Source organism: Thauera phenolivorans (assembly GCF_001696715.1).
Taxonomy (GTDB): Bacteria; Pseudomonadota; Gammaproteobacteria; order Burkholderiales; family Rhodocyclaceae; genus Thauera; species Thauera phenolivorans.
Genome location: NZ_MBFM01000003.1, coordinates 248,298 through 303,434, shown reverse-complemented (window position 1 = coordinate 303,434; position 55,137 = coordinate 248,298). Strand labels below are relative to the sequence as shown.

The 55,137-nt window shown below is 68.3% G+C and carries 55 protein-coding genes and 1 tRNA gene (1 of these 56 cut by a window edge); 27 read left to right on the top strand and 29 right to left on the bottom strand.

Annotation, left to right across the window (positions count from 1 at the left end; genetic code table 11):
- The 5 genes from pstS to rlmE all read right to left on the bottom strand — a co-directional run.
- On the bottom strand, window positions 1–267 hold the 5' portion of the coding sequence (gene pstS / locus BB334_RS08310) for a phosphate ABC transporter substrate-binding protein PstS (protein ID WP_068807029.1). The gene continues 777 nt to the left of window position 1, outside the view; only the first 267 of its 1,044 coding nucleotides appear in the window; it begins with the start codon at window positions 265–267; its stop codon lies off the left edge, out of view.
- A gap of 128 nt (window positions 268–395) precedes the next feature.
- A complete protein-coding gene (gene glmM / locus BB334_RS08305; protein ID WP_068807026.1) occupies window positions 396–1,748 on the bottom strand; it encodes a phosphoglucosamine mutase in 1,353 nt (450 codons plus the stop codon).
- A 28-nt stretch (window positions 1,749–1,776) separates the two neighbouring features.
- Window positions 1,777–2,598 carry a dihydropteroate synthase gene (folP, locus tag BB334_RS08300; RefSeq protein ID WP_068807023.1) on the bottom strand — a complete coding sequence of 274 codons (822 nt, stop codon included), beginning with the start codon at window positions 2,596–2,598 and terminating at the stop codon, window positions 1,777–1,779.
- A 66-nt stretch (window positions 2,599–2,664) separates the two neighbouring features.
- On the bottom strand, window positions 2,665–4,557 hold the full coding sequence (ftsH, locus tag BB334_RS08295) for an ATP-dependent zinc metalloprotease FtsH (protein WP_068807020.1): 1,893 nt from the start codon (window positions 4,555–4,557) through the stop codon (window positions 2,665–2,667).
- 101 nt (window positions 4,558–4,658) lie between these two features.
- The gene (gene rlmE, locus BB334_RS08290) at window positions 4,659–5,297 is read right to left on the bottom strand and encodes a 23S rRNA (uridine(2552)-2'-O)-methyltransferase RlmE (protein ID WP_068807017.1); all 639 of its coding nucleotides are present in this window, start codon (window positions 5,295–5,297) and stop codon (window positions 4,659–4,661) included.
- A 49-nt stretch (window positions 5,298–5,346) separates the two neighbouring features.
- Here rlmE and yhbY point away from each other — a divergent pair, with 49 nt between their 5' ends.
- Window positions 5,347–5,811 carry a ribosome assembly RNA-binding protein YhbY gene (gene yhbY, locus BB334_RS08285; RefSeq protein ID WP_068807014.1) on the top strand — a complete coding sequence of 155 codons (465 nt, stop codon included), beginning with the start codon at window positions 5,347–5,349 and terminating at the stop codon, window positions 5,809–5,811.
- 122 nt (window positions 5,812–5,933) lie between these two features.
- Here the strand turns inward: yhbY and greA are convergent, their stop codons facing one another.
- The 5 genes from greA to BB334_RS08260 form a co-directional block, all read right to left on the bottom strand.
- On the bottom strand, window positions 5,934–6,410 hold the full coding sequence (gene greA / locus BB334_RS08280) for a transcription elongation factor GreA (RefSeq protein WP_068807011.1): 477 nt from the start codon (window positions 6,408–6,410) through the stop codon (window positions 5,934–5,936).
- Complete coding sequence (gene carB / locus BB334_RS08275; protein ID WP_068807008.1) at window positions 6,407–9,634, bottom strand: carbamoyl-phosphate synthase large subunit; 3,228 nt, start codon at window positions 9,632–9,634, stop codon at window positions 6,407–6,409. Before carB ends, greA begins: the two co-directional genes overlap by 4 nt.
- Before the next feature lie 70 nt (window positions 9,635–9,704).
- Window positions 9,705–10,856: a glutamine-hydrolyzing carbamoyl-phosphate synthase small subunit gene (gene carA, locus BB334_RS08270; RefSeq protein ID WP_068807005.1), complete on the bottom strand. Its 1,152-nt coding sequence runs from the start codon at window positions 10,854–10,856 to the stop codon at window positions 9,705–9,707.
- A gap of 176 nt (window positions 10,857–11,032) precedes the next feature.
- Window positions 11,033–11,839, bottom strand: a complete 807-nt coding sequence (gene dapB / locus BB334_RS08265; protein ID WP_068807003.1) for a 4-hydroxy-tetrahydrodipicolinate reductase — start codon at window positions 11,837–11,839, stop codon at window positions 11,033–11,035.
- An 87-nt stretch (window positions 11,840–11,926) separates the two neighbouring features.
- A complete protein-coding gene (locus BB334_RS08260) occupies window positions 11,927–12,340 on the bottom strand; it encodes an outer membrane protein assembly factor BamE (RefSeq protein ID WP_068807000.1) in 414 nt (137 codons plus the stop codon).
- A gap of 141 nt (window positions 12,341–12,481) precedes the next feature.
- Between BB334_RS08260 and fur the strand changes: the two genes are divergently transcribed.
- Window positions 12,482–12,934 carry a ferric iron uptake transcriptional regulator gene (gene fur / locus BB334_RS08255; RefSeq protein ID WP_068806997.1) on the top strand — a complete coding sequence of 151 codons (453 nt, stop codon included), beginning with the start codon at window positions 12,482–12,484 and terminating at the stop codon, window positions 12,932–12,934.
- Window positions 12,935–12,997: 63 nt separating this feature from the next.
- Here the strand turns inward: fur and recN are convergent, their stop codons facing one another.
- Both recN and BB334_RS08245 read right to left on the bottom strand, forming a co-directional pair.
- The gene (gene recN / locus BB334_RS08250; RefSeq protein WP_068806993.1) at window positions 12,998–14,653 is read right to left on the bottom strand and encodes a DNA repair protein RecN; all 1,656 of its coding nucleotides are present in this window, start codon (window positions 14,651–14,653) and stop codon (window positions 12,998–13,000) included.
- A 64-nt stretch (window positions 14,654–14,717) separates the two neighbouring features.
- Window positions 14,718–15,602, bottom strand: a complete 885-nt coding sequence (locus BB334_RS08245) for an NAD kinase (RefSeq protein ID WP_068806990.1) — start codon at window positions 15,600–15,602, stop codon at window positions 14,718–14,720.
- Window positions 15,603–15,708: 106 nt separating this feature from the next.
- Here BB334_RS08245 and hrcA point away from each other — a divergent pair, with 106 nt between their 5' ends.
- Together hrcA and hemH are read left to right on the top strand one after the other, a co-directional pair.
- Window positions 15,709–16,737 carry a heat-inducible transcriptional repressor HrcA gene (gene hrcA, locus BB334_RS08240; protein WP_068806987.1) on the top strand — a complete coding sequence of 343 codons (1,029 nt, stop codon included), beginning with the start codon at window positions 15,709–15,711 and terminating at the stop codon, window positions 16,735–16,737.
- A gap of 20 nt (window positions 16,738–16,757) precedes the next feature.
- A complete protein-coding gene (gene hemH, locus BB334_RS08235) occupies window positions 16,758–17,855 on the top strand; it encodes a ferrochelatase (protein ID WP_068806984.1) in 1,098 nt (365 codons plus the stop codon).
- A 33-nt stretch (window positions 17,856–17,888) separates the two neighbouring features.
- Here the strand turns inward: hemH and BB334_RS08230 are convergent, their stop codons facing one another.
- Window positions 17,889–19,250: a protein kinase domain-containing protein gene (locus BB334_RS08230; protein WP_068806981.1), complete on the bottom strand. Its 1,362-nt coding sequence runs from the start codon at window positions 19,248–19,250 to the stop codon at window positions 17,889–17,891.
- A gap of 180 nt (window positions 19,251–19,430) precedes the next feature.
- Between BB334_RS08230 and BB334_RS08225 the strand changes: the two genes are divergently transcribed.
- From BB334_RS08225 to ubiG, 3 genes are all read left to right on the top strand, one after another.
- Window positions 19,431–20,750, top strand: coding sequence for a TRZ/ATZ family hydrolase (locus BB334_RS08225; protein WP_068806978.1), 1,320 nt, complete (start codon window positions 19,431–19,433; stop codon window positions 20,748–20,750).
- 104 nt (window positions 20,751–20,854) lie between these two features.
- A complete protein-coding gene (locus BB334_RS08220; RefSeq protein WP_068806974.1) occupies window positions 20,855–21,550 on the top strand; it encodes an OmpA family protein in 696 nt (231 codons plus the stop codon).
- Window positions 21,551–21,675: 125 nt separating this feature from the next.
- Entirely contained in the window at window positions 21,676–22,374 is a 699-nt protein-coding gene (gene ubiG / locus BB334_RS08215) for a bifunctional 2-polyprenyl-6-hydroxyphenol methylase/3-demethylubiquinol 3-O-methyltransferase UbiG (protein ID WP_068807949.1), read from the top strand.
- A gap of 7 nt (window positions 22,375–22,381) precedes the next feature.
- Here the strand turns inward: ubiG and BB334_RS08210 are convergent, their stop codons facing one another.
- A complete protein-coding gene (locus BB334_RS08210; RefSeq protein ID WP_068806972.1) occupies window positions 22,382–23,323 on the bottom strand; it encodes a sodium-dependent bicarbonate transport family permease in 942 nt (313 codons plus the stop codon).
- 134 nt (window positions 23,324–23,457) lie between these two features.
- On the opposite strand from BB334_RS08210, the gene BB334_RS08205 reads away from it, so the two are divergent.
- Entirely contained in the window at window positions 23,458–24,387 is a 930-nt protein-coding gene (locus tag BB334_RS08205; protein ID WP_068806968.1) for a LysR family transcriptional regulator, read from the top strand.
- Between the two features lie 13 nt (window positions 24,388–24,400).
- On the opposite strand, the gene BB334_RS08200 is transcribed toward BB334_RS08205, so the two are convergent.
- The 4 genes from BB334_RS08200 to BB334_RS08185 form a co-directional block, all read right to left on the bottom strand.
- The gene (locus BB334_RS08200) at window positions 24,401–25,072 is read right to left on the bottom strand and encodes a LutC/YkgG family protein (protein ID WP_068806965.1); all 672 of its coding nucleotides are present in this window, start codon (window positions 25,070–25,072) and stop codon (window positions 24,401–24,403) included.
- Window positions 25,069–26,619 carry a lactate utilization protein B gene (locus BB334_RS08195; RefSeq protein ID WP_083200354.1) on the bottom strand — a complete coding sequence of 517 codons (1,551 nt, stop codon included), beginning with the start codon at window positions 26,617–26,619 and terminating at the stop codon, window positions 25,069–25,071. Before BB334_RS08195 ends, BB334_RS08200 begins: the two co-directional genes overlap by 4 nt.
- Window positions 26,616–27,434 (bottom strand): (Fe-S)-binding protein, encoded by an 819-nt coding sequence (locus BB334_RS08190; protein WP_068806962.1) that lies wholly within the window; start codon window positions 27,432–27,434, stop codon window positions 26,616–26,618. The genes BB334_RS08195 and BB334_RS08190 overlap by 4 nt, the downstream gene beginning before the upstream one ends.
- Window positions 27,435–27,531: 97 nt before the next feature.
- Window positions 27,532–29,229: an L-lactate permease gene (locus tag BB334_RS08185; RefSeq protein WP_068806959.1), complete on the bottom strand. Its 1,698-nt coding sequence runs from the start codon at window positions 29,227–29,229 to the stop codon at window positions 27,532–27,534.
- A gap of 306 nt (window positions 29,230–29,535) precedes the next feature.
- On the opposite strand from BB334_RS08185, the gene BB334_RS08180 reads away from it, so the two are divergent.
- From BB334_RS08180 to BB334_RS08170, 3 genes are all read left to right on the top strand, one after another.
- Window positions 29,536–30,306: a GntR family transcriptional regulator gene (locus BB334_RS08180; protein WP_068806956.1), complete on the top strand. Its 771-nt coding sequence runs from the start codon at window positions 29,536–29,538 to the stop codon at window positions 30,304–30,306.
- Between the two features lie 53 nt (window positions 30,307–30,359).
- Window positions 30,360–31,562, top strand: a complete 1,203-nt coding sequence (gene chrA / locus BB334_RS08175) for a chromate efflux transporter (RefSeq protein ID WP_068806953.1) — start codon at window positions 30,360–30,362, stop codon at window positions 31,560–31,562.
- Between the two features lie 186 nt (window positions 31,563–31,748).
- Window positions 31,749–31,922, top strand: coding sequence for a DUF1328 family protein (locus tag BB334_RS08170; protein WP_068806950.1), 174 nt, complete (start codon window positions 31,749–31,751; stop codon window positions 31,920–31,922).
- A 76-nt stretch (window positions 31,923–31,998) separates the two neighbouring features.
- On the opposite strand, the gene BB334_RS08165 is transcribed toward BB334_RS08170, so the two are convergent.
- Together BB334_RS08165 and BB334_RS08160 are read right to left on the bottom strand one after the other, a co-directional pair.
- Complete coding sequence (locus BB334_RS08165; protein WP_083200353.1) at window positions 31,999–33,288, bottom strand: lytic murein transglycosylase; 1,290 nt, start codon at window positions 33,286–33,288, stop codon at window positions 31,999–32,001.
- Window positions 33,285–33,680, bottom strand: a complete 396-nt coding sequence (locus BB334_RS08160) for a cupin domain-containing protein (protein WP_068806947.1) — start codon at window positions 33,678–33,680, stop codon at window positions 33,285–33,287. Before BB334_RS08160 ends, BB334_RS08165 begins: the two co-directional genes overlap by 4 nt.
- Before the next feature lie 69 nt (window positions 33,681–33,749).
- Between BB334_RS08160 and BB334_RS08155 the strand changes: the two genes are divergently transcribed.
- From BB334_RS08155 to BB334_RS08145, 3 genes are all read left to right on the top strand, one after another.
- A complete protein-coding gene (locus tag BB334_RS08155) occupies window positions 33,750–34,562 on the top strand; it encodes an EcsC family protein (protein WP_408646434.1) in 813 nt (270 codons plus the stop codon).
- 48 nt (window positions 34,563–34,610) lie between these two features.
- Window positions 34,611–35,267: an HAD family hydrolase gene (locus BB334_RS08150; protein WP_068806943.1), complete on the top strand. Its 657-nt coding sequence runs from the start codon at window positions 34,611–34,613 to the stop codon at window positions 35,265–35,267.
- A gap of 103 nt (window positions 35,268–35,370) precedes the next feature.
- Complete coding sequence (locus BB334_RS08145; protein WP_198531210.1) at window positions 35,371–35,844, top strand: PaaI family thioesterase; 474 nt, start codon at window positions 35,371–35,373, stop codon at window positions 35,842–35,844.
- A 48-nt stretch (window positions 35,845–35,892) separates the two neighbouring features.
- On the opposite strand, the gene trmA is transcribed toward BB334_RS08145, so the two are convergent.
- From trmA to pepD, 3 genes are all read right to left on the bottom strand, one after another.
- Window positions 35,893–36,993 carry a tRNA (uridine(54)-C5)-methyltransferase TrmA gene (gene trmA, locus BB334_RS08140; protein ID WP_068806937.1) on the bottom strand — a complete coding sequence of 367 codons (1,101 nt, stop codon included), beginning with the start codon at window positions 36,991–36,993 and terminating at the stop codon, window positions 35,893–35,895.
- 83 nt (window positions 36,994–37,076) lie between these two features.
- Window positions 37,077–37,289, bottom strand: a complete 213-nt coding sequence (locus BB334_RS08135; protein WP_068806934.1) for a DUF3820 family protein — start codon at window positions 37,287–37,289, stop codon at window positions 37,077–37,079.
- Complete coding sequence (pepD, locus tag BB334_RS08130; RefSeq protein ID WP_083200352.1) at window positions 37,286–38,815, bottom strand: beta-Ala-His dipeptidase; 1,530 nt, start codon at window positions 38,813–38,815, stop codon at window positions 37,286–37,288. The genes BB334_RS08135 and pepD overlap by 4 nt, the downstream gene beginning before the upstream one ends.
- 275 nt (window positions 38,816–39,090) lie before the next feature.
- Between pepD and BB334_RS08125 the strand changes: the two genes are divergently transcribed.
- A complete protein-coding gene (locus BB334_RS08125; RefSeq protein ID WP_068804595.1) occupies window positions 39,091–40,209 on the top strand; it encodes an ISAs1 family transposase in 1,119 nt (372 codons plus the stop codon).
- A 182-nt stretch (window positions 40,210–40,391) separates the two neighbouring features.
- On the top strand, window positions 40,392–40,913 hold the full coding sequence (locus tag BB334_RS17550) for an H-NS family nucleoid-associated regulatory protein (protein WP_083200351.1): 522 nt from the start codon (window positions 40,392–40,394) through the stop codon (window positions 40,911–40,913).
- An 18-nt stretch (window positions 40,914–40,931) separates the two neighbouring features.
- Here the strand turns inward: BB334_RS17550 and BB334_RS08120 are convergent, their stop codons facing one another.
- Window positions 40,932–42,086 (bottom strand): methionine aminotransferase, encoded by a 1,155-nt coding sequence (locus BB334_RS08120; RefSeq protein WP_068806931.1) that lies wholly within the window; start codon window positions 42,084–42,086, stop codon window positions 40,932–40,934.
- Window positions 42,087–42,276: 190 nt separating this feature from the next.
- Between BB334_RS08120 and BB334_RS08115 the strand changes: the two genes are divergently transcribed.
- Window positions 42,277–42,858, top strand: a complete 582-nt coding sequence (locus BB334_RS08115) for a phasin family protein (RefSeq protein ID WP_068806928.1) — start codon at window positions 42,277–42,279, stop codon at window positions 42,856–42,858.
- 19 nt (window positions 42,859–42,877) lie between these two features.
- Here BB334_RS08115 and BB334_RS08110 read toward each other — a convergent pair whose 3' ends face one another.
- The 5 genes from BB334_RS08110 to BB334_RS08090 form a co-directional block, all read right to left on the bottom strand.
- Window positions 42,878–43,213 carry a hypothetical protein gene (locus BB334_RS08110; protein WP_068806925.1) on the bottom strand — a complete coding sequence of 112 codons (336 nt, stop codon included), beginning with the start codon at window positions 43,211–43,213 and terminating at the stop codon, window positions 42,878–42,880.
- Window positions 43,214–43,490: 277 nt separating this feature from the next.
- Window positions 43,491–43,567: transfer RNA gene (locus BB334_RS08105), tRNA-Met, on the bottom strand.
- 45 nt (window positions 43,568–43,612) lie between these two features.
- A complete protein-coding gene (locus BB334_RS18170) occupies window positions 43,613–43,816 on the bottom strand; it encodes a hypothetical protein (protein ID WP_158014382.1) in 204 nt (67 codons plus the stop codon).
- Between the two features lie 73 nt (window positions 43,817–43,889).
- Window positions 43,890–45,719, bottom strand: a complete 1,830-nt coding sequence (gene ftsH, locus BB334_RS08095; RefSeq protein ID WP_068806919.1) for an ATP-dependent zinc metalloprotease FtsH — start codon at window positions 45,717–45,719, stop codon at window positions 43,890–43,892.
- 54 nt (window positions 45,720–45,773) lie between these two features.
- Window positions 45,774–46,025: an NF038104 family lipoprotein gene (locus tag BB334_RS08090; RefSeq protein WP_068806916.1), complete on the bottom strand. Its 252-nt coding sequence runs from the start codon at window positions 46,023–46,025 to the stop codon at window positions 45,774–45,776.
- Between the two features lie 211 nt (window positions 46,026–46,236).
- Here BB334_RS08090 and BB334_RS08085 point away from each other — a divergent pair, with 211 nt between their 5' ends.
- The 10 genes from BB334_RS08085 to BB334_RS17545 form a co-directional block, all read left to right on the top strand.
- A complete protein-coding gene (locus BB334_RS08085; protein ID WP_068806912.1) occupies window positions 46,237–46,650 on the top strand; it encodes an Hsp20/alpha crystallin family protein in 414 nt (137 codons plus the stop codon).
- Window positions 46,647–49,037: an endopeptidase La gene (gene lon, locus BB334_RS08080; RefSeq protein WP_068806909.1), complete on the top strand. Its 2,391-nt coding sequence runs from the start codon at window positions 46,647–46,649 to the stop codon at window positions 49,035–49,037. Before BB334_RS08085 ends, lon begins: the two co-directional genes overlap by 4 nt.
- A gap of 56 nt (window positions 49,038–49,093) precedes the next feature.
- Window positions 49,094–50,164, top strand: coding sequence for an RNA methyltransferase (locus BB334_RS08075; RefSeq protein ID WP_068806907.1), 1,071 nt, complete (start codon window positions 49,094–49,096; stop codon window positions 50,162–50,164).
- Window positions 50,165–50,411: 247 nt separating this feature from the next.
- Entirely contained in the window at window positions 50,412–51,056 is a 645-nt protein-coding gene (locus tag BB334_RS08070; RefSeq protein ID WP_068806905.1) for a peroxiredoxin, read from the top strand.
- A 177-nt stretch (window positions 51,057–51,233) separates the two neighbouring features.
- Complete coding sequence (locus tag BB334_RS08065) at window positions 51,234–51,626, top strand: DUF6858 family protein (RefSeq protein WP_068806902.1); 393 nt, start codon at window positions 51,234–51,236, stop codon at window positions 51,624–51,626.
- Between the two features lie 50 nt (window positions 51,627–51,676).
- Window positions 51,677–52,093, top strand: a complete 417-nt coding sequence (locus tag BB334_RS08060; protein WP_068806899.1) for a DsrE family protein — start codon at window positions 51,677–51,679, stop codon at window positions 52,091–52,093.
- Between the two features lie 163 nt (window positions 52,094–52,256).
- Window positions 52,257–52,688, top strand: a complete 432-nt coding sequence (locus tag BB334_RS08055) for a DUF2141 domain-containing protein (RefSeq protein WP_068806896.1) — start codon at window positions 52,257–52,259, stop codon at window positions 52,686–52,688.
- Window positions 52,689–52,712: 24 nt separating this feature from the next.
- Window positions 52,713–53,714 (top strand): SLAC1 anion channel family protein, encoded by a 1,002-nt coding sequence (locus BB334_RS08050; RefSeq protein ID WP_068806893.1) that lies wholly within the window; start codon window positions 52,713–52,715, stop codon window positions 53,712–53,714.
- 45 nt (window positions 53,715–53,759) lie between these two features.
- Window positions 53,760–54,620, top strand: a complete 861-nt coding sequence (locus BB334_RS08045) for an MBL fold metallo-hydrolase (RefSeq protein ID WP_068806889.1) — start codon at window positions 53,760–53,762, stop codon at window positions 54,618–54,620.
- A 9-nt stretch (window positions 54,621–54,629) separates the two neighbouring features.
- Window positions 54,630–55,137: SulP family inorganic anion transporter (locus tag BB334_RS17545; RefSeq protein WP_269798998.1), on the top strand; the 508-nt coding region annotated here is incomplete at its 3' end.

Below are 55,137 nucleotides of genomic sequence, written 5' to 3'. Positions count from 1 at the left end.
CTTGGCGAGATCTTCCGGCTTCAGCGGCATGTCGGAGGCGCCGAAATCGACGGTCTTGGCCTTGATCTGGCGAATGCCGCCGCTCGAACCGATCGACTGGTAGTTGACCCGGTTGCCGGTCTCCTTCATGTAGGCATCCGCCCACTTGGCGTAGATCGGCGCGGGGAAGGACGCGCCGGCGCCGGTGATGTCGGCAGCCTGGGCGCCGGTAGCAAACACGGCGATGGACGAAGCAAGGATGGCGAGCTTGGTCGGGAAGCGGAACATGACTACCTCTTGTGGGGTGAATTCAGATCCGTAAGGTATCAAGCGTTTGTTACAGCCACGTTTCATGTCTTCGAACATCAACATTACCTGCCCTGCCCGCCGGCCGTGACAACCGGGGAACTTGGGGCTCAGGCAAAGGCCGTTTCGACCGCGTCGGCGATACTGCGCGCGAGCCGCTCGACCTGCTCGGCGTCCTGCCCCTCCACCATCACCCGCAGCAAGGGCTCGGTCCCGGAGGCTCGAAGGAGGACCCGGCCACGATCACCGAGTTCGTCTTCCGCATCACGACGCGCTGCGTCGATGCCTTCGTCGGCCGCCCAGGCGAACCCCTCCGGCATACGCACGTTGATCAGCCGCTGCGGATAGAAGACCAGATCCGCGCAGGCTTCGGCGAGCGTCCTGCCCTGCCCCTTCAGTGCCGCGAGCACCTGCAGCGCTGAAATGATGCCGTCGCCGGTGCTGTGGCGATCGAGACAGATGATGTGGCCGGAGTTCTCGCCGCCGACTTTCCAGCCGCGCTCGTGCAGCATCTCGAGGACGTAGCGGTCACCCACCTTGGCGCGCGCGAAAGGCACGCCAAGCCGCCCCACCGCGTGCTCGAAGCCGAGATTGCTCATCAGCGTGCCGACCACCCCGTCCAACCGGCCTTCAGCCTGGCGGGCGGCGGCGATGACGTAGATCAGCTTGTCGCCGTCGTAGATTTCGCCATTGCGATCGGCCATCACCAGGCGATCGGCGTCGCCGTCGAGCGCAATGCCGATGTCGGCACGATTGGCGAGCGTGGCCTGGCGCAGGCTCTCCGGGCGGGTCGCACCGACGCCGTCGTTGATGTTGAATCCGTTGGGCTCCACGCCCACGGAAACGACCTCGGCACCGAGCTCGTGAAACACGCGCGGCGCGATGCTGTAGGCGGCGCCGTGCGCGCAGTCGAGCGCGATGCGCAGCCCGCGCAGGTCCATCTCGGTCGGGAAGGTGCTCTTGCAGAATTCGATGTAGCGCCCGGCGGCGTCGGTGATGCGGCGCGCACGCCCGAGCCGCGCGGAGTCGACGCAGGCCATCGGCTGGTCGATCAAGGCCTCGATCTCCGCCTCCATCGCGTCGGGCAGCTTGGTGCCCGCGGCCGAGAAAAATTTTATTCCGTTGTCGTAGTAGGGGTTGTGCGAAGCGGAGATCACCACCCCTGCCTGCAGCCGCAGAGCGCGGGTCAGATAGGCGATCGCAGGCGTCGGCACCGGGCCGGCGAGTTCGACGTCGACGCCGGCGGCGGCGAAACCCGCCTGTAGCGCAGCTTCCAGCATGTAGCCGGAGACGCGGGTGTCCTTGCCGATCAGCACAGCGGGCCGCTCGCCGGCCGGCAGCTTCTCGCGGAGTACCAGGCTGAGGCCCGCGGCATAGCCCAGACGCATGACGAACTCGGGCGTGATGGGGGCCTCGCCGACGCGGCCGCGCACGCCGTCGGTGCCGAAGTATTTGCGTGACATCGTTTCCGTCCTAGAAGTGATGCCCCGATTATGACACCGCCTGCCACACCGCGAGTGCGTCGCGGGTGGCGGCAACGTCGTGCACGCGGACGATGCCCGCGCCGCGCTGGACGGCGATCAGGGCGGCAACCACGCTCGCCGGCATGCGCTGATCGACCGGACGCCCGGTGATCGCGCCCAGCATCGACTTGCGCGACAGGCCTGCCAGCACCGGCAGGCCTCCCTCACCGAAGCGACGCAGCTCGCGCAGCATCGCGCAGTTGTGCGCCACCGTCTTGCCGAAGCCGAACCCCGGATCAAGCACGATGCGCTCGCGCGCGACGCCGCCGGCTACAAGCGCCGCGACCCGTTCCTCGAGAAAGGCGCCCACCTCGGCGACCACGTCGACGTACTGCGGCGCTTCCTGCATCGTGCGCGGCTCGCCCTGCATGTGCATCACGCACAGACCGGCCTCGCCACCGGCCACCGCCTCGACCGCGCCCGGCGCCCGAAAGCCGAGGATGTCGTTGATCATGTCCGCGCCTGCGTCGAGCGCCGCTCGCATCACCGCCGGCTTCAGGGTGTCGACCGAGAGCGGCACCTTCCAGGCGTGCAGCCGCTCGACGAAGCGCACGATGCGCTCGAGTTCGACCTCCTCCGGCACCGGGGCGGCGCCGGGACGGGTCGACTCGGCGCCGATGTCGAGCATGTCCGCCCCCTCCTCCAGCGCACGCTGGGCACGCAGCAAGGCGGCGTCGAGGTCGGCGGCATGGCCGTCTCCGGTGAAGGAGTCGGCAGTCAGGTTGACGATCGCCATGAGCTGCGGCCGCGAAAGATCGAGCCGGAAGCGGCCACACTGAAGCGTGCTCAATTCTCGAACCTCAATGCAGAGCGGGCCGGTCGAAACCGGCCCGCGAGGGGGGTGGGGAGATGCCGCTCAGGCGGCCGGCGCCGGTGCGGTCGGCGCCGCGCCTGGGCTGTCGTCGCGCGGCCGTGCCGGGGCGCTCGAGTTCGGCTTTGGCGGACGCGGCGGGCGGCCCGACATGATGTCGTCGATCTGGTCGGCGTCGATCGTCTCCCATTCGAGCAGTGCCGCAGTCATCGCCTCGACCTTGTCGCGGTTCTCCTCGAGCAGGCGGCGCGCGAGCGCGTATTGCTGGTCGATGATGCGGCGGATCTCGGCGTCGACCTTTTGCATCGTCGACTCGGACACGTTGCGATGGGTGGTCACCTGCCGGCCGAGGAAGATCTCGCCTTCTTCCTCGCCATAGACCATGGTGCCGAGCGTGTCGGACATGCCCCATTGCGTGACCATGCGACGCGCGAGGTCGGTCGCACGCGCGAAGTCGTTCGACGCGCCGGTGGTCATCTGCTTCATGAAGATCTCTTCCGCGATGCGGCCACCGAACAGCACCGTGATCGTCTGCAGCAGACGCTCGCGATCCTGACTGTAGCGGTCCTCGGTCGGAAGTTGCATCGTCACGCCGAGCGCGCGACCGCGCGGAATGATCGTCACCTTGTGCACCGGATCGGTCTTGTCCAGCAGCCTTGCGACGACCGCGTGGCCGGATTCGTGGTAGGCGGTGTTGCGACGCTCTTCCTCGGGCATGACCATCGAGCGGCGCTCTGCGCCCATCATGATCTTGTCCTTGGCGCGCTCGAAGTCGTCCATGTCGACCACGCGCTTGTTGCTGCGCGCAGCGAACAGTGCGGCCTCGTTGACGAGGTTGGCGAGGTCGGCACCGGCGAAGCCGGGCGTGCCACGGGCCAGCACTTGGGGATCGACGTCCGGTGCGATTGGCACCTTGCGCATGTGGACCTTGAGAATCTGCTCGCGACCGCGAATGTCGGGCAGCGAGACCACCACCTGCCGGTCGAAGCGGCCGGGACGCAGCAGTGCGGGGTCGAGCACATCGGGCCGGTTGGTGGCGGCGATGACGATCACGCCGGTCTGGCCTTCGAAGCCGTCCATTTCCACCAGCAGCTGGTTCAGGGTCTGTTCGCGCTCGTCGTTGCCGCCGCCGAGGCCGGCGCCACGCTGGCGGCCGACCGCGTCGATCTCGTCGATGAAGATGATGCAGGGAGAGTGCTTCTTTGCCTGATCGAACATGTCGCGCACGCGCGCGGCGCCCACGCCGACGAACATCTCGACGAAGTCGGAGCCGGAGATCGAGAAGAACGGCACCTTCGCCTCGCCGGCGATCGCCTTCGCGAGCAGGGTCTTGCCCGTTCCGGGCGAACCGACCATCAGCACGCCCTTCGGAATGTGGCCGCCCAGCTTCTGGAACTTCGACGGATCGCGCAAGAATTCGACCAGCTCGGCGACTTCTTCCTTCGCCTCGTCACAGCCGGCGACATCCGCGAAGGTCACCGAGTTGGCCGACTCGTCGAGCATGCGCGCCTTGCTCTTGCCGAACGAGAAGGCGCCTCCCTTGCCGCCACCCTGCATCTGGCGCATGAAGAAGATCCACACGCCGATCAGCAACAGCATCGGGAACCAGGAGACGAAGATGCTCGCGAGGAAGGACTGCTCCTCGTCGGGCTTGCTCGCATTGATCGACACGCCGTAGCGCATCAGGTCGGACACCATCCAGATGTCCTGCACGCCGGGCGTATAAACCGTGATCGAACGCCCCTCCTGCGTGGTCGCACGCAGCATGCGGCCGTCGATCGTGGCTTTGGCGATGCGCCCGGACTTGGCCTCCTCCATGAACTGGGAGTACTCCATGGTGTTGGGCGCGGTCTGTCGCGTGTTGAACTGGTTGAACACGGTCATCAGCACCACGCCGATGACCATCCAGATCGCGAGATTCTTGAAGAGATTGTTCAACGTCCTGTACCCCGAATGCCCGGTTGGCGATGTGTGCAGAATTGACCCATTCTAGTGACGAACGTTCCCGCCGGCAAACCAATGCCGCCGATAAACGCCGCCTATCGTGTCGACCATCGGTTCCGGCGCAGGCCGCTGCCCACAAGGTACACCTCCGCGCTACGGTCGCGCGAGGCCTTCGGCTTGCGCACCTGCACGCTCGTGAAGGTCTGCTCCATCGCCTTGCGGAAGGCCATGAAGCCCTCGCCTTGGAACACCTTGACCACGAAACGTCCGCCCGGCCCGAGTTGCCTCGCGGCGAAATCGAGCGCCAGCTCGCACAGCATGATCGAGCGCGCCTGGTCGACCGTCGCCACGCCCGACAGGTTCGGCGCCATGTCCGACAACACGAGATCGACCGCCGCGCCGCCCAGCCGCGCTTCGAGTTCGGCCAGCACCGCGTCCTCGCCGAAGTCGCCGAGCAGGAAGTCGAGCCCCGCGATCGGCTCGACCGGCAGCAGGTCCACGCCGAGCACCTTGCCGGTCGCGCCCACCCGCTGCACCGCGACCTGGCACCACGAGCCCGGCGCCGCACCGAGATCCACGACCACCATCCCGGGCTTGAACAGGTGGTCGCGCTCGTCGATCTCCTTGAGCTTGAAGGCGGCGCGCGCGCGATAGCCTTCGGCCTGAGCGCGCTGCACGTAGGGGTCGTTCAGATGCTCGTGCATCCACGCCTTGCTGGTCTTGTTTCGTTTCATCGGTGTATTGGGAGTAGAATCCCTGCCCTTCGAAAGTCGAGAAAAATCAATGAGCGAGCTCACTCCCGCACGACGCCGCGACCTGCGCGCGCAAGCCCACCACCTCAATCCGGTGGTCACCATCGCCGGCAACGGTCTCACCCCGGCGGTGCTCACCGAAGTCGAGCGCTCGCTGCAGGCTCACGAACTGATCAAGGTCCGCGTCCAAGGCGCGGAGCGCGAGCAGCGCGAGGCGCTGATGACCGAGCTGTGCGAGGCGGTCGAGGCCAGCCCGGTGCAGCACATCGGCAACGTCCTCGTCGTCTGGCGCGCGCGGCGCGAGGAAGAGAAGAAGCAGGCCGCGCCGGCGAAGGTCGCGCCGCGCGCCGCCACGGCAAAGTCCGCGTCCGCCTTCGCCGCCGCCGCGCGCCGTGCCGCACTCGCCAAGGCGAGCGGTGACAGCCGCCGGTCCCCCGCCCGCTCCCCTTCCCCGCGCGCTCGCAGCAGCGGTGGTGGTGGCGGCCGGGGCCGCTGAGCGGCGCCCAAAGAAAGATGCCGCGCGCCGGGCCGTGAAGCCCGCCTCGCGGCAGCCCTGTGATCCGCCACCCGCCCCGGCGCGAACGACCGCCGGCCGCGCGCGAGAATGGAACGCCGGCTTCAGACGTAACGAACGTCGAGAATCTCGAGTTCGCGAACGCCCCCAGGCGCAAGAACCTCGGCGATGTCGCCGGCGTACTTGCCGATCAGCGCCCGTGCGATCGGCGAGCTGATCGAGATCTTGTTGTCCTTGATGTCGGCCTCGTCCTCGCCGACGATCTGATAGAGCAACACCTTCCCGGAATCGACCTCCTCGAGTTCGACCGTCGCGCCGAACACGCAGCGGCCATCCGCATCGAGCAGTCTGGGGTCGATGATCTGCGCATGCGACAGCTTCGACTCGACCTCGGCGATCCGTCCCTCGATGAAGCCCTGCCGCTCCTTCGCGGCATCGTACTCGGCGTTCTCCGAAAGGTCGCCGTGCGAGCGCGCCTCCGCGATCGCGGCGATCACGCTGGGACGGTCGACCGTCTTCAATCGGTGCAGTTCGGCACGGAGTTTTTCCGCGCCGGCGACGGTAAGAGGGGTCTTGTTCATGCTGCCTGGTTCAGTTCGGCGTGCAGCTCCTGCACGGAATAGACTTCGAGACCCGCGAGATGATGCAGGCCCATGCATGCGGCCTGGGCGCCGGCTATGGTGGTGAACACCGTCACCTTTGCGGCGAGCGCACTGGTGCGGATCGAACGCGAGTCGGTGACCGCCTGCCGCTTCTCCTCGACGGTGTTGATCACGAGCGAGATCTCCCCGTTCTTGATCATGTCGACCACGTGCGGCCGGCCCTCATTGACCTTGTTCACCACGCTTACCGGCACGCCTGCGGCCTCGATCGCCGAGGCCGTGCCACGGGTCGCAACCACGTTGAAGCCCAGCGTGTGCAGATCCTTCGCGACCTCCACCGCGAACGGCCGGTCGGCGGCCTTGACGCTGATGAAGGCGGTGCCCGAGGTCGGCAGCTTGACGCCGGCGGCGAGCTGGCTCTTGACGAACGCCTCGCCGAAGTTGCGGCCCACGCCCATGACCTCGCCGGTCGACTTCATCTCGGGGCCGAGAATGGTATCCACCCCGGGGAACTTGACGAAGGGGAACACCGCTTCCTTCACCGAATAATAGGGCGGCACGATCTCGCCCTCGACACCCTGGCTGGCGAGGCTCTGGCCCGCCATGCAGCGCGCGGCGATCTTCGCCAGCGGCAGCGAGCAGGCCTTGGAGACGAAGGGCACGGTGCGCGACGCACGCGGGTTCACTTCGAGCACGTAGACCACCGCCTCGTCGCCCTCACCCTGGATCGCGAACTGCACGTTCATCAGGCCCACCACGTTGAGTGCGCGCGCCATCGCCTCGGTCTGGCGGCGCAATTCGTCCTGCAGCTTCGCCGTCAGCGTGTAGGGCGGCAGCGAGCAGGCGGAATCGCCCGAGTGCACGCCGGCCTGTTCGATATGCTCCATGATGCCGCCGATGATGACCTGCTGGCCGTCGGACAGCGCATCGACATCGACCTCGGTGGCGTCGTTCAGGAAGCGGTCGAGCAGCACCGGCGACTCGTTCGACACCTTCACCGCCTCGCGCATGTAGCGCTCGAGATCCTTCTGCTCGTGAACGATCTCCATCGCGCGGCCGCCGAGCACGTAGCTCGGGCGCACCACCAGCGGATAGCCGATCTCGGCGGCGAGCCGCACCGCCGCTTCGGGCGTGCGCGCGGTCCGGTTCGGCGGCTGGCGAAGGCCGAGATCGTTGAGCAGCGCCTGGAAGCGCTCGCGATCCTCGGCAGCGTCGATCATGTCGGGGCTGGTGCCGATGATCGGCACGCCGTTGGCCTCGAGCGCCTTCGCCCGTTTCAGCGGGGTCTGGCCGCCGAACTGCACGATTACCCCGACCGGCTTCTCGAGATGCACGATCTCGAGGATGTCCTCGAGCGTGATCGGCTCGAAGTACAGGCGATCCGAGGTGTCGTAGTCGGTCGACACGGTCTCCGGGTTGCAGTTGACCATGATGGTCTCGTACCCGTCCTCGCGCAGGGCGAGCGCCGCATGCACGCAGCAATAATCGAATTCGATGCCCTGGCCAATGCGGTTCGGGCCGCCGCCGAGAACCATGATCTTCTTCTTGCCGGTCGGCAACGCCTCGCACTCGTCCTCGTAGGTCGAATACATGTAGGCGGTCGAGGTCGCGAACTCGGCGGCGCAGGTATCGACCCGCTTGAATACCGGACGCACCCCCAGCGTATGCCGGTGCAGGCGCACCGCGGTTTCGTCGGTGCCGAGCAGGCGGGCGAGACGGCGGTCGGAGAAGCCCTTCTTCTTCAGCTCGCGCATCTCGGCAGCCTGGATCGCCTTCAGCGAACGGCCTGCGAGCGCCTTCTCGGTGAGCACGATGTCCTCGATCTGGGCGAGGAACCAGGGGTCGATCTTGCTGAGATTGAAGACCTGCTCCTGGCTCATGCCCTCGCGGAAAGCCTGGCCGACGTACCAGATGCGCTGCGGACCGGGGTTGGCGAGTTCGTGCTCGAGATCGGTCTGGTCGGTCTCGACCTCGTCGAGGCCGTACACGCCCACTTCCAGCCCGCGCAGGGCCTTCTGGAACGACTCCTGGAAGGTGCGCCCCATCGCCATCACCTCGCCCACCGACTTCATCTGGGTGGTCAGGCGATCGTTGGCCTGAGGGAACTTCTCGAACGCGAAGCGCGGGATCTTGGTGACGACGTAGTCGATCGTCGGCTCGAACGAGGCCGGCGTGGCGCCGCCGGTGATGTCGTTGCGCAGCTCGTCGAGGGTGTAACCCACCGCCAGCTTGGCCGCGACCTTGGCGATCGGGAATCCGGTCGCCTTCGACGCCAGCGCCGAGGACCGCGACACCCGCGGGTTCATTTCGATGACGATCATGCGACCATCCTTCGGATTGATCGCGAACTGCACGTTCGAGCCGCCGGTGTCGACCCCGATCTCGCGCAGCACCGCGATCGAGGCGTTGCGCAGGATCTGGTATTCGCGGTCGGTGAGGGTCTGCGCCGGGGCGACGGTGATCGAGTCACCGGTATGCACGCCCATCGGATCGAGGTTCTCGATCGAGCACACGATGATGCAGTTGTCGGCGCGGTCGCGCACGACCTCCATCTCGAATTCCTTCCAGCCCAGCAGCGACTCTTCGATCAGCAGCTCATTGGTCGGGCTGGCCTCGAGACCGCGCTTGCAGATCTCGTGGAACTCTTCCATGTTGTAGGCGATACCGCCGCCGGTGCCGCCGAGGGTGAAGCTCGGGCGGATGATGACCGGAAAGCCGATGCCGCCCTGAACCTGCAGCGCCTCTTCCATGCTGTGGGCGATACCCGAGCGCGCCGAGCCGAGGCCGATGCTGGTCATCGCGTCCTTGAACTTGAGGCGGTCCTCGGCCTTGTCGATGGCCTCGCGCGACGCACCGATCAGCTCCACGCCGTACTTCTCGAGGACGCCGTGGCGGGCGAGATCGAGCGCGCAGTTGAGCGCGGTCTGGCCACCCATCGTCGGCAGCAGCGCATCGGGGCGCTCCTTCTCGATGATGCGCTCGACCACCTGCCACGTGATCGGCTCGATGTAGGTGACGTCGGCCGTCTCCGGGTCGGTCATGATCGTGGCCGGATTGGAGTTGACCAGGACGACCTTGTAGCCCTCCTCGCGCAGCGCCTTGCAGGCCTGGGCGCCGGAGTAATCGAATTCGCAGGCCTGGCCGATGATGATCGGACCGGCGCCGATGATCAGGATGGTCTGTATGTCGGTGCGTTTCGGCATTGTCTTGCCTCGGTAATTCGGGGGCGGCGGGCTCGTGGCCCGCCGGATGCGATAGTGCGGCGCGCGCCGCTCAGCGGGCCTGCCTGTTGGCTTCCATATCTCGCGCGAAGTGATCGAACAGATAGCTCACGTCGTGCGGACCCGGTCCGGCCTCGGGGTGCCCCTGGAACGAGAGCGCAGGTGCGTCGGTGCGGGCGATGCCCTGGTTGGAACCATCGAACAGCGACTTGTGGGTGATGCGCACGTTCTCCGGCAGCGTCGCCGGATCGATGGCGAAGCCGTGGTTCTGGCTGGTGATCAGCACCGCGCCGGAATCGAGATCCTTCACCGGATGGTTCGCGCCGTGATGGCCGAACTTCATCTTCATCGTGCTCGCACCGGAGGCGAGCGCCAGCAGCTGATGACCGAGGCAGATGCCGAACACCGGCAGCTTCGCAGCGACGATCTCGCGGATCGCCGCGACCGCGTAATCGCAGGGCTCGGGGTCGCCGGGACCGTTGGAGAGGAAGACGCCGTCCGGATTCATCGCCAGCACCTCGCTCGCCGAGGTCCGCGCGGGCACCACGGTGACGCGGCAGCCGCGCGCCGCGAGCAAGCGAAGGATGTTGCGCTTGACGCCGAAATCGTAGGCGACGACATGGTAACGGGCGGCGGCCGGATGCGCGAAACCCTCACCCAGCACCCACTCGCCCTCGGTCCATTCGTAGGGCTCGGCGGTGGTCACGACCTGGGCCAGGTCCATGCCCGCGAGTCCCGGGAAGGCACGCGCCGCGGCGACCGCGGCGTCGGCATCGAGCGCCTCGCCTTCGGCGGCGGTGACGATGCAGCCGCCCTGGGAGCCCTTCTCGCGCAGGATGCGGGTGAGCTTGCGGGTGTCGAGCCCGGCGATCGCAACCACGTTTTCGGCCTTCAGGTAGGCGTCGAGCGTTTGCTCCATGCGAAAGTTGGAGGCCAGGAGCGGGAGGTCGCGGATCACGAGACCGGCGGCATTGACCCGCGAGGACTCGACGTCCTCATGGTTCACACCGGTGTTGCCGATGTGGGGGTAGGTCAGCGTCACGATCTGGCGGCAATAGCTCGGGTCAGTCAGGATTTCCTGATAGCCCGACATCGAGGTATTGAAGACAACCTCGCCGACCGTGCTGCCGGCCGCACCGATACCCTTGCCGTGGAAGACCGTTCCGTCGGCGAGGGCGAGCATGGCGGGCGGGTAAGCAGTCACGAATAACTCCTGGATTCAGCCGAAAAGTCAAGGACTTGCGCTCTTGCGCCAGTCCGCTATCTGCAAAAAAGCGGGACGAGCCTGGGGGCCGATCCCGCTACAATAACCGCCGAATTGTAGTATTTCGCCGCCACAGAGGCAAATCCGCAGTGGCGGCGAAACCGGTTCGGCGCGGATCAGCGCAAGCCGAGCACGTCCTGCATGTCGAACAGGCCTGCGCTGCGCCCGGCAAGGAACCTTGCCGCGCGCATGGAGCCGGCCGCATAGGGCATGCGGCTGCCGGACTTGTGGGTGATTTCGATGCGCTCGCCGATACCCGCGAACAGCACGGTATGATCGCCGACGATGTCACCGCCGCGGATCGTGGAGAAGCCGATCGTCTCGGCCTTGCGCTCGCCGGTGACGCCCTCGCGGCCATAGACCGCGCAGTCGTCGAGATCACGGCCGAGTTCGCGCGCCACGACTTCGCCCATGCGCAGCGCGGTGCCCGAAGGCGCATCGACCTTGAATCGATGGTGGGCCTCGATCACCTCGACGTCGTAGCCCTGGTCGAGGATGCGAGCCGCGACCTCGAGCAGCCTGAACACCGCGTTGACCCCCACCGCCATGTTCGGCGCGAACACCACCGGCACCGATTCCGCTGCAGCAGCGATCGCGGCCTTGCCGGCTGCGTCGAAACCCGTGGTGCCGATCACCATCGCCTTGCCGAGTTCGCGCGCCAGCGCCAGATGGCCGAGCGTCCCCTCCGGCCGGGTGAAGTCGATCACACAGTCGGCGGCCGCGATCGCCGCGCGGGCATCGTCGCCGAGCACGACCCCGCAGGGCGCACCGATCAGCTCGCCGACGTCACGACCGATGAAAGGCGTGCCCGCGCGATCGAACGCGGCGGCAAGCACCACACCCTCTTCCCGGAGGGCGGTTTCGACGAGCATGCGGCCCATGCGGCCGCTGGCGCCGGCGATGGCAACACGAATAGAGGACATGGGGGGATTCCTTGCAGAGTGATGACGGGACGGCCGTCGCGCCGGCCAGCGCACACTGAGGCAACCGGGCCGGCTGGAAGAAGCGCCTCAGTCGTCGGTGGCAGGGCCGATCTCGACCACCCGGCTGCGCGCGCCCGGCCTGCCGGCATCCTGCGACGTGCCGTCGCCCGCCTGAATGTCGCCCTCGATGCGGTCGAGCAGGTCCCCATCGAAGAACACCGAGATCCGCCGACGGTCGAGCTCGCCCCGGCCCGACTTGAACAGATAGACGTAGTCCCAGCGGTCGGAGCGGAAGACGTCGACCACGAGCGGGCTGCCGAGCACGAAGCGAACCTGGTCACGCGTCATGCCTCTCCTGAGCTGGGACACCATCTCCTGATCGACGAAATTGCCCTGACGTACGTCGATCCGGTAGGGATCGATCTTCTCCACCACGGAATCGATGGAACAGCCAGCGAGGAGGCTGAGCGCGGCAATCGCCGGAAAGAGGAAGGAACGCATTGCGGGGCCGGGTGTGGGCGCCCCGTGGGGGGCGTTGTTCTCAATAAAGGGGAAAAAATATAACATAGGGTGGCTCGCGCACGCCCCCCTCCTCGTGCCGCTTCCTCGCGCGCCCCTCCCCGTCAGACGCCACAGGCACCCATGACCGACAACTCCAAGAGCCTGAAGAACATCGGCCTGAAGGCCACCTATCCCCGCCTCAAGATCCTCGACCTGTTCCAGAATACGGAGGAGCGTCACCTTACGGCGGAAGACGTGTATCGCCTGCTGATCGGCGAAGGCATGGACATCGGGCTGGCGACCGTCTACCGGGTGTTGACCCAGTTCGAGCAGGCCGGCCTGCTCGAACGCCACTTCTTCGAGTCGGGCAAGGCGGTGTTCGAACTCAAGCAGGGTGGCCATCACGACCACCTCGTCTGCCTGCAGTGCGGCAAGGTGGAGGAATTCTTCGATGCCGAGATCGAGCGTCGGCAGAACCGCATCGCCGCGGAGCGGGGCTTCGCGATCAAGGACCACGCGCTCTACATCTACGCCGACTGCGTGCGCGAGAACTGCCCCGACCGCCCGTCGAACGACGACGGTCGAAAAGACTAGTAAGGCCTCCCGCTGCCGGACGCCTTCCGGCCCTCGCCTCCGCTGCTCCGCTGCCCGCACCGCCTACCTGGCAGACAGCATCTCCGCTGCATGCTGGCGTGTCGTCGCGGTGATGTTGACCCCGCCGAGCATGCGCGCGATCTCCTCGATCCGCCCCTCGTCGTCGAGCGGCGTCACTTCGGTCAGGGTCTCGCCGTCACGCTCCGCCTTCGCGATCCGCCATTGCCAGTCGGCGCAGGCCGCCACCTGTGGCAGGTGGGTCACGCACAGCACCTGGCGCTCGCGCCCTAGGCGGGCCAGAAGCTTGCCCACGATCTCCGCTACGCGGCCACCGATGCCCACGTCGACCTCGTCGAAAATCAGCGTCGGCGTGGCCGAATCCCTGCTCGTCATCACCTGGATCGCCAGCCCGATGCGCGACAGCTCGCCACCGGACGCGACCTTCGCGAGGCTGCGCAGCGGCTGGCCCTGATTGGCGGAGACGCGAAATTCCACCATCTCGTGTCCGAACGCCGCAGGCGCGCAGGGCTCGAGCGCGACGTCGAAGCGCCCGCCCGCCATCGCCAGCGTCTGCATCGCCTCGGTCACCTCCCTCGCCAGCGCCTGCGCCGCCGGGCGACGTGCCGCCGACAACGCCGTCGCGGCCTGCTCGAAACGTGCGCGCGTCGCGGCTTCCTCGGCCGCCAGCCGGGCCGGATCGGAGCGGGCCACGAGCGCCTCGAGGCGGCTGCGCCAGCCGTCGGCGAGCTCGGGCAGGTCCTCCGGCTGGACCCGATACTTGCGCGCGGTGTCCATCACTGCGGCGATGCGCTGCTCGACCTCGACGAGGCGGGCCGGATCGAGATCGAGGCGGTCGCGATAGCGCCGCAGCGCATGGAGCGCCTCGTCGGCCTGGATCGCGGCCGCAGAAAGCAGCTCGCGGACGTCGCCCAGGCCGGGGTCGATGTCGGCGAGGCCGCTGATCCGCCCGTCCAGATGGCGCAGCGAGGAACACACCGCGTAGTCGCCCTCGCCGAGCGCCTCGAGCGTCTCCTCCACCCCTTCGATGAGGCCGGCGGCATGGGCGAGCCGACTGTGCTCGGCATTGAGTTCGGCCCACTCGGCCGCGTCGAAGTGCAATTCGTCGAGTTCGCGCAGCTGCCAGGCGAGCAGTTCGCGCTCGCGCTCCGAGCTGGCGGAATCGGCCTCCGCCTCGCGCCGCAGCTCGAGCGCGCGCTGCCAGGCGCGATGGCTGGCGGCGACCTCGGCGGCGAGCTCGCCCGCATCGGCATGGGCGTCGAGCAGCGAACGCTGGGCCTCCGCCCGCAACAGGGCATGGTGCGCATGCTGGCCGTGGATGTCGGCCAGCCACTCGCCGGCCGCGCGCAACTGGGCCAGGGTGACCGCGGTGCCGTTGATCCAGGCCCGGCTGCGACCGCCGGCATCGACCGTGCGGCGCAGGATGATCGCCTCCTCGTCCGCGTCGAGCGCCTGCTCGACGAGCCAGTCGCGCAGCGGCCCGTCGGGGGGCAGATCGAACTCGGCGGCGATGTCGGCACGCTCGCAGCGCGTGCGAACCACGCCGGCGTCGGTACGCCCGCCGAGCGCCAGCCCGAGGGCATCGAGCAGGATCGACTTGCCCGCCCCGGTCTCTCCGGTCAGCGCGCCGAAGCCCGTGCCGAATTCGATCTCGAGGCGATCGACGATGACGAAATCACGAACGGTCAGGCGACGCAGCATGATGGGCGATGGGTCGAGAAAAGGTTCGGCGGGCGGAGGGGGTTGCGAGGCGGGTCCGGGGCACTCAGTTGTGGCGCGGCGGGGCGCTCCAGTGCAGTTTCTGCCGGAGCATCGCGAAGTAGCTGTAGCCGTAGGGATGCAGCAGACGCACGGCATGCGGCGAACGCGTCACCCGCAGGCGGTCGCCGGCGCGCAGGTCGAAGCGCGCCTGGCCATCGAAGTGCACCCGAGCGTCGTTGGGCGGCAGCAGCACGATGTCTATCCGGCTGCTGTCGGGGATCGTCACCGGGCGGGCGGTCAGCGCGTGCGGGCACAGCGGCACCAGCGCGATGCCGTCGACGCTCGGGTGCAGGATCGGGCCGTTTGCCGACAGCGCATAGGCGGTCGAACCGGTCGGAGTGGACACGATCATGCCGTCGGAGCGCTGGGTGTAGACGAATTCATCGTCGATCGACAGGTCGAATTCGATCATGCGCCCGATCTCGCCCTTGTTCACCACCACGTCGTTGAGCGCCAGCGTGTGGAACACGCTGCGGCCGCCGCGCAACACCTCGGCGTCGAGCATCACGCGCGGCTCCTCGGTATAGCGGCCGTCGAGGATCTCGCCGAGGCGCTGCTGCGCGTCGCTGCGCGAGATGTCGGTGAGGAATCCAAGCCGGCCGAGGTTCACCCCGACCAGCGGCACGCCGTACTCGGCAAGGCGGCGCGCGGTGTTGAGCATGCTGCCATCGCCGCCCACCACCACCGCGAGGTCGGCTTCGCCACCGATCTGCTCGTGCGTCGCGACCGCGAAGTCTGCGACGCCGCTGATGGAACTCGCGGTGCCTTGTTCGATCCATACCGTCAGTTCGCGCTCGCGCAGGAAGCGCGCGATCGCGAGCACCGACTCCTCGACGTCGGGGCTCTGGTACTTTCCAACCAGGGCGACTTTCCGGAATTGCGTGTCCATGGCGAAGGATTAAACCACAACCGCTCAGCGCGCTGACATGCGCCGTGGCCCTGCTGACAAAGCCTCGTCCTGTTCCCTAGAATCCGGGCTAAACTCCTCGCGACCTATGAATCCGCTCGACGCCCGCGCCCAGATCCTGCTGAAAGCTCTCATAGAGCGCTACATCGCCGATGGCCAGCCGGTGGGTTCGCGCTCACTCTCACGCCTGTCCGGACTCGAACTGTCGCCCGCCACCGTGCGCAACGTCATGAGCGACCTCGAGGAGATGGGCTTCATCACGAGCCCGCACACGTCGGCCGGCCGCGTACCGACCGCGCTCGGCTACCGCTTTTTCGTCGATGCGCTGCTGACGACCCAGCCGCTCGACATCAGCCGTGTCCGCGTCCTCGAAGGCCAGCTCCAGCCCAACCAGCCGCAGCGCGTCATCAGCTCCGCCTCGCACCTGCTGTCCGAGCTGACCCAGTTCGCCGGCGTGGTCGTGGCGCCGCGCAAGGGCACGGTACGCATCCGCCAGATCGAGTTCATCGGCCTGTCCGAGAACCGCATCCTGCTCATCATCGTCACCACCGCAGGCGACGTCCAGAACCGCATCCTGCTGACGCGACGCGCATACACCACCGCCGAACTGGGCGCCGCCGGGAGCCACCTCAACGAGCATTTCGCCGGGCTGACCATCGCCGAGATCCGCGCCCGGCTGCAGGACGAGCTGCAGCAGCTGCACAGCGACATGTCGGAGCTGATGACCGCCACCGTCGAGGCCGGCAGCGAGGCGGCGGAGGACGACGCCGACGCCTATGTCATTTCGGGCGAAACCAACCTGCTCGAGGTCGAGGACCTCAGCTCCAACATGTCGCGCCTGCGCGAGCTTTTCCGCCTCTTCGACCAGAAGACCGGCCTCATGCAGCTGCTCGACATGTCCAACCGCGCGCAGGGCGTGCAGATCTTCATCGGCGGCGAATCCGGACTCGCGCCGCTCGACGCCTGCAGCGTGATCACCGCGCCCTACGAGGTCGACGGTCAGGTGGTGGGCGCGGTCGGGGTCATCGGCCCCACCCGCATGGCCTACGACCAGGTGATCCCGATCGTGGACGTTACCGCGCGCCTGCTGTCCAACGCGCTCTCCTCGCGCCACTGACTCCTCCGACAAGGATTTCCATGGCCCGCTACTGGCCCGAACCCGCACACGCCCACGGCACGCCGCAACGCACCGGCGTCCTGCTCGTCAACCTCGGTACTCCGCAGGCGCCGACCGCGGCCGCGTTGCGGCCCTATCTGAAGGAGTTCCTCTCCGACCCCCGGGTGGTGGAGATCCCGCGCCTGGCATGGTGGCCGATCCTCAACGGCCTCATCCTCAACACGCGTCCGGCCAAGTCCGCCGAAAAGTACGCCAGCGTGTGGATGGACGAGGGCTCGCCGCTCAAGGTGCACACCGAGCGCCAGGCGAAACTGCTCGCCGGCTACCTTGGCAAGCAGGGTCACCACGCGTTGGAGGTGCACTGGGCGATGCGCTACGGCGCCCCGTCGATCCGCGACACGCTCGAGGCGATGCGGGCGAAGAACTGCACCCGCATCCTGGTCGTGCCGATGTATCCGCAATACGCGGCGAGCACCTCGGCGAGCGTGGCAGACGAAGTCACGCGCTGCATGGCCCACTGGCGCAACCAGCCCGAGATGCGCTTCGTGCGCAACTTCCACGACGACCCGGCCTACATCGGCGCCCTCGCCCAGAGCGTGCGCGACCATTGGAGCGCCCACGGCGAACCGGACAAGCTGGTGATGAGTTTTCACGGCGTGCCACGACGTTCGCTCGAGCTCGGCGATCCCTACCATTGCGAGTGCCACAAGACCGCCCGCCTCGTGGGCGAGGCCCTCTCGCTGCCGCCGGAGCGCCTGCAACTCAGCTTCCAGTCGCGCTTCGGTCGCGCCAAGTGGCTCGAGCCCTACACCGAGCCGACGCTGAAGGCGCTCGCCGGACAGGGCGTGGGCCGGGTGGACGTGATCTGCCCTGGTTTCGTCGCCGACTGTCTGGAAACGCTCGAGGAGATCGCGATGGAATGCCGGGAGGCCTTCCTCGCCGCCGGCGGCAGGGAATTCCGCTACATACCCTGTCTCAACGAGCGCCATGACTGGATCGAGGCGCTGAGCGCGCTGGTCGTGCGTCAACTCGGCCACTGGCTCGAGCTGCCGCAGCCGGATGCAGCATCGCTCGCAGCCAGCCGCGCGCGCGCAATCGCGCTGGGTGCCCCTCAATGAGGTCGTGATCGGCAGCGGCCGACGTCGCACCCTTCAGTCGTCGGCCAGCTTCAGCTCGACAGCATCCCCCCGGCGGAACTCGCCGCTGCGCGCGGCGGGCCCCGACCGCGCGATCGCCTGCGACAGCGCACTCATGCGCCGCACCAGCGCGGTGGAGATCTGCCTGCGGAACTGCTCGCGCACCTCGTCGCTGGCGAGTGCGAGCGCCGACGGATTCATCTCTAGATAGGTCACCGGCGTCAGCGTCACCACGGCGAGCGTCTGCCGGTGCTCGAGCTGGTCGAGCCAGGCCTGCTCGCCGAACACCTCGCCAGGCCCGAGCTCGGTCACGCGTCGCCCTCCCATCGAGAGCTCGACGCTGCCCTCCAGAAGGAGTCCGAAGCGCTGGTCCGCATCGCCTTCGCGTACCAGCTGAACGCCCTCCCCGACCGTGCGCCAGCAGCAGATTCGCAACACTTCCCACACCTCGACATCGTCGAACTCGGTGAAGAACGGCTGCCGGCGCAGCAGCGGGAAGCGGCTGGTGTCCGACGGCACCAGGCTGTCGTCGACGATCCGGTAGCGCACCGCGGAGAGGTCCTTGGCGAACTCCGCGCCGTTGCGATAGCGTGAGTAGAGATCCTTCTCGAGCGCCTTGCGGATCACCGCATCCATCTGTTGCGGGACGTCGGGATTGAGCTGGGACACCGAAGGCGGATCGGCGTTGAGGATCTTGTACATGAGCTGCGCCGCGTTCACCGAGCGAAACGGCAGTCGGCCGGTGAGCAGATGGAAGAGCACCACGCCGAGCGAATAGAGGTCGGTCTTCTGGTTGAGCGGATAACCCTTGATCTGCTCGGGGCTCATGTAGGCCGGCGAACCCACCCCCATGATGAAGGTGGAGTCGGTCTCGATCTTCTTGCCGACGTTCAGGGCGAGCCCGAAGTCGGTGATCTTAACGTTGTCCTGGTCGTCGACCAGGATGTTGGCCGGCTTGATGTCGCGATGGACGATCCCCTGGCGGAAGGCATGATCGAGCGCGAGGCAGCACTTGAAGACGATGCCGATCGCGCGGGACACCGGCAGCAGGCGGTCGAAGCGGCAGTAGCGCTCGAGCGACCCGCCGGGGAAATACTCCATTGCCACGAGGGCCTGGTCGGATTCGATCACCGCCTCGTGGATGCGAATGATGTGCGGATGGCGAAGGCGGCTCGACACCGCCTGCTCGGCCTTGAGCAGCTTGAGCAGGCGCCGGTTCCACTTCGCCTCGTCCTTCGCGCGATCTCCGAAGCGGACGTGCTTGAGCGCAACCGGCTCCGCACGCTCGGGATCCTCGGCGAGATAGACCACCGCGGTCGCACCGCGCCCGACCTCGCGCAAGATCCTGAATCGGCCGATCTGTTCCGGAATGCTCAAACGTCTCACCTCGTGCTCGTCGGTCTGCCCGCCGTGAGGCACCGGGCGACGAATTGTGGCACGAAGCCACACCCCCGCACTACCGCGCCCCGACGCCGGTTGTTGGGGCTGGCCGCGCGTGCTTAAATCGGCCGGACACCCGTCCCGCGGCGCAAGCCGCCCCACCCGGAGCACACCGATTTGAGCGAAGCGATCGACCTGCTGATCCATGCGCGCTGGGTGGTACCCGTCGCGCCCGCGGGGGCGGTATACGAAAATCACTCCGTGGTCGTCGACGGCGGACGGATCCGCGCCGTGCTGCCTCAGGCCGCGGCGCGCGCGCAGTTCGAGGCGGCAAGCGTCACCGAATTGCCGGATCACGTGCTGATCCCGGGCCTTGTCAACCTGCACGTTCATGCGGCGATGAACCTGATGCGCGGCATCGCCGACGACCTGCCGCTGATGCGCTGGCTGCAGGAGGCGATCTGGCCGGCCGAGACCCGTCACGTGTCGGCCGACTTCGTACGCGACGGCAGCCTGCTCGCGGCGGCCGAGATGCTGCGAGGCGGCATCACCACCTGCAACGACATGTATTTCCATCCCGAGGCTGCCGCCGAAGCCTTCGACCGCGTCGGGATGCGCGCCGTCGTAGGCGCGATCCTGCTCGACTTCCCCACGCCCTACGCGAGCGACATCGACGACTACGTGCGCAAAGGGCTCGCCGCGCGCGACCGCTGGCGGCGCCATCCGCGGATCCGCTTCTCGGTGGCGCCGCACGCCCCCTACACCGTGTCGGATGCGGGCCTGGAGCGCGCGGTCGCCCTCGCGGACGAACTCGGGCTGTCGCTCCACATGCATGTGCACGAGACCGCCGGCGAGATCGCCGATGCGATCGCCGCCCACGGCATGCGCCCGCTCGCCCGGCTCGCGCGACTGGGCGTACTCGGTCGCAACTTCATCGGCGTGCACGCGGTGCACCTCGATGCCAGCGACCTCGAGCTGCTCGCACGCCACGCCTGCAGCGTCGCCCACTGCCCCACCTCGAACATGAAGCTCGCGAGCGGCATCGCGCCGGTTCCCGGCCTGCTCGCGGCGGACGTGCGGGTCGGCCTCGGTACCGACAGCGCGGCGAGCAACAACCGCCTCGACCTCTTCCAGGAGATGCGCCATGCCGCACTGCTGGCGAAGGTGGGCACGCTCGATGCCACCGCCGTACCGGCACACGCCGCGCTGCGCATGGCGACGCTCGCCGGCGCCGAAGCGCTCGAGCTCGACGCGCAGATCGGCTCGATCACGCCCGGCAAGCAGGCCGACCTGTGCGCGGTCGACCTCGGGGAACTTTTCTCGCGCCCCTGTTTTGACCCGGTCTCGCATCTCGTCTATGTTGCGGGACGGGAACAGGTTTCCCATGTGTGGATCGACGGTGAAGTCCGCGTGGCCAAAGGGGTTACGCTGTTGCAAATACGCGACACTGAATTGCTCAGAATCTCCGCGCTATGGCAAACTAGGTTCGCTAGTTGAACTGAATAAACTGGATCGATTTGACGCGAAGACGGCAGGAAGAAGCTGTTTTCCTTCTCCCATGCAGTGACAACTCCGGCGATTCGCTCTTCAAAGAGGAAACCATGATCAAACAAACCAAGACTCAGATGCTCGTACTGGCCGCCATCGCCTCGATTGGCTTCACCGCGCCGGCTGTCCAGGCCAAGGACGTCGTGGTCGACGGCAAGGGTGAAATCCCCTACGTGATCGATGCCCGCAACGTCGTCGCGCGCAGCGGTGCCGACCTGTGCTGGCGCACCGGCTACTGGAGCCCGGCCGCCGCTTCGACCGCCATGGCCGGCGAGTTCCCCGTGGGCTGCGAATGCGACAGCGACATCGTCGCCAAGGACAAGTGCGTCGCCCCGGTCGCCGCCGCCCCCGCGCCGGCTCCGAAGCCCACCGCCGAGAAGATCAAGCTGTCGGCCGACACCCTGTTCGACTTCGACAAGGCCGTGCTGAAGGATGAAGGCATGTCCAAGCTCGACCAGCTGGCCGCTCAAGCCAGCGACCTGAACCTGGAAGTGATCCTCGCCGTCGGTCACACCGACCGCATGGGCTCCGAGGCCTACAACCAGAGCCTGTCCGAGCGCCGTGCCGCCGCGGTCAAGAGCTATCTGGTGTCCAAGGGCGTCGATGCCAACCGCGTCTACACCGAAGGCAAGGGCGAGACCCAGCCGGTGACCGGCGACACCTGCAACAACGTCCGTGGCCGCACCGCCCTGATCGACTGCCTGCAGCCGGATCGCCGCGTGGAAGTGGAAGTCATCGGCTCCAAGTAAGCTGGATCCCGGTGGTCGAAAAGCCCTGCCTCGGCGGGGCTTTTTCGTTTCTGCGGTGCGCGTGGAACACTGCCGCAGCGCCCGAGTCACACCCAGCATCCCGTAACCTGCCGAGCATGACCAAGATGATCAACGCCGACCCCGCCGAAGTGCAGAAATTCAGCGACCTCGCCCACCGCTGGTGGGACCCCGCCTCCGAATTCAAGCCGCTGCACGAGATCAATCCCCTGCGCCTGGACTGGATCGACGCTGCCGCGGGCCTCGCGGGCAAGAACGTGCTCGACGTCGGTTGCGGTGGCGGCATCCTGTCGGAAGGGATGGCCTCGCGCGGCGCCGAGGTGACCGGCATCGATCTCTCGGAAAAGGCGCTCGGCGTTGCCCGCCTGCACCTGTTCGAGAGCGGACTGAAAGTCGATTATCAGCTGACCAGCGCCGAGGAATTCGCTGCCGCCCACCCGGCTCGATTCGACGTCGTCACCTGCATGGAGATGCTCGAGCACGTGCCCGACCCCGCGAGCACGATCGCTGCCTGCGCGCGCCTGGTGAAGCCGGGCGGTCACGTCTTCCTGTCGACGCTGAACCGCAACCCCAAGTCCTACCTGTTCGCGATCATCGGCGCGGAATACCTGCTCAAGCTGCTGCCGCGCGGCACCCACGACTATGCCAAGTTCCTGCGCCCGTCCGAACTCGCCCGCTTCTGCCGCGAGGCCGGGCTGGACACCGCGGAGATCACCGGCCTGAGCTACAACCCCCTGACCCAGGTCTATTCGCTCGGGCGCGACACCGACGTCAACTACATGGTGCGCACCCGGCGCCCGGCGTGAGACACGATCAGGCCGCCGCCATGCGGCCGGCCCACCACAGGTAGAGCGGGATCCCCGCCAGCAGGTTGAACGGGAAGGTCAGCGCGAGCGCAGCGGCCACGCCCAGCACCGGATTCGCCTCCGGTATCGCGACCCGCATCGCCGCCGGCGCGGCGATGTAGGAGGCGCTACCCGCCAGGGTCATCATCAGCACCGTTCCGCCCAGGCCGAGCCCCATCGCCTGCGCCGCTCCCCAGCCGCACAGCGCGAGTACCGGCGGCAACAACAGGCCGCAGCCGACGAGGAAGACACCCGCCCGCCTCAGTTCGGACAGGCGTTCGGTGGCGAACAAGCCCATCTCGAGGAGGAACAGGCACAGCGCACCCTTGAACAGATCCACGAACAGGGGCGAAAGCGGCGCCGCGCCCTCCGGGCCGGCGATCCAGCCGATCAGGATGCCGCCGCCGAGCAGAAGCACGCTCTTGTTCGCGAACACTTCATGCACCAGCGCGGCCCCGCCCGCGGCGCCGCCCGCTAGCGGGCGGCCGAAGCGGGCAAGCAGGGTCGCCACCACCAGCGCCGGCGCCTCCATGAGGGCGGCGAGCAGGGCGAGATGTCCCTCCACCGCGATGCCCTTCGAAGCCAACAGGGTCGAGGCGACGGCGAAGGTGACGATGCTCACCGAGCCGTAGTGCGCCGACAGCGAGGCGGCGTCGGCCCTTCCCAAACGCAGGCGGAAGAGCGGAAACACCAGCAGCGGGATCAAGGCACCGAGGCCGATCGCGAGCAGCGAATCTCGCCACAGCACGGCGGCGTCGGCGCGCGCGATTTCGACTCCACCCTTGAGGCCGATCGCCAGCAACAGGTAGATCGACAAGGTCTCGAATACCGCAGCGGGCAGGCGCAGACCGCTGCGCAGGAGGGACGCGACGGCGCCGAGAGCGAAGAAGAAGGGAACGGCATCGATCATGAGGGGAATTTCCGGTTCGTTGTCCAAGCCGGCCCGGTTGCGGGCCACGAGCGAACCCGATTGTGCACCAGCACAATAATTTATAAAAATCACATAATATTCGCGTTTTAATAGATTTTTCTCTATAAGCAAACATGCGCCTCACGCTCCACCAGCTGCGCCTGCTGCTCGCGGTGTCGCGCGAAGGCAGCGTTACCCGCGCCGCACAACGCCTGCACCTGACCCAGCCCACGCTGTCGGCCCAGTTGCGCCAGCTCGCCGAGCAGGTTGGCCTGCCGCTCTACGAGCGGATCGGCCGCCGCCTGCACCTGACCGCGGCAGGCGCGGCGGTGGTCGACACCGCGGCGCGGCTGGAACTGGAGTTCGCACAGCTCGACGAGACGCTTGCCGGTCTGCGTGGCGATGCGGGTGGCCGGCTGCGGCTGGCGGTCGTGAGTACGGCCGAGACCTTCATTCCGCGCCTGCTCGGAGAATTCCGGCGCGCGCGGCCGGCGGTGGAGGTGTCGCTGGTGGTGCTGAACCGCGACGCCGTGCTGCGCCGGCTGGCGGACAACCTCGACGAGCTCTACATCATGAGCCGGCCGCCTGGCGCACCCGTGGTGAGCGCGACGCCCTTCCTCTCCAATCCGCTGGTGGTGATTGCCGGTGCGGGCCATCCCCTCGCGGGACGGCGTGCGATTCCGCCGGCGGCGCTCGCCGCGGAAGAGTTCGTGCTGCGCGAGCCGGGCTCGGGGACCCGTCAGGCAGCCGAGGCCTTCTTCGCGGCGCACGGCGTGGTCCTGCGGCCGCGGCTGGAACTCGGGAGCAACGAGGCGGTGCGACAGGCCGTGGCGGGCGGTCTCGGCCTGTCGGTGATCTCGGCGCACGCGCTCGCACACGCCGCCGGCGAGGGCCTCGCGGTGCTCAGGGTGGACGACACCCCGATCGAGACGCAATGGCAGGTGGTGCACCCGCGCGGCAAGCACCTGACGCCGCTCGCAGGCGCCTTCCTGCACTTTCTGCAGCAGCGCGCGCCGGCGCTCAACGACGCCGCCCAGGCACGGCTTGCGGCCGCGCGCGCCTGAGCGGCGCCCCGCCTCAGGCGTCCTCGAGGATCAGCACCACCAGGTCCTTCGGGCCGTGGGCGCCGTAGGCGAGCACCTGCTCGATGTCGGCGGTCTTGGACGGACCGGAGACGAGCAAGGCATTGGTCGGCATGCCGCTCGCCCAGGCCTGCTGCTGCAGCACCTCGTAGAAGTTGTCGTAGATCTCGCTCGCCTTGAGCAGGGCGAAATGCACCGGCGGCACCAGGCTCATCAGGCGCGGCTCGTCGCGGGTCGGCCACATGATCAGGCTGCCGGTGGCGGCGATCGCGCCCAGGGTGCCGGTCAGGCTCGCCGGGGTATCCTCGAACAGCTCACGCTTCCATTCCTCCACCGGGCGGTCGTAGGCCTTGAGCCGCGGCAGGCCCTCGCGTCCGGCCCAGTGTGAGACGACGCGCTCGCCGTGGGGGGTGGCGGGGGCGACCAGCAGCTCCGGCAACGCCCGATCGAGCATCAGGCGCTCGAGCAGCGCGGGCCAGTCGGCCTCGGTGCTGAGGTGCACCTCTGTATGCACCGCCTCCATCAGTTCGCACAGGCGGGCGACCCGGCCCTCGGCCGGATAGCGCCACGGCGCGGTGACCAGCTCCTCGTCGAAGCGGTCCTCGATCGGGTTGGTGCCGGCAAGGCTACCGCGCAGTTTGGCGAGGATCCTGTCCCTGGCGCTCATGACTTGTCTCCGAGGTGGTCGCGGGCGAGTTCGTGCAGCGAGCGGGCTGCCGGCTTCGGCGCCACGTGGTTCTGGGTCCACGGTCCGAGCTTGCCCGGCGTCAGCCCCCGGAAGCGGGTCGCAGCGAGCTGGAAGGCGCGATAAAGGCCGGGGCTGGTGTTCAGCCGCCGCCACATCTTCCAGATCACGCGTTCGCCCCGCGAGTACTTGGCACCCTGGCCGCGCATCACCTTCGGTTCGGCATCGGGCGCCTTGATGTTCTCCTCGCGCAGCCGGCGCAGCAGGGCCGGAATCGGGATCTTCACCGGGCAGACCTCGCCGCAGGCCCCGCACAGCGACGAGGCGCTCGGATGGTCGGGCACCTTGTCCAGACCGACCATGTGCGGGGTGACGATCTTGCCGATCGGCCCCGGATAGACCTCGCCGCAGGCCCCGCACAGCGACGAGGCGCTCGGATGGTCGGGCACCTTGTCCAGACCGACCATGTGCGGGGTGACGATCTTGCCGATCGGCCCCGGATAGACCTCGCCGTAGGTATGGCCGCCCACCCGGGTGTAGACCGGGCAGTGGTTCATGCACGCGCCGCAGCGGATGCAGTTCAGCGTCTGGCGCAGCTCGCCGTCGGCGAAGGCCTGGGTGCGGCCGTTGTCGAGCAGGATGAGGTGCATCTCCTGCGGACCGTCGAGCTCGTGCGGCTTGCGCGGGCCGGAGATCATGTTGACGTAGGTCGTGATCGGCTGGCCGAGCGCCGAGCGCGTCAGCAGCGACAGCAGCGGCACGACGTCGCGCAGGTTCTCCACCACCTTCTCGATGCCGGTCACCGCCACGTGCACCGGCGGCACCGTGGTCGACATGCGGCCGTTGCCCTCGTTTTCCACCAGCAGCAGGGTGCCGGTCTCGGCGACCGCGAAGTTCACCCCGGACACGCCGATGTCGGCCTCGAAGAATTTCTGACGCAGCACCCGCCGCCCGGTCTGGATCAGCAGGTCGACATCCTCGGTGTAGTCCTGGTCGAGGCGGTCGTGGAACAGGGTGCCGACCTGGCGCGCGTTGAGGTGGATCGCCGGCATGATGATGTGGGCCGGCTTCTCCTCGCGCAGCTGGACGATGAACTCGCCCATGTCGGACTCGAGGCACTCGACGCCACGCTCGGCGAGGAAATGGTTCATCTCCATCTCCTCGCTGACCATCGACTTGCCCTTGATGACCTGCTTTGCCTGGTGGGCCTCGACGATCGACAGCATGATCGCGTTGGCCTCCTCCACCGTCTCCGCCCAGTGCACCCGGACCCCGTTGCGGGTCAGGCTCGCCTCGAGCCGCTCGAGCAGCTCGGGCAGCTTCGACAGCGAACGCGCGCGGATCAGGTTGCCGAGCGCGCGCAGGCGCTCGCGCTCGTCGGCGTCGCTGAAGGCGTTCGCGCGCTTGAGCATCAACGAGTCCATCGCGCGGCGGAAGTTGCCGCGCAGCTGGGGATCGGCCAGCGCCTCGCGCGCGCGACCGCGGAAGTCCTTGAGCTCGGCGACCGGAACCTGGCTGGCGGCGCTCATGATCCGCCTCCGGTGCGCTTCCACAGGAAGCTGGCGATGTGCTGGCCCTGCAGGCGCTCGCCCTGCTTGGCGAAGGCGCCGTTGATGTTGAGCAGGCAGCCGCAGTCGGCGCTGACCACCGCGTCGGCGCCGGTATCCTTCAGCGCACGCGTCTTGTCCGCCACCATCGCGCCGGAGATGTCGGGCATGCGCACGCTGAACGTGCCGCCGAAGCCGCAGCACTCGCTCTCGTGGTCGTGATCGACGCGCTCGACCTTGTCGAGCTGGCCGAGCAGCACGCGGCCGTGCTCGAGCGTCCCCATCTCGCGCCGCGCGCTGCACGAGGTGTGCAGCGCCATCTTCACCGGCGCGCCGCGATCCTGCAGCTTCACCCGGCAGACCTCGAGCAGGAACTCGGCGAACTCGAAGATGCGCTCGGACAGCGCTTGAACCCGCGCCAGCGTCTGCGGCTCGTCGCGGAACAGGTCGAGATAGTGTTGGCGCATCATGCCGGCGCACGAGCCCGAGGTCACCACGACCGGCCAGTCCTTCTCGAACAGGCCGAGCTGGGCGCGCGCCACTTCGCGCGCCTCGCCGGTGTAGCCCGAGGTGTAGGCCGGCTGGCCGCAGCAGCTCTGGGCCTGCGGGAAATGCACCCGGATGCCCTCGCGCTCGAGCAGGCGGATCGCGTCGAGCCCGGCCTCGGGAAAGAACAGGTCGATCACGCAGGTGCCGAACAGATAGACGTCGGTCGGCTTGGCCGGGTAGCTGCGCGGCGCAGCGGGCGGCGGTGCCACCCGGGTCGCGTTCGGTGGGGCGGAGGAAAACTGGCTCATGCGCTTCGTCTCCTTTGGGGTTTCGTTGATTGTGCAGCAGTCGCCGTCGCGCGGCGACTGCCGATTACGCTGAGACCGTGTGCGGCGACGCGTCGGCTCAACCCGCCACCAGCGGGTCGCCGATGCCGAGCAGGTGGATCGCGACGAACACCAGAAGTCCGCACATCAGCACGTAGTACACCGTGGGCCAGAAGGTCTTGCGCAGGATCGCGCCCTCGCGCCCGAGCAGGCCGACCGTCGCCGAGGCGGCGACCACGTTGTGGATCGCCACCATGTTGCCGGCGGCCGCACCGACCGCCTGCGCCGCGACCACGAGCGCGCCGGAGATCCCGAGCGAAGTGGCGACGCCGTACTGGAACTGGCTCAGCATCATGTTGCTGACCGTGTTCGAGCCGGCGATGAAGGCGCCGAGTGCGCCTACCGAGGGCGCCAGCAGCGGATACACGTCACCCACGCTGTCGGCCACCCACTGCGCCATCGCGATCGGCATGCTCGGCAGGTCGGCGGCATTGACGCCGGAGTTGATCAGGATGCGCACCATCGGCACGGTGAAGAGCAGCACGAAGCCCGCGCCGAGCAGCACCCGCGAGGACTCGCCGACCGCCTTCGCCAGCGAGCGCGCGTGCATGCGGTGCAGGAAGACGGTGATCAGCACCACCGCCACCAGGATTCCGCCCGGCAGGTAGAGCGGCATGAAGTCGGCCTTGATGCCCTTCTCGCCGAGGATCTCGGGGAAGACCACGACCACCGACTTCAGCGCCGCGCCGAGTTCGGGGAGCACCCGGCTCAGCACCAGCAGCAGGCCCACCAGCACGTAGGGCAGCCAGGCGCGCAGCGCGCCGATGCGGTGGTGGTGCGGCATCTGGTCGAGCTTCATCTCGACGCTGCCGAGCCACTCGGCGGGCCAGTCCTTCGCGTCGGCGAAGTCCCAGGTCGTCTTCGGCACCAGGAAGCCGAAGCGCAGCGCGGTGGTCACGATCGCCAGGCCGACGAGGCCGCCCAGCAGCGAGGGAAACTCCGGTCCGAGGAAGACGCCGGTGAGGACGTAGGGGACGGTGAACGCCAGGCCGGCGAAGAGCGCGAAGGGCAGCACCTCGAAGGCGGCCCGCCAGCTGCGCTCGCGCCCGAAGAAGCGGGTCAGCAGCAGCACCATGACGAAGGGCATGAGGGTGCCGACCAGGGCATGCAGGATCGCGACGTTGCCGGTGATCAGCTGCAGGAAGGCGTCCCAGCTAGAACCGCGCTCGGCGAGTTGGGCGCCGAGCGCGGCGGTGTCGAGACCGCTGTTGACGCCGATGATGATCGGCGTGCCCACCGCGCCGAAGGACACCGGGGTGCTCTGCACCAGCATGCCGAGCAGTACCGCGGCCATCGCCGGAAAGCCGATCGCCACCAGCAGCGGGGCGGCGATCGCCGCCGGGGTGCCGAAGCCCGAGGCGCCCTCGATGAAGCAGCCGAACAGCCAGGCGATGACGATCGCCTGGATGCGGCGGTCGGGGCTGAGGGTGGCGAAGCCGGCCCGGATTTCGGCGATCCCCCCCGAGTACTTGAGGGTATTCAGCAGCAGGATCGCGCCGAAGATGATCCACAGCACGCCGATCGTGATCACCAGTCCCTGCAGGGTCGAGGCGAGCACCCGGGTGACGCTCATGTCCCACGCGAACAGGCCGATGCCTGCGGTCAACATGTAGACGACGGGCATCGCCCGCCTGGCCGGCCAGCGCAGCCCGACCAGCAGTATCGCGGCGAGCAGGATGGGAGAAAAGGCGAGAAAGGCGAGGGTTCCGGCCTGCATCCTCAGCCCGCCCGCCGCGTCGTATTGCGCGCAAGCAGGCACGCGCGATCTTCTTCAAGAACTCCGATTTGCATCTCTCGCCCCTTCGTACGGCGTGGATATGGATTTTATCGCGTTTTGGTCTTACCACTTGCCCAAAAGCTGGATTAAACTAACCGGATCCCAGACTGCCGTCAATTGCCTGAATCAGAAAAACTCATTCCCACATAATCATCGCCGGCGATCGCGTGCTTGCCAGCGGCACGCCCCTTGGTCGGTTTCGGCTGCGCGCGCGGCGCGCAGCCCCGGAAAGCGAACGGAGTTCCCATGAGAGCGGTTCCACTGCAGCAGCGCCGACTGTCGGACGAGATCGTCGAACGCCTCGAAACCCTGATCCTCGAGGGCTCGCTGAAGCCCGGCGAACGGCTGCCCGCCGAGCGCACCCTCGCCGCCGAGTTCGGTGTTTCGCGGCCGTCGCTGCGAGAGGCCCTGCAGAAGCTCGCCGCGCGCGGTCTGCTCGTCAGCCGCCAGGGGGGCGGCACCTTCGTCAGCGCCGAGATCGGCTCCTCCTTCCGCGACCCCCTGCTCGCGCTGCTCGGGAGCAATCCCGAGGCGCAGCGAGACCTGCTCGAGTTCCGGCACACGCTTGAAGGCGCATGCGCCTACTACGCCGCGCTGCGCGCGACCGAGCTCGACCAGCAGCGCCTGCGCGCCGCCTACGAGGCCCTGATCGCGTGCTACGCCGGCGAAGGACGGATCAATCGCGTACGCGAGGGCGAGGCCGACGCCCACTTCCATCTCGCGATCGCCGAAGCCAGCCACAACGCGGTGCTGCTGCACACGATCCGCAGCCTGTTCGCCATGCTCAAGCGCAGCGTGGTGACCAACATCGGCGGCATGTACCCGCAGGGCACCGAGGTGCGCGACACCCTGATGCGCCAGCACACCGAGCTCTACCAGGCGATCATCGAGCGGCGCGCCGAGGCGGCGCGCGAGATCTCCGGCCGCCACCTGCTGTTCGTGCAGGAGGTGCTCGGCGAGGCGCAGGACGAGGCCCAGCGCGAGGCGCGCGCGCGCCGGCGTCAGGCCTCGTCCTGATCCCGCGCATCGCGCAACCGTCCCGTCATCGGCAACAGCGAATCAGACACCCCATGCAGATCCCGCCCACGTCCGGTCACCCCTTCGAAGTCCTGCTCGTCTTCCTGCGCCTCGGGCTGAGCGCCTTCGGCGGCCCGGTCGCCCATCTCGGCTACTTTCGCGAGGAATTCGTCGTCCGTCGACGCTGGTTGAGCGAGCACAGCTACACCGATCTGGTCGCGCTGTGCCAGTTCCTGCCCGGCCCGGCGAGCAGCCAGGTCGGCATCGCGATCGGCCTGACGCGCGCCGGTGCGGGCGGCGCGCTCGCTGCCTGGTGCGGTTTCACCCTGCCCTCGGCGGTCGCACTGATCCTGTTCGCGCTCGGCCTGGCGCACTGGGGTGAGGCACTGCCGGCCGGGCTGCTGCAGGGTCTCAAGACCGCCGCGGTCGCGGTGGTCGCGCAGGCGGTGTGGGGCATGGGACGCAGCCTGTGCCCGGACGTGCCGCGCATCGCGATTGCGGCCGCGGCGGCGACTGCGGTGCTGCTGTGGCCGGCGGCATGGATGCAGCTCATCGTCATCGCGCTCGCGGCCGCGACCGCCCTGGCCTTGCTCTCGCCCCCGACCGCCGAGCGTCATCAGCCGCTTGCGGTCCCGCTCGGACGCGGCAGTGCCGCCGCCCTGCTCGGTCTGTTCTTCCTGCTGCTTTTCGGCCTGCCGCTGCTCGCCCGCCTGTGGCCCGCGCAGGCGATGGCGCTGTTCGACAGTTTCTATCGCGCCGGCTCCCTGGTGTTCGGCGGCGGCCATGTGGTGCTTCCGCTGCTACAGGCGGAGGTAGTTCCCAATGGCTGGGTCGACCAGGAGCGCTTCCTCGCCGGCTACGGTGCGGCGCAGGCGGTGCCGGGACCGCTGTTCACCTTCGCCGCCTTCCTTGGCGCCTCGATGAACCAGGCGCCGACCGGCTGGAGCGGCGGGCTGCTCGCACTGGTGGCGATCTTCCTGCCCTCCTTCCTGCTGGTGGCCGGCGCCCTGCCGTTCTGGGAGGCGCTGCGCGCCAACCGCCACTGCCGCGCCGCGCTCGGCGGAGTGAACGCGGCGGTGGTCGGGCTACTCGCGGCGGCGCTGATTCAGCCGGTAGGGAGCAGCGCGATCCACGGCCTCGCCGACCTCGGGCTCGCACTGATGGCGCTGGCGGCACTGATGCGATGGCGACTACCGCCCTGGCTGGTCGTGCTCGGTTGCGCAGGGGGCGGATGGCTGATCGCCGCCGTCGGCTGAGCGAAAACCCGACTGCCTTCGCCGGGGTCGGCGAACGCGTCGGATTCTTCCTACGTCCTCTGACGGCATGCGCCGACGCCGCGGGCGCGCCAATGCCGATTGCCCTGCCGACGGGCGGGGGCGCATGATGGCGCCAGGTCGCGCCCGCAGGGGCGCCCCGCCTCCCGCCAGCCAGAGGAGTCAGTCATGCTCAAATGGGCCATCATCTTCGCCGTCATCGCCATCATCGCCGGTCTGCTCGGCTTCACCGGCATCTCCGCGGGCGCGGCAAAGATCGCCAAACTGTTGTTCGGCATCTTCCTGTTGCTGTTCATCGTCTTCGTCGTGCTCGCGCTGCTCGGCATCGGCGCGGTCGCCTAGCGCGGCGGGCGGCGGCGCGGTCGCCTAGCGCGGCGGGCGGCGGCGCGGTCACTCGCCCCGCCACCCTGCCGACGCGCTACTTACCCAGCACCGCGGCCGCACGCAGCGCCGCCAATACCTTCTGGCCGGCGCGGCCGTTGGCTTCGAGGCCGAGTTCGGCCTGCACTCGCGCTATCGCATCGCGGGTACGGCTACCGATGACGCCGTCGGCCTCGCCGATATCCTGCCCGCGGGCGATCAGCAGCTCCTGCAGCTCGCGACGCTCAACGCGCGACAAGCCCGGATCGTCGGTCGGCCAGGGCGTGACGAAGGGCGCGCCGCCGCGCAACCGGTCCGACAAGTGGGCGATCGCCAGTGCGTAGCTCTCGGCGGCGTTGTACGAGTACAGCGCGTCGAAGTTGGCGGTGACGAGGAAGGCGGGCCCCTGGGCGCCGGCGGGCAGCAGCAGGCCGGCCGGCGCGTCGCCGCCGGGCAGCGCGCCGCCGTCGATCCGCTTCACACCACGCGCGGCCCAGGCCGACATCGCCCGCTTGTTGCGACGTCCGGCGCCGGCAGTGTCGATGCCTGTCGGCAAGGCCACCTCGAAGCCCCACGGGCGGCTGTCGCGCCAGCCCGCGCGCTTGAGGAAGTTGGCGGTCGACGCGAGCGCGTCGGGCACGCTGTCGACCAGATCGCGCCGGCCGTCACCGTCGAAATCCACCGCCAGGCGCATGAAGGTCGAGGGCATGAACTGGGTGTGGCCGAAAGCGCCCGCCCACGAGCCGTTCAGCCGCTCGGGCGCGACGTGCCCCTCCTGCACGATCTTCAGCGTGGTGAAGAACTCGCCCTGAAAGAAGGCCTGCCGCCGGCCGTAGCACGACAGGGTGGACAGCGAAGTCAAAAGGGGGCGCTTGCCGAAATTGCGCCCGAAGTTGCTCTCCACCCCCCACACCGCGACCACGGTGGCCGGGTCGACACCGTACTCGGCCTCGACGCGGGCGAGCACGTCGGCCCACTGGGCGAGCATCGCGCGGCCGTCGGTGACGCGCTCGTCATCCACGAGGGCGGCGAGGTAGTCCCAGATCGGCGTCACGAACTCGGGTTGGGCATCGAGCAGCGGCAGGATCGACATGTCCGGCACCAGCGTCCCCACATGGGCGTCGAAGGTCGCTGCGCTCACGCCCTTGGCCGCCGCCTGAGCGCGCAGGCGGTCGAGGCAGGCCCTGAAGTCGGCAGGTGCGGCGTCGGCGCCGGCAGGCTCGATCGGGGACGGCGAGGAGGGCTGGGCGGAAACCTCCGGCTGCGCAGCGCAGCCGGAGGTGGCGAACAGGGCGAGCTGGGCGCAGGCCGCAGCCGCCAGCAGGCGGGAAGGCGTCGGTATCTTCATGACCGCGATTGTAGCCCGCCGGACCCCGTTGCCGGCGGCAAGGGCGGGACGTCGGCGCAGCCCGCACTCGGCAGATGGACGGCCAGCCATACCGTCGGCGAGGCGGTGCGCGCCACCCGGTGGCGGCAGCCGGCAGGCAGCAACACCCAGTCGCCAACGCGCATCTCCAGGCTGCGACCATCGTCGAACTCGAGGATCGCCTCGCCCGCCACTACCGCCACCCACTCGTCACCGGCCTGTTCGTACCAGAAACCGGGCGGGCTGCTCTGGCCGTGCGAGATGATGCGCCCGATCGACACCCCGTCCGCCGCGTGCAGACGCTCGAAGTGCTCCTCGTCGGCCGGCGGCGGCAGGTCGGCGAGGAGCTTCCCCACGAAAAACTTTTCGGACATCGCGGCCTCCTATCGCTGCACAATGGATTCATACGGCCCTTCCCTTTCACAGAGGAGCGCAACACACCGATGATGGATCAAGCCCACCCGGATCCGGAAGCAGCCGAACTCGCGCCGGACGACCTGCGAGCGCTCGCCGAAGCGCGCGAGCTGCTCGAACGCAGCGGCCTCGCGATCCGGCTCAGCAACTTCGTCGGCAGCCCGATCGAAAAGGGGATCGCGCGTCTGCCGGCGATGCTGCGCGACAAGCTGGGCATCCTCGCTCGCGTGGCGCTGGAGCGTGCGATGGAGACCGCTGCGAAGACACTCGACGATTCGCCGCGCGCGGCCAGCCCGCGCCTGCACAAGGTACTCGGCTCGGTCAGCGGCGCCGGCGGCGGCGCCTTCGGCCTTGCCGGACTGAGTGTCGAGGTGCCGTTGTCGACCGTGCTGATCATGCGCTCCATCCTCGACATCGCACGTGCCGAGGGCGAGGACATCCGCCAACCCGAGACCCGGCTCGCCGCGCTCGAGGTGTTCGCACTCGGTGGCAACAGCAGCGCGGACGACGCCGCCGAATCGGCCTACTACGCGGTGCGCACCCTGCTCGCGCAGACGGTCAGCGAGGCGACCCGCCATCTCGCGCAGAAAGGACTCGCCCAGGAGGGCGCGCCGGCGATGGTGCGCCTGCTGGCGATGGTCGCCGCCCGCTACAAGGTGCAGCTCACGCAGAAGGCCGCTGGCATGCTGGTGCCGGGCATCGGCGCCGCCGCTGGGGCGACGATCAACCTGATGTTCATGAACCACTTCCAGGCGGTGAGCCGCGGCCACTTCATCGTCCGCCGACTCGAGCGTCGCTACGGCGAGGAGGCGGTGCGCCGCGCCTATCTCGGCGCGCGCTGATCCCGCCGCCGGTAGAATGCCCGCTCCCAACCCGCACACGCGACTACCATGTCTCCCTACCGGCACGTCCTGTTCGACCTCGACGGCACCCTGATCGACTCCGCCCCCGCCATCCTCGCCAGCTATCGCGAAGCCTTCGCCAGCGCCGGCCGCACGCCGGCGATCCCGGTGGACGCCGCGATCGTCGGTCCCCCGCTGACCGAGACCCTGCAGATGCTCGCCGGCAGCCGCGATCCGGTGCTGATCGACGAACTGGCGACCCATTTCAAGGCCAGCTACGACATCAGCGGCTACCGCCAGACCGCGGCCTACGAGGGCGTCGGCGAGATGCTCGCCCGCCTCGCCGCCAGTGGCCGCTCGCTCGCGATCGCCACCAACAAGCGCCTCCACCCCACCCGGCTGATCCTCGGCCATCTGGGCTGGAGCGAGTACTTCGACGCGGTCTATGCGCTCGACATGTTCGAGCCGCGCCTGCCGGACAAGGCCACAATGATCGCGCGCCTGCTGGCGGACCGCGGCATCGTTCACACGACGGCGGTCTATGTCGGCGATCGCAGCGAGGACGGCGAATCGGCCGACGCCAACGAACTGCCCTTCATCGCCGCCACCTGGGGCTACGGCAGCCTCAGCCCGTCCGAGATGGCACCGCACTGGCGCGCGGTCGCCAGCCCCGAGGCACTCGCCGCGGCGATTCTCGACGACTGAGCTCGCTGGCGGAATTTGCATGCCGCTTGTCCGCGTGGGCAATCGCGCCCGCGCGGTCTTCGGACTAGCATGGAGCCACCATTGACCGCTTCGAGGAAACATCATGAAAGCCTTCCAGGACTATTACCCTGAGAGCCTCGCCCATTGCTACGGCTGCGGCCGCAACAACACGCATGGCCACCAGATCAAGACCTACTGGGACGGCGACGAGACGGTCACCCGCTTTCAGCCCAAGGAGGAACACACCGCGATCCCCGGCTTCGTCTACGGCGGCCTGCTCGCCTCGCTGATCGACTGCCACGGCACCGGTACCGCCGCCGCGGCGATGTATCGCGCCGAGAACCGGCCGATGGATAGCGAGCCCGCCTTCCGCTTCGTGACGGGCTCGCTCCACGTGAGCTACCTCAAGCCCACTCCGCTCGGCCCCGAGCTCGAGATCCGCGGCCGGGTCAAGGAGATCAAGGGCCGCAAGGTCGTGGTCGAGGCCACCGTCTATGCCGACGGCGTCGCCACTGCGCAGGGCGAGGTCATCGCGCTTCAGATGCCCGACACCTTCACCAGCCCGGCCACCGCCTGAAGCCGGCGCCCCGTCGGCGCGGCCCCGGCCTGACCTGCCCGCGCGTGCTCAGGCGGCAGCTTCCCGCCGCCTGAGAAGCAGCCCGCACTCGAGGTGGTGAGTGTAGGGAAACTGGTCGAACACCGCCGCAGCCGCCACCGCGTGGCTGTCGCCGAGCGCGGCGACGTTGTCGCGCAGGGTCTGCGGGTTGCACGAGATGTAGAGGATGTGGTCGAAGCCGCGCGCGAGCGCGAGGGTGGCCTCGTCGAGGCCGCTGCGCGGCGGATCCACGAACAGGGTCGAGAAGCGATAGCTCGCCAGGTCGACGTCCTTCATGCGCCGGTAGACGCGGCCGCCGGCGATCGCGTCACTGATCTCGTCGCTAGACATCCGCACCATCGTCACGTTGTCCACCCCGTTGGCCTCGAGGTTGTAGTGCGCGGCCCCCACCGACGACTTGCTGACCTCGGTCGCCAGCACCCGGCCGAACAGCGGCGCGAGCGCGATCGTGAAGTTGCCATTTCCGCAGTAGAGCTCGAGCAGGTCGCCGCCGATCCCCACCGCCTGGCGGCGCGCCCAGCCGAGCATCTGGCGGTTCACCCCCCCGTTGGGCTGGGTGAAGCTGCCCTCGATCTGCCGATAGCGCAGCACGCGGCGGTCGAGCTCGAACTCCTCGAGCAGCCAGTCGCGCTCGAGCACGATCTTCTGCTTGCGGCTGCGGCCGATCAGCTGCAGCCCGAATTCGGCCGCGAGTTCGCGCGCTGCCGCTTCCCACTGCGCGTCGAGCGGACGGTGGTAGATCAGGCTCACCATCAGCTCGCCGCTCAGGGTGGACAGGAATTCCACCTGGAACAGCCGCCGCCTGAGCGCGTCGCTCGCCTGCAGGCGCTCGCGCAGCGGCCTCATCACCCGGCAGATCGGCTCGGCCGCGGCCGGAAAATCGCTCACCGCCACCGGCGTCTTAGGGTCCGCGCTGTCGAACATCGCGTAATCGAGCCGGCCGTCCTGGTGCCAGATGCGGAATTCGGCGCGCAGCCGATAGTGCAGCGGCGCCGAGGCGAACACCTCGGGCTCGGGCACCTCGAGGCCGGCGAAGTCGGCGCGGAAGCGGGCCAGTTTCTCGTCGAGCTGGGCGGAATAATTTGCGGGATCGATGATCGGCAGGGGCATGGAGGAGCTGGCGTCAATTGCCGGGAGGGCCGGCAGAGGGCGGACTATACCCCTCCCCGCCCGCCAGGCAAAACCTCCCCCGCTCAGCGCCGACGCAGGGGCTCGAGCAGGCCGGACAGGCCGTTGTGGTCGATCTCCTGCATCAGCGCGAGCAGGCGGCCGAGCTTCCCGGGCGGAAAACCCTCGCGTGCGAACCAATTGAGATAGTTGCCCGGCAGGTCCGCGATCACCCTCCCCTTGTAACGGCCAAAGGGCATCGGGGTGTCGAGCAGCGCTTGCAGCGCCTCCGGCGTCATCGCGCTTCCCGCGCCGCGGCAGCGAGGATCGCCTTCAGCAGGCGCCAGCAGTGGGCGACGGAGGCGATCTCCACCGCCTCGCCCGGCGCATGGGCACCACGGATCGTGGGGCCGAAGGAAACGATGTCGAGCGCGGGATACTTCGCCGCGATGACGCCGCACTCGAGACCGGCATGGATCACCTGCACCCTCGACTCGCCGCCGAACTCGCGCGCATGCACTTCGCGACACAGCGCCAGCAGCGGCGAGGTCGGATCCGGCGTCCAGCCCGGGTATGCGCCGGCGAATTCGACCCGCGAACCCGACAGCGAAAACAGGCTGGCGATCTCCTCGGCGAGGGCGCGCGCGCCGCTGTCGACCAGCGAGCGCACCATGAAGCAGCAGCGCCCACCCGCGGGCCCGATCGCCACCATGCCGAGGTTGTTCGAGGTCTCCACCACGCCCGGCACGGCAAGGCTCACGCGATGCACACCGTGCGGCGCCGCGTGCAGCGAGGCGAGCCACGTCGTCTGCTCGGCGGCGGCCAGCAACGCCCCCGGCTCGGCCGGCTCGAGGCGCAGGCGCACCCCCTCGTCCCCCCCCTGCAGTTCGCGCCGCAGCAGGATCTGCCAGGCAGCGAGTGCGGCTGCCGCCTCATCCGCCTGCCCTGGCGCGAGCGCCACCCGCGCCCACGCCTCGCGCGGCAGCGCGTTGCGCGCCGAGCCGCCTTCGAGCGCACCGAGGCGCAGCCCGAAACGACGCTCGAGATCGCGCAGCACCCGCACCAGCAGCTTGATCGCGTTGCCGCGCTCCTCGTGGATATCGACACCCGAGTGTCCGCCGCGCAGACCGTCCACCACGATGCGCCCCGCCACCCAGCCCGCCGGCGGAGCCTCCGACGCGCCCTTGCGCCCAACCTCGACGTCGAGCCCGCCGGCGCAGCCGATGTAGAACTCGCCCCAGGCCTCGGTGTCCAGGTTCAGCATCAAGCTTCCCTGCAGCACGCCCGGCTGCAGGCCGTGGGCGCCGCCCATGCCCGCCTCCTCGTCGACCGTCAGGAGCGCTTCGAGCGGACCGTGCTCGAGCTGCTCGGCCTCGAGCGCGGCGAGGATGAGGGCGACGCCGATGCCGTTGTCCGCGCCGAGCGTGGTGTCCTCCGCCACCAGCCAGTCGCCGCGACGTCGCAGCCGGATCGCATGGTGCGCGAAATCGTGAGCAGAGGCCGCGTTCTTCTGGCACACCATGTCGAGATGCGCCTGCAGGATCACCCCCGGCGCCCTTTCCCTGCCCGGGCTCGCCGGTTTGCGCACCAGCAGGTTGCCGGCCGTGTCGACCGTCGCCTCCAGCCCCCGTTCACGCGCCCGCCGGAGGAGCAGCTCGCGTAGCGGCGCCTCGGCCTTTGACGCACGCGGGACCGCGCACAGGGTGGCGAAATGGCGCCACACGGCGGCCGGCGCGAGCCCGGCGAAGGGGTTGGCGTCGTCCGCCGCGACATCCGGCGCAGCGTGGGCGATGGGAGCGGCGAAGGCGGCGGGGATTTGCGTCATGGTCCGGAGGGCAGGCGGCGAGATGCCGAATGGTACGGCAGCCGCAGTCAGTGACGTTAGCCGGAGAACGCCGAGCGTCGCGGGCGACGCAGGACGGGACGGGATATCGGCCAGGGCCTCCGCACTCGGAATGCATTTTCCCTGATCGCATAGCCACCTGGAAATAGTCGTTCACATTCAACATCTTATGCATTCATCTTGTGGACCCTTCGAAAATCACGTCTACTCTCGTCTTTTGGGCAAAGAGCGTGAGTGCGACGCAAAGGGGTTCCCTGATGAGCTATCTGGACGAAATCGATGATCCGCGCAAGCCGAGTAACGGCACCTTGCACGACTTCCGGGAGATCCTGGTGATCCTGATCGCCGCCGTGCTCTCGGATTGCGACACGGTCGAGGACATCACCTTCTGGGCGCGCACCAAGGAGGCGTGGCTGCGTCGCTTCCTCGTGCTCAAGAACGGCATCCCGTCCGAGGAGACCTTCCTGCGGATCCTGCGCGCGCTCGATCCGAAGCAGTTCGAGAACATGTTCCGGCGCTGGGTGGGCGGCGTGGTCGGTGCGCTCAGCGACGATGCGGGCCTGGCTGGCACGATCGCAATCGACGGCAAGACCGTGCGCGGCTCGGGCACCGGCGGCGAGAGCGCGATCCACATGGTCAGCGCCTTCGCCACCGAGCTCGGACTGGTGCTCGGCCAGGAGAAGGTCGCCGCCAAGAGCAACGAGATCACCGCGATTCCCGAGCTGCTCGAGGCGCTCTCGATCAAGGGCCTGCTGGTCACGATCGACGCCATGGGCTGCCAGAAAAGCATTGCCAAACAGATCGTTGCGAAGAAGGGCGACTACCTGCTGATGGTCAAGGGCAACCAGCCCAAGCTGCTCGAAGCGATCGAGACCGCCTTCATCGACCAGCACGGTGTTGAGTCGGTCGACCGCAGCGCGCTGGTCGAACGCGGCCACGGACGCACCGTTGGGCAGATCGCTTCGGTGCTCTCGGCCAAGGGCATCGTCGATCCGGCCGACTGGCCCAAATGTGTCACGATCGGGCGCATCGACTCCATGCGGGTGGTCGGCGACAAGGAATCCGATCTGGAGCGGCGCTACTACATCAGCTCGCGCGCCCTCACCGCCGAGCAACTGGCCACCGCAGTCCGTGCGCATTGGGGCGTGGAGAACCGGCTTCACTGGATCCTCGACGTCAGCTTCAGCGAGGACGCCAGCACGGTGGCCAAGGACAATGCGCCGCAGAACCTGTCGATGCTGCGCAAAATCGCGCTCAACATCATCCGCGCCGACAAGACCGACACGCGCAAGAGCAGCCTTCGGCTCAAGCGCAAGGGGGCGGCGTGGGATGACGGAGTACGGGAGCGCATGCTGGGGATTCGATCAATATGCTAGGCGAGTGCGGAGGCCCTGGGATATCGGCAGGCCGCGCGCCGACGTTGCCGCCGCTCGCACCGGTGAGGATTCGAACCGACCGTGCGAGACGCGCGCGTCAATGGACGATTTGTCTTGCGCCCGGCGGTCGGCGGGGTAGACTTTCGCGCCACCTCCCGAATCAAATCCAGCCCGGTTCCCCAATGCAACGTCCCCTGCGTGATTACTCCACGCTCGAGCTCGAGCGCCTGCTCGCCGACATCCGCACCGCGATCGAACGCGCTGAAATTGCCGAATCCCGATCGACCGCTGGCGAGACTTTGCCTGACGCGCAAACCGCTGTGCCACAGGAGCACGCAGGCGAAACCAGAGCCCCCGCGCCGGAGGAAGGTGAAGGGTTGACGGAGGCGCGACGCGACGCGCCGCCCGCACCCGCTCGCAGGCGCAAGGCGGCTACCCAGGAAGCGCCGGCCGAGCCTCTGCCCGCTCCCGAGCCTCCCGCTCCCGAGCCTCCCGCTCCCGAGCCTCCCGTCTCCGAGCACCCCGCCTCCGAGCCTCCTGTTTCCGCTCCGCCCCGCATCCGCTACATGCACCCGTCCAACCGCAATCTGACCTGGACCGGCGACGGCGAGCGGCCCGAATGGCTCGACGTGTACCTCTCGCTCGGCGGCTCCTGGACCGCGCTCGAAAACACTGCCGAAAAGCTCCGCCGCCGCCCCGGCTGATCGTCGTCGTCGGCCGACTCAGCGCCGCACTCCCTCCAGCCGGTCGATGGCCTGCCGCAGCGTGGCGTCCTGCTTCGCGAAGCAGAAGCGCACGACGCGCTGCCCCGGCGGCGGATTGCGGTAGAAGGCCGACACCGGGATGCTCGCCACGCCATGCTCGAGCGTGAGCCAGCGGGCGAAGGCGAGATCGTCGAGGTCGGGCCGGATCGCGGAATAGTCGGCGAGCTGGAAATACGTTCCACGGCTGGGCAGAAGATGGAAGCCAGCGGCAGCGAGACCGGGCGCGAGCAGGTCGCGCCGGCGCTGGAAGTCGTTCGCCAGCCCCTGCCAGCGCGCCGGTTCGCCCAGATGGGCGGCGAGCGCGTGCTGGCCCGGCGTATTCACCGAGAACACCAGGAACTGGTGCAGCTTGCGGAACTCCGCGGTGGGCGCCGGCGGCGCCACGCAATAGCCGATCTTCCAGCCGGTGGCGTGGAAGGTCTTGCCAAAGGAGTAAACCGCGAAGCTGCGCGCGCGCAAGCGCTCGTGGGCGAGCACGCTGTGGTGCCGCAGGCCATCGAACACCAGATGCTCATACACCTCGTCGGCGAGCACGAGGAGGTCATGCCGTTCGGCGATCGCCGCGAGCGCATCGAGGTCGGGCGCCGTCATCACCGAGGTCGCCGGGTTGTTCGGGTTGTTGATGATCACGAGGCGGGTGCGCGGGCTCACCGCCGCCTCCACTGCCGCCCAATCCACCGCGAAGTCGGGGGCCGCGAGCGCGACATGCACCGGCCGCGCGCCCTGGGCGAGGATCGCCGGCGCATAGCTGTCGTAGGAGGGATCGAGCACGATCGCCTCATCGCCCGGGTGGAGCACGGTGGCGATCGCGGTATAGAGCGCCTGGGTGGCACCCGCGGTCACCGTGATTTCCGTCTCGGAGTCGAGCGTGATGCCGTGCTGCAAGCCATGCTTGGCGGCGATCGCTTGGCGCAGCGCAGGCAGCCCGGCCATCGGCGCATACTGGTTGTGGCCGGCGCGTGCCGCCTCGGCGAGCGCATCGAGCAGCGCCGGGTCGCAGGGATAGTCGGGAAAGCCCTGCGACAGGTTGATCGCGCCGTGCTCGGTGGCGAGCGCGCTCATCACGGTGAAGATGGTCGTGCCCACCTCGGGCAGCTTGGAGCGGATGCGCATTGCCGGCCTCTCTCGTTCAACGGATCCAGCCCCGTCCGGGCGGCCGGCTGTCACAAAAACTGCAACACAGGCTTCATTCCCTTGAGACAGTCGCCGCTCACGCTTGGCTCCATATTGCACCACCGCAATATGTTCCCGCCCGCCGCGAGCGGACGGACATCCCTCGATCCACGCAATGGAGACACCGGCAATGAAATCCGAAGCTTCCCATCGTGACCTGGCGGCCGCCCACGAGGCCAGCATCCAAGCCTTCCACGCCTTCGGCACCGAAACGATCGTCCGCAGCGAACGACTCCTCGCCCTCAACCTCGACTTCGCCCGCGACTTCACCGGAAAGAGCCTTGCCCGCGCCGCAGAAGCGCTTGGCACGAGGCGCGAGCGCGACGCAAGCGCCGTGCTACCGGAAGCGGTGAAGCCGGAACTGGATCGCACACTCGACTACGCGCGCCAGGTCGGCGAGATCCTCGCCGAAGGTCAGCGTGAGTACCTCGGCATCGGCAAGCGCTGGCTGACCGAGGTGAACCACGCCCTCGAGCGACTTCTGAGCGATGCCGGCAAGACTGCGCCCGCGGGTTCGGAATCGATGTTCGCGGCAATGCAGTCGGCGATCGAGCTCACCAACGACCTCTACGAGCGCATGGGCCGCCAGGTCGGCGAAGCTGCCGAAGGCGTCTCGGGCGCGATCGTCGACACTGGCACGGGAGCGCAGACGCAGCCGGCGCGCCGCGGCGCCGCATCGAAGTCGGCCGCCGCTGCCGACGAACCGAACTGAGCCGCGACGGCACGCCCGATCAGGCGTCCGGGCCGTCCGCAGCGCCGGCGTCGAAGCGGGCGCGCCACTCGGCCTCGAGCAGGTCGCGATCCTGCCGGAGTCGGGCGAGCTGACGACCGACCTGCTCGACACTCGCCGCCGAGCGCGCGACGAGTTCGACGTGCAGGAGGTGGCTTTTCGCCTTCGACAGGGCCAGGGTCATCATCTGCAGGTGCGACTCGGCGCGCGCGAGCTCGGCGCGCAGCCGGGCGTTCGTCGCCCACATGTGCGAATAGGAGGGCATCCCCGCCAGGTCGAGGTCGGCATCGACCTCAACCATCTTGGCGGCAAGTTGTGCAGGATCGGTGAGCTTCATCTGACCTCCGGCAGAGGCCCGGTCGCGGCTGAAAGCGCACCTGGCGAGGGCGCTCGACGGCGGCAACCGGGGAATACGACAATAGCTGGAACGGGCCGAGGAGGACCCCTCAGGTTATTAACGTATTATTTACCTGCCTCGAAGCCGCAGCAAGCCGCTGAACAGGTAATTCGAGCGGTTACGTCCCCGAATGTCCCTGCACGCCAAGGTAACCGCAGACGATCGGACCCCGGAAAGCAAAACGCCAACCCCGAAGGATTGGCGTCTTGCTTGAAACTGGTTGCGGGGGCAGGATTTGAACCTGCGACCTTCGGGTTATGAGCCCGACGAGCTGCCAGACTGCTCCACCCCGCGTCGGAGAAACCAAACTATACCCAAACCTGTGCTGCGTTGCAAGAATTAATTTGCGGTGCGGCGAAGAAATGCCTGGCGCAACTGCAGCGCGCGTTCGGCGCCCTCGTCCAGCAGGCTGCGACACGCCGTCTGGACGTCGAGATCAAGGCACGCATAGGCCTCCAGCACGCCTTCCGGCAGCAGAAACGCAGGGTGCCGCCGCTCGCTCGGATCGAAGGCTCGCAGGAAGGGAATTCGCTTTAAATTCATAAATATAATTCTGCCGGAAAAAAAGTGTTGTGTCCGTGATATTCCGCACGCTCCACACATCTTTTTCACGGCGTCACGCACTTGTCGCCTCTCCGCGGCCCCCCGGCTGCGGAGCAAGGGCCGGAAAGTCCTCCGGGGTGAGGGTTTCCTTCTCCAGCAGAAGGCGCGCGCCCTCGTCGAGCAGATCTCGACGCCCGGCGAGGATCTCGAGCGCGCGCGCATAGGCATCGTCGATCAGCTGCCGAACGGCGAGGTCGACCTCGCGCGCGGTTTCCTCCGAATAGTCCTTTTCACGCACACCGATCTGCTGGTCGCCGAGGTAGCTGGTGCTCTGGCGCTCGAGCACGGCCTGGCCGAGGCTCTCGGTCATGCCGAAGCGGGTGACGATCTGGCGCGCGATGTCGGTGACCTTGGCGAGGTCGTCGGCGGCGCCGGTGGAGATCTCGCCGAACACGGTCTGCTCGGCGGCGCGACCGGCGAGCAGCACCGTCATGCGCTCGCGCAGCTCGCGGGTGGTGATCAGGAAGCGGTCCTCGGTCGGGCGCTGCATCGTGTAGCCGAGCGCGCCGATCGAGCGCGGGATGATCGACACCTTGTGCACCGGGTCGCTGCCGGGCAGGCTGGCGGCGACGAGCGCGTGGCCCATCTCGTGATAGGCGACCACTTCGCGCTCGTGAGGCTGCAGCAGCCGACCCTTGCGCTCGGCGCCGGCGACGATGCGCTCGACGGCGGCGGTGAAGTCGTCCAGCATGACCTCGTCACCGCCTCGCCGAGTGGCGACGATCGCCGCCTCGTTGACCAGGTTGGCGAGGTCGGCGCCGGTGAAGCCGGGGGTGATCCCGGCGATCTGCTCGAGCGAGACGCCTGCAGCGAGCCTCACCCGCTTCGCATGCACCGCGAGAATCGCCTCGCGGCCCTTGCGGTCGGGCCGGTCGAGCACCACCTGGCGGTCGAAGCGGCCGGCGCGCAGCAGCGCCGGGTCGAGGATCTCGGGCCGGTTGGTGGCAGCCAGCAGCACGATGCCCTCGCGCGGATCGAAGCCGTCGAGCTCGCTGAGGAGCTGGTTGAGGGTCTGCTCCTTCTCGTCGTGGCCGCCGAAGCTGCCCATACCGCGCGCGCGGCCGAGGGCGTCGATTTCGTCGATGAAGATGATGCAGGGCGCGGCCTTGCGCGCCTGCTCGAAGAGGTCGCGCACGCGCGCCGCGCCCACCCCGACGAACATCTCGACGAACTCCGAGCCCGAGATCGAGAAAAAGGGCACGCCGGCCTGACCCGCCACCGCCTTCGCGATCAGCGTCTTACCGGTCCCCGGCGGGCCGACCAGCAGGATGCCCTTGGGTATGCGCGCGCCGAGACGGCCGTAGCGTTCCTTGTCGCGCAGGAAGGAGACGATCTCCTGCAGCTCGAGCTTGGCCTCGTCCACGCCGGCGACGTCGTCGAAGGTGACCCCGGTGTCGCGCTCGACCAGCACCCTCGCCTTCGACTTGCCGACGTTGACCATGCCGCCCAGCCCCTGCTTCTCGGCGAAGCGGCGGAACACGAACATCCACACGCCGAAGAACACCAGCAGCGGCAGCAGCCAGGACAGCAAGTTGGAGAGGAAGGTGTTCTGCACCGTGCCGGTGAAGGTCGCGCCGGAGTCGCGGATCTGATCCGCGAGCGCCGGCTCGACGCGGTTGGTGACGAAGAAGTTCTTGCCTCCGATCGGCTCCTTGAAGCGGCCGGTGATCTGCTCCTGCTGCACCGTGAGCTCGGCGATGCGGCCCTCGTCGAGCAGCACGAGGAACTCGCTGTAGGGGATGGCCTCGACGCTTCGGCTCGCCGTCCACCAGTTCTGGAACAGCATCAGCAGGAGAAAGGTCGCCACCACATACCAGATGTTCCATTGCTGCTGTCTGTTCATGCCGCTCAGCTCCTTCGTACCGCCGACCGCCCTCGCGGTCGCCCGGTCGTGGCCCTAGTCGTCGTCCTCGTCATCGTCGCCGTCCGGGATGATCAGGTCGATCCCCGCACCCGCGACTTTTGCGGTGGTGGAAACCGCAGTGGCCGCCACCGTGACCACCGCGCCCGTCACCGCCACCACCGCACAGCCCTGCAGGCCGAAAACGCAGGCCAGCAACGCGCCGATCAGCGCGCCACGGCCACCCGGCTTTCGCGCCGCGCATCCGCGGGCCGCATCCGTCCGCCCATCCGTTTCAACTTCGATCAAGCCCGTCTCCCGCCGAAAAACCGTTTAAGACCATTACTCTAGCCGCATTCGCCGCAGCGCGCTCGATGACGGCGGCACCGCTCCGGCGACACGCGCGACGTGGGGGCTTGCAGCGCGCCCGCCTCGTCCCGACATGGCATCCTGTGACCACCTATAGTGTGGACGACGACACGACGCCGGCAGTCGACGCCGGCCGATGGAGGTAAGCAGAATGCCGATTCGCGACCCCGCCGCCTCGATCTGGGGCGAAGCGCTGGAAATGCTCGACCGCGCCGAGCGCATGCAGCGCCAGTTCTTCCGCCTTCAGCGCGACGCCCGCTCCGGTCCGAGCTGGGCGCCGCCGGTGGATGTGTTCGAACAGGACGACGGCCTGCTGGTGCTCGTCGCCCTGCCCGACGTGGCGCCGGAGCAGGTACAGGTGCTGGTGGAGGCTCACACCCTGGTGATCCGCGGCCAGCGCACCTTGCCGGTGGCCTGCCGCCGCGGCACCATCCGCCAGCTCGAGATCCCGCATGGCCGCTTCGAGCGCCGCATCGAACTGCCGCCCGGGGAGTTCGCCTCGGTGCGCAAGTCCTTCAGTAACGGCTGTCTGGTGCTCGAGCTGAGCAGGGGGGCGCAGCGATGACCGATCTCGACCGCAAACTGCCCGACTCCGCGGCGGACACTGCGCCCGCGGCAGCGGAGGCGACGCCCGCCCTGCCGGAGGACGCGCTGATCATCGTGCCGATGCGCAACCTCGTGCTCTTCCCCGGCTTCATCGCGCCAATCACCATCGGCCGGCCGTCGTCGGTCGCCGCCGCGCAGGCGGCGATGCGTGAGCAGAGCCCGATCGGCGTGCTGCTGCAGCGCGACCCGGCGACCGAAGACCCCACGCCGGAGCAGCTGCACACGGTGGGCACGAGCGCCACCATCGTGCGCTACCTGACCGCGCCCGATGGCAGCCATCACCTCGTCTGCCAGGGCGAGCAGCGCTTCCGCGTGCGCGAGTTCCTGCCCGACCTGCCCTATCTCGCCGCCCGCGTCGAGCTGCTGCCGGACGACCAGACGGAGTCGCCCGAACTCGAGGCCCGCCTCGCACGCATGAAGGCGCGCACCGCCGAGTTGCTCGAACTCCAGCCTGCGGCCTCGCCCGAATTGCCCAACACCGTGCAGGCCTTCGGCGCCGCCGGCGCCCTCGCCGACTTCCTCGCCAGCCTGATCGAGATGAAGCCCGAGGAAAAGCAGGAGATCCTCGAGCTGCTCGACGTCGAGCAGCGCGCCGACCGCGTGCTGACCCTGCTCGGCCACCGCCTCGAGGTGCAGCGCCTGTCGCACAAGATCGACCAGGAAACCAAGGGCCGCATCGACCAGCATCAGCGCGAGTTCCTGCTGCGCGAACAGCTCAAGACGATCCAGCAGCAGCTCGGCGAGGAGGAGACCGAGCGCGCCGAGCTCGAGGCGCTCTCCGCCGCAATCGACAAGGCGGGGATGCCGGAGGAGGCCGACCGCCACGCCCGCAAGGAGCTCAAGCGCCTGGCCCGCATGAACGAGGCGCAGGCGGAGTACTCGATGCTGCTGACCTACCTCGAGTGGCTCACCGAGCTGCCGTGGTCGGTCGCCACCGAGGACCGCATCGACATCGCCGAGGCGCGCCGCATCCTCGACGAGGACCATTGCGGACTGGAGAAGGTCAAGCGCCGCATCCTCGAGCACCTCGCGGTGCACAAGCTCAACCCGCAGGGGCGTAGCCCGATCCTGTGCTTCGTCGGCCCGCCCGGGGTGGGCAAGACCTCGCTCGGCCAGAGCATTGCGCGCGCGACCGGACGCAAGTTCGCCCGCGTCAGCCTCGGCGGCGTGCATGACGAGGCCGAGATCCGCGGCCACCGCCGCACCTACGTCGGTGCGCTGCCGGGCAACATCATCCAGGCGCTGCGCAAGGCCGGCAGCCGCAACTGCGTGCTGATGCTCGACGAGATGGACAAGCTCGGCGCCGGTATCCACGGCGACCCCTCGGCCGCCCTGCTCGAGGTGCTCGACCCCGAGCAGAATGCGAGCTTCCGCGACAACTACCTCGGTGTCCCCTTCGACCTGTCGGCGGTGATGTTCATCTGCACCGCCAACGTGATGGACAGCGTGCCGGGCCCGCTGCGCGACCGCATGGAGGTGATCGAGCTGCCCGGCTACACCGAGGAAGAGAAGACCGAGATCGCCATCCGCTACCTCGTGCCGCGCCAGCTGCTCGCCAACGGCCTCGACGCCGAGCGCTGCCGGATCGGCGAGGATGCGATACGCGGCCTGATCCGCGACTACACGCGCGAGGCCGGGGTGCGCAACCTGGAGCGCGAGATCGGCCGCCTGGTGCGCCACGCCGCGGTGCGCATCGCCGAAGGCGCGGCGGGTCCGGTCGAGATCGGCGCCGGCGATCTGCACGCGATCATCGGTGCGGCGCGCTTCGAGAGCGAGGTCGCGATGCGCACCGCGCTGCCGGGGGTCGCGACCGGGCTCGCGTGGACGCCGGTCGGCGGCGACATCCTGTTCATCGAGGCCAGCCTCACGCCGGGCAGCGGCAAGCTGATCCTCACCGGCCAGCTCGGCGAGGTCATGAAGGAGAGCGCGCAGGCCGCGCTCACCCTGGTCAAGGGACATGCCGCGCAGTTCGGGCTGGAAGCCGCGCTGTTCGACCGCAGCGACATCCACGTCCATGTGCCCGCCGGCGCGATCCCCAAGGACGGCCCGAGCGCCGGGGTGGCGATGTTCATCGCACTTGCTTCGCTGGTGCAGAAGCGGCCGGTACCCGCCGATCTCGCGATGACCGGCGAGATCAGCCTGCGCGGCCTGGTGCTGCCGGTGGGCGGCATCAAGGAGAAGGTACTCGCCGCCCAGCGCGCGGGCATCCGCACCGTGCTGCTGCCCGCGCGCAACCGCAAGGACCTCGAGGACATCCCCGCCGACGCCCGCGAGAAATTGCAGTTCCACTGGCTGGAGACGGTCGAGGACGCGCTCGGGCTGGCCCTCGGGCCTGGGCAAGGATGAGCGGCACGCGGGGCGGGGCAGTACAATCGCCCTCCGCCCCGCCCGTCACCCGCCCGATGCAGATCGAACACCTCCGCCAGCGCCTGCGCGCGCTCGGCGCCAAGCCCGCCCACGAGGCCCGCTTTCTGCGCGCCTGGAGCCAGCAGCGCTCGCTCGACACGCGGCGCGGCCGGGCGCAGGACTTCTTCCCGCTCGCCCTGCAGAATGCCCTGCCCGCGCTCGACGTCGAGCTCGCGCGGCTCGCCCGCGTGCGCTCCGAGCATGCGGGCGAGGACGACTCCGCGCGCCTGCTGGTCGAGCTCGCGGACGGCCAGACGGTGGAGAGCGTGCTGTTGCCGCGCGACGGCCTGTGCGTGTCGACCCAGGTCGGCTGCGCGGTCGGCTGCGTGTTCTGCATGACCGGCCGCGCCGGGTTGCTGCGCCAGCTCGGCAGCGCCGAGATCGTCGCCCAGGTTGCGCTCGCACGCCGCCGCCGCACGGTGAAGAAGGTGGTGTTCATGGGCATGGGCGAGCCGGCGCACAATCTCGACAACGTGCTCGAGGCGATCGCGCTGCTTGGCACCGAGGGCGGCATCGGGCACAAGAACCTGGTGTTCTCCACGGTTGGCGACCACCGCGTATTCGAGCGCCTGCCGCATGGCGAGGTGAAGCCGGCGCTCGCGCTGTCGCTGCACAGCACCCGCGCCGCGCTGCGCGAACGGCTGCTGCCGCAGGCGCCGCGCATCGATCCGGCCGCGCTGGTCGAACTCGGCGAGCGCTATGCGCGCGACACCGGCTATCCGATTCAGTACCAATGGACCCTGCTCGAGGGAATCAACGACGGCCCTGAGGAGATCGACGGCATCGCCCGCCTGCTCGCGGGCAGGTATGCGGTGATGAACCTGATCCCCTACAACACGGTGGAGGAACTCGACTTCCGCCGCCCCTCCTGGGAGGCCGCCGCCGAAATGGCGCGCCAGCTCCACCGGCGCGGGGTGCTGACCAAGCTGCGCCAGTCGGCGGGCCAGGACGTCGACGGCGGCTGCGGCCAGCTGCGCGCCCGCGGCGAGGCCGCTGCCGCGCGCCTCGCGGGACGCCGCACTCCCAGCGCCGGTGCGATCCGCATCGAAGCAGTGCCCAGGCCCTGATCGCGGCGGCGGCGCACGCAACTCTGCCATCAGCGGCGACTGACAACGCTGTCACGGATGGCAGGTCACGCTCACGCTGACAGGGAATCGACGCGGTATCGGGTTGGCCTGCATCCGCCCGGGATCGGTCGGACTGCCAGTCGCTCTGGCGGTTTGCAAGTATTTCTCATTCGCTCGCCCTGGAGGTGGCACGGGGATTGCGTGATGTCGGGCACCGACAGCCCTCCACCACCCCAGGAGATGCACCATGGAAGACGTCCAGCAAGCCAGCTTCCCCCGTCTCAATGAGCCGGCCCCGGCCTTCAGTGCCCGCACCACCCACGGTGACCGCTCGCTCGCCGACTATCTTGGCAAGTGGCTCATCCTGTTCTCCCACCCGGCCGACTTCACCCCGGTGTGCACCACCGAATTCATCGGCTTCGCCAAGGCCGCCCCCACCTTCGCCGCGATGAACTGCGAGCTGCTCGGCCTCTCGATCGACAGCCTGTTCTCGCACCTCGCCTGGACGCGCAACATCCAGGAGAAGTTCGGCGTCGACATCCCGTTCCCGATCATCGAGGACATCAAGATGGACGTCGCCCGTGCCTATGGCATGGTCCACCCCGGCGCCGCAGACACCCAGGCGGTGCGCGCGACCTTCTTCATCGACCCCAACGGCATCCTGCGCGCGATGGTCTACTATCCGATGAGCAACGGCCGCAGCATCGACGAGTTCGTGCGCCTGTTGCAGGCCCTGCAGACCTCGGACGAGAACGGCGTCGCCACGCCCGAGAACTGGCTTCCGGGCCAGCCGGTCATCGTGCCGCCGCCCAAGACCGCGGAGGCCGCCGACAAGCGTGCCGCCGAAGGCTACGACACGGTCGACTGGTATTACTCGACCAAGTCGCTCTGAGCTTTCGGAGCACGGCCCGCCCCGGCCACCCGCCCGCACGGCGGGTCGTCGGGGCGCACCGTCGTCAGGGCTTGGGCAGGGTCAGGGCAGATTCGCGCGTCAGAAGGTGCCGGCACCCGACCTGTCAGGGAAAGGCCGCCGACGCCCCCTCGATCTCCATCTGGAAAGGAAGCCACCATGCAGAACCGCCTTCTCGCCGACAAGTACCCGATCCACCTGCTCGAAATCGAAAAGAGCGAGACCCCCTATGAACACCTCGACGAGCTGCTGCGCGCGCTCGAGGCGAAGGCCGAGGTCGATCCTGCGGTGCGCCTGATCTCGGTGTTCGACCACTATGGCCACACCAAGATGATCGGCGGCGAGATTCGCCCCGACATCCTCGCGGCAAAGAACCTGATCTTCTGCTTCGGCACCAAGCTGCCCGATCCCGCGATGCTCGCCGTGCGTCCGCGCTCGATCGGGATCGCCGAACTGCCCGACCGCTTCGTCATCAGCTTCCTCGAGGCGCCGATGCCCGAGGCCAACCGCAAGATGACCGAGTGGGTGCTGAGCCTGCGCAAACCCGCCTGAACGGCACCGACCCACCCCCGATCCACTTCGATCACACAGGAGACACACCCATGAAGAAGACCCTCGCAATCCTCGCACTCGCCTTCGCATCCGGCGCCGCCATGGCCGAAAAGCAAGCGGTGACCGTCGTGCTCAACGACGACAGCACGATGACCCAGGGCATGGCGATGGTGCTCGCCAACCAGATGCAGGAACAGGGCGCGCAGGTCGACATCCTGCTGTGCGACGAGGCGGGTGATCTCGCCTTGAAGAACGCCGGCGGCGACGCCCTGAAGCCCAACGACGTCACGCCCGCCCAGCTGCTCGACGCAGCGATGAAGAAGGGGGCGACGGCTTCGGTGTGCGCCCTCTACCTGCCCAATGCCGGCCACAAGCCGGAGGACCTGAAGGACGGCATCACGGCGGCCAAGCCGGCCGACATGGGGCGTGCGCTCCTCGAACCGGGGCGCAAGGTCATCGGCTTCTGAGTGCACGCGGCCGGCAAGGAGAGTGCATCCCTGAGCCGGCCGCCCCCGGGGGCGTCAGGCGCTGGCGCGAACCGGTCCGATTGCCGAAAACATTAGTTTTTGCTTATTCTCACGCTCCAAGCGGCGCTCCCATACCCGGCGGCCGCGGCTTCAGGACCCGCAGATGAAATCCCACCTCCTCGCCTTCCTGCTGTCGGCCACCGCCAGCACTGCCGCGATGGCCGACGAACTTCGCCTCGACCTCACCCTGTCGGGCGTGCAGCACGACCGTGGCAGCGTGCGGGTCGGCCTCTACGCCGATTCGAAGACCTTCCGCAAGGAAGCGCACGCACTCGCGGTGCAAGAGGTGCCGGCCGCCGCCGGCGAGGTCCGGGTGAGCTTCACCGGCCTGCCGCCGGGCCGCTACGCGATCATGGCCTACCATGACGAAGACGGTAACGGCGAACTCAACCGCCGCCTCGGCATGTTCCCCACCGAAGGCTACGGTCTTTCCAACAACCCCACCGTGATCGGCCCCCCGACCTTCGACGACAGCGCCTTCGAGCTCGCGCCCGGCAGCGGCGCGACCGCGCTGGGAATCGACATCCGCTACTGAGCTTCGACGCAAGCAGGCGCCACCATGAACGCCCCCGCCCCCGCCTCCGCCTCCGCCGCTACCGTCAGCGCCATCCCCGCGGACAGGCTCGCCCACTTCCCGGTCGCCCTGTTTTCCACCGTGATGGGGATCGCCGGTCTCGCCATCGCCTGGATCAAGGCCTCCCATGTGGGCGGCGCGCCGCTCGAGATCGGCATCGTCCTGCGCTGGGCGGCGAGTGCATTATTTCTGTTCCTGCTCGCGATGTATGCCGCCAAACTGGCGGTCCACCCCGACGCGGTACGCGCCGACTGCAAGCATCCAGTCCGGCTCAACTTCCTGCCGGCCATCTCGATCGGAATGATCCTGCTGTCGATCGCCTGGGCTGCCGACGCACCCTTCACCGCGCGCTGGGTCTGGGGCATCGGCAGCGGCGCACACCTGGGCTTCACCCTCTACGCGATGAGCAGCTGGATCCACCACACCCACTACGACATCAAGCACGTAAACCCGGCGTGGTTCATCCCGGTGGTGGGCAACATCCTGGTCCCGATCGTCGGCGTGCGCTACGCCCCCGCCGATGTGAGCTGGTTCTTCTTCAGCATCGGCCTCGTGTTCTGGCTGGCGCTGCTTGCCATCGTGCTCTATCGGCTGTTCTTCCACGAGGCGCTGCCGGCGCGGCTGACGCCGACCCTGTTCATCCTGATCGCGCCCCCCGCGGCGGGCTTTCTCGCCTATGTGGCCCTCGCCGGCGAGATCGACGCCTTTGCCCGCGTGCTCTACTTCACCGCGCTGTTCCTCACCCTGCTGCTCGCGAGCAACGCGCCGCGCTTCGTGCGCCTGCCCTTCTTCATCTCCGCCTGGGCGTATTCCTTCCCGCTCGCGGCGATGACGATCGCCACCTTCGAGATGGCCGCCCGCAGCGGCGCGGGCTTCTATGGCGCACTGGCCTGGCTCATGCTTGCGCTACTGAGCGGACTCGTCGCCCTGCTCACGCTCGCGACCCTCGCCGCCGCGGCCCGTGCACGGATCTGTGTGCCCGAGTGAACGACCCCACCTAAGAAGACGACCCCAAGAGACAGGAGCCCCCGCATGCCGACCGCCGACATCAAGTCATTCTTCGACCCTGAAACCTCCACCGTCACCCACGTGATGTCGGACCCGGCCACTGCGCGCGCGGCGATCATCGACAGCGTGCTCGACTACGACCCCAAGGCCGGACGGACCTCGCGCGACAGCGCCGACAAGGTGATCGACTACGTGCGCGAAGCCGGCCTCACGGTCGAGTGGCTGCTCGAAACCCACGCCCACGCCGACCACCTCTCCGCCGCGCCCTACCTGCAGTCGAAGCTCGGCGGCCGCATCGGCATCGGCGCCCACATCCGCGAGGTGCAGGCGACGTTCAAGAAGATCTTCAACGCCGGGGACATGAATACCGAGGGGCGGGAGTTCGACCACCTGTTCGAGGACGGCGAGCGCTTCGCGATCGGCGAGCTCGAGGTCGAGGTCATCCACACGCCCGGCCACACCCCGGCCTGTCTCACCTACCTGGTGGGCAAGGACGCCTTCGTCGGCGACACCCTGTTCATGCCCGATTATGGCACCGCGCGCTGCGACTTCCCCGGCGGCGATGCCGCCACCCTCTACCGCTCGATCCGCAAGGTACTCGCGCTGCCGCCCGACACCCGGATGCATCTGTGCCACGACTATCCGCCCGACGACCGCGAGCCGGTGTGGGAAACCACGGTCGCCGCGCAGCGCGAGAGCAACGTCCACGTGCACGACGGCGTCACCGAGACCGAGTTCGTCGCCATGCGCACCGCACGCGACAAGACCCTGGAGATGCCCACCCTGATCCTGCCCGCGGTGCAGGTGAACGTGCGCGCCGGCCACCTGCCGCCGGCGGAGGACAACGGCGTCAGCTACCTGAAGATCCCGCTCGACCTGCTGTAAGGGCAAGGCATGCAGACCGACACCGCCATCGCCCCGCCCTCGCTTGCCGGGCGCTGGCGCGCCTATCGGCAATCGGCGCTGACCGACGACCTCGTCGCCGCCGTCATCGTCACCATCTTGCTGGTGCCACAAAGCCTGGCCTACGCGATGCTCGCGGGCCTGCCACCGGTGGTGGGGGTGATGGCGAGCCTGCTGCCGATCGTCGGTTATGCGCTGTTCGGCTCGAGCACCACGCTCGCGGTGGGCCCGGTGGCGGTACTGGCGATGATGACCGCGCAGGCGATCGGCGCGGTGAGCGCGGCGCACGGGATCGAGCCCCACCTCGCGGCGCTGGTGCTCGCGCTCGAGATGGCGGCGGTCTTCCTCGTCGCCGCGCTGCTCCGCCTCGAGACCCTCGCGGCCCTGCTCGGCGCGCCCGTGCTGCACGGCTTCATCACCGGCGCCGCGCTGGTGATCGCGATCGGCCAGCTGCCCGCCCTGCTCGGCATTGCCGCGAAGGGCAGCACGGTGGTCGAGA

What these genes read in the sequence shown, in the direction of transcription:
- BB334_RS08055 (WP_068806896.1), top strand. Translation starts at nt 52,257, where the DNA reads ATGAAATCCCACCTCCTCGCCTTCCTGCTGTCGGCCACCGCCAGCACT.
- BB334_RS18170 (WP_158014382.1), bottom strand. Translation starts at nt 43,816, where the DNA reads ATGAATTTAAAGCGAATTCCCTTCCTGCGAGCCTTCGATCCGAGCGAG.
- BB334_RS08075 (WP_068806907.1), top strand. Translation starts at nt 49,094, where the DNA reads ATGCAGATCGAACACCTCCGCCAGCGCCTGCGCGCGCTCGGCGCCAAG.
- pepD (WP_083200352.1), bottom strand. Translation starts at nt 38,815, where the DNA reads ATGACGCAAATCCCCGCCGCCTTCGCCGCTCCCATCGCCCACGCTGCG.
- BB334_RS08065 (WP_068806902.1), top strand. Translation starts at nt 51,234, where the DNA reads ATGCAGAACCGCCTTCTCGCCGACAAGTACCCGATCCACCTGCTCGAA.
- BB334_RS08110 (WP_068806925.1), bottom strand. Translation starts at nt 43,213, where the DNA reads ATGAAGCTCACCGATCCTGCACAACTTGCCGCCAAGATGGTTGAGGTC.
- BB334_RS08150 (WP_068806943.1), top strand. Translation starts at nt 34,611, where the DNA reads ATGTCTCCCTACCGGCACGTCCTGTTCGACCTCGACGGCACCCTGATC.
- BB334_RS08205 (WP_068806968.1), top strand. Translation starts at nt 23,458, where the DNA reads ATGCGCCTCACGCTCCACCAGCTGCGCCTGCTGCTCGCGGTGTCGCGC.
- BB334_RS08070 (WP_068806905.1), top strand. Translation starts at nt 50,412, where the DNA reads ATGGAAGACGTCCAGCAAGCCAGCTTCCCCCGTCTCAATGAGCCGGCC.
- BB334_RS08145 (WP_198531210.1), top strand. Translation starts at nt 35,371, where the DNA reads ATGAAAGCCTTCCAGGACTATTACCCTGAGAGCCTCGCCCATTGCTAC.
- BB334_RS08210 (WP_068806972.1), bottom strand. Translation starts at nt 23,323, where the DNA reads ATGATCGATGCCGTTCCCTTCTTCTTCGCTCTCGGCGCCGTCGCGTCC.
- carB (WP_068807008.1), bottom strand. Translation starts at nt 9,634, where the DNA reads ATGCCGAAACGCACCGACATACAGACCATCCTGATCATCGGCGCCGGT.
- fur (WP_068806997.1), top strand. Translation starts at nt 12,482, where the DNA reads ATGACCGACAACTCCAAGAGCCTGAAGAACATCGGCCTGAAGGCCACC.
- recN (WP_068806993.1), bottom strand. Translation starts at nt 14,653, where the DNA reads ATGCTGCGTCGCCTGACCGTTCGTGATTTCGTCATCGTCGATCGCCTC.
- rlmE (WP_068807017.1), bottom strand. Translation starts at nt 5,297, where the DNA reads ATGAAACGAAACAAGACCAGCAAGGCGTGGATGCACGAGCATCTGAAC.
- BB334_RS08170 (WP_068806950.1), top strand. Translation starts at nt 31,749, where the DNA reads ATGCTCAAATGGGCCATCATCTTCGCCGTCATCGCCATCATCGCCGGT.
- glmM (WP_068807026.1), bottom strand. Translation starts at nt 1,748, where the DNA reads ATGTCACGCAAATACTTCGGCACCGACGGCGTGCGCGGCCGCGTCGGC.
- hemH (WP_068806984.1), top strand. Translation starts at nt 16,758, where the DNA reads ATGGCCCGCTACTGGCCCGAACCCGCACACGCCCACGGCACGCCGCAA.
- dapB (WP_068807003.1), bottom strand. Translation starts at nt 11,839, where the DNA reads ATGTCCTCTATTCGTGTTGCCATCGCCGGCGCCAGCGGCCGCATGGGC.
- BB334_RS08045 (WP_068806889.1), top strand. Translation starts at nt 53,760, where the DNA reads ATGCCGACCGCCGACATCAAGTCATTCTTCGACCCTGAAACCTCCACC.
- BB334_RS08160 (WP_068806947.1), bottom strand. Translation starts at nt 33,680, where the DNA reads ATGTCCGAAAAGTTTTTCGTGGGGAAGCTCCTCGCCGACCTGCCGCCG.
- BB334_RS08060 (WP_068806899.1), top strand. Translation starts at nt 51,677, where the DNA reads ATGAAGAAGACCCTCGCAATCCTCGCACTCGCCTTCGCATCCGGCGCC.
- chrA (WP_068806953.1), top strand. Translation starts at nt 30,360, where the DNA reads ATGCAGATCCCGCCCACGTCCGGTCACCCCTTCGAAGTCCTGCTCGTC.
- BB334_RS08185 (WP_068806959.1), bottom strand. Translation starts at nt 29,229, where the DNA reads ATGCAGGCCGGAACCCTCGCCTTTCTCGCCTTTTCTCCCATCCTGCTC.
- BB334_RS17550 (WP_083200351.1), top strand. Translation starts at nt 40,392, where the DNA reads ATGCAACGTCCCCTGCGTGATTACTCCACGCTCGAGCTCGAGCGCCTG.
- ftsH (WP_068806919.1), bottom strand. Translation starts at nt 45,719, where the DNA reads ATGAACAGACAGCAGCAATGGAACATCTGGTATGTGGTGGCGACCTTT.
- BB334_RS08180 (WP_068806956.1), top strand. Translation starts at nt 29,536, where the DNA reads ATGAGAGCGGTTCCACTGCAGCAGCGCCGACTGTCGGACGAGATCGTC.
- BB334_RS08085 (WP_068806912.1), top strand. Translation starts at nt 46,237, where the DNA reads ATGCCGATTCGCGACCCCGCCGCCTCGATCTGGGGCGAAGCGCTGGAA.
- lon (WP_068806909.1), top strand. Translation starts at nt 46,647, where the DNA reads ATGACCGATCTCGACCGCAAACTGCCCGACTCCGCGGCGGACACTGCG.
- BB334_RS08195 (WP_083200354.1), bottom strand. Translation starts at nt 26,619, where the DNA reads ATGAGCGCCGCCAGCCAGGTTCCGGTCGCCGAGCTCAAGGACTTCCGC.
- hrcA (WP_068806987.1), top strand. Translation starts at nt 15,709, where the DNA reads ATGAATCCGCTCGACGCCCGCGCCCAGATCCTGCTGAAAGCTCTCATA.
- BB334_RS08260 (WP_068807000.1), bottom strand. Translation starts at nt 12,340, where the DNA reads ATGCGTTCCTTCCTCTTTCCGGCGATTGCCGCGCTCAGCCTCCTCGCT.
- BB334_RS08200 (WP_068806965.1), bottom strand. Translation starts at nt 25,072, where the DNA reads ATGAGCGCCAGGGACAGGATCCTCGCCAAACTGCGCGGTAGCCTTGCC.
- BB334_RS08165 (WP_083200353.1), bottom strand. Translation starts at nt 33,288, where the DNA reads ATGAAGATACCGACGCCTTCCCGCCTGCTGGCGGCTGCGGCCTGCGCC.
- BB334_RS08125 (WP_068804595.1), top strand. Translation starts at nt 39,091, where the DNA reads ATGAGCTATCTGGACGAAATCGATGATCCGCGCAAGCCGAGTAACGGC.
- BB334_RS08190 (WP_068806962.1), bottom strand. Translation starts at nt 27,434, where the DNA reads ATGAGCCAGTTTTCCTCCGCCCCACCGAACGCGACCCGGGTGGCACCG.
- greA (WP_068807011.1), bottom strand. Translation starts at nt 6,410, where the DNA reads ATGAACAAGACCCCTCTTACCGTCGCCGGCGCGGAAAAACTCCGTGCC.
- yhbY (WP_068807014.1), top strand. Translation starts at nt 5,347, where the DNA reads ATGAGCGAGCTCACTCCCGCACGACGCCGCGACCTGCGCGCGCAAGCC.
- BB334_RS08120 (WP_068806931.1), bottom strand. Translation starts at nt 42,086, where the DNA reads ATGCGCATCCGCTCCAAGCTGCCCGAGGTGGGCACGACCATCTTCACC.
- BB334_RS08050 (WP_068806893.1), top strand. Translation starts at nt 52,713, where the DNA reads ATGAACGCCCCCGCCCCCGCCTCCGCCTCCGCCGCTACCGTCAGCGCC.
- ubiG (WP_068807949.1), top strand. Translation starts at nt 21,676, where the DNA reads ATGATCAACGCCGACCCCGCCGAAGTGCAGAAATTCAGCGACCTCGCC.
- BB334_RS08115 (WP_068806928.1), top strand. Translation starts at nt 42,277, where the DNA reads ATGAAATCCGAAGCTTCCCATCGTGACCTGGCGGCCGCCCACGAGGCC.
- BB334_RS08220 (WP_068806974.1), top strand. Translation starts at nt 20,855, where the DNA reads ATGATCAAACAAACCAAGACTCAGATGCTCGTACTGGCCGCCATCGCC.
- BB334_RS08155 (WP_408646434.1), top strand. Translation starts at nt 33,750, where the DNA reads ATGATGGATCAAGCCCACCCGGATCCGGAAGCAGCCGAACTCGCGCCG.
- BB334_RS08135 (WP_068806934.1), bottom strand. Translation starts at nt 37,289, where the DNA reads ATGACGCCGGAGGCGCTGCAAGCGCTGCTCGACACCCCGATGCCCTTT.
- trmA (WP_068806937.1), bottom strand. Translation starts at nt 36,993, where the DNA reads ATGCCCCTGCCGATCATCGATCCCGCAAATTATTCCGCCCAGCTCGAC.
- BB334_RS08245 (WP_068806990.1), bottom strand. Translation starts at nt 15,602, where the DNA reads ATGGACACGCAATTCCGGAAAGTCGCCCTGGTTGGAAAGTACCAGAGC.